Here is a 57,671-nt window from a genome sequence, read left to right as displayed (position 1 = left end):
ATAGTCGGTTCATCATTCCTCTATTCTCTCTATTTCACATCATTACGGTTTCTCATTTCTCTATTTATGCCTTAATTCCTTATTCTGGTCTTATTTTGCTCTTATAACAAAAAAGAAATGCCCCATCAGGAGCACCTCTTATTCAACCTATACTTATCGTTAAAACACTCGCTCTTTAAACTGTTCAAGCTTCTCTAATGACGTCTTATCGACATCAGCATGTAAGCTGTTTCCATGTGAATCCATTGTGACAATCGCTGCAAAGCCTTCTACTTCAAGGTGCCACATTGCTTCTGGAATACCAAATTCCATTAGGTCAACACCTTTTACTTCCTTAATACAGTCTGCATAGTATTGTGCTGCACCGCCGATCGCATTTAAATAAACGCCTCCATGCTCTCCAAGTGCCTTCAACGTTTTTGGTCCCATACCACCTTTTCCGATAACCGCACGGATACCAAATTTTTTCATAATATCTCCTTGGTACGGTTCTTCACGAATACTTGTCGTCGGACCTGCCGCCTTAACGTGCCAGTTTTCCTCGTCGTCCTTCATCATAACTGGACCACAATGATAAATAATTTGTCCATTAAGATCAATTGGCGCGTCATGTTCCATTAGATGATGATGAATCGCATCTCTTCCTGTGTGCATCATGCCATTAATAACAACGACATCTCCTACTTTCAGCTCACGAATTTGTTCCTCAGTAATAGGTGCTTCTAGTACGACCTCACGAACCTCATCCGTCGCTTCTGCTACAGCAACTTCTTTTGACGCTTGTTCCAAATCAACCGTTTCGTCATCCTTATACAACCAATCAACAATATCGCCTGATTGTTGATCTAACACAACACCTAACCGGCGATACGCCCAGCAATTGTATGCTACCGATACGAAGAAGCTTGCTGGTAAACGATTCATCGCACCGATCTTACAGCCTAACAGCGTCGCTTCTCCACCAAAGCCCATCGTTCCAATACCAAGCTTGTTGGCATTATCTAACACATATTCTTCTAGCTTGCGTAAATCTTCATTTTCATTCACGTCATCGACTGTACGGAACAACTGCTCCTTTGCCAATGAGTAGCTTGTCGTACGATCTCCTCCGATACCGACTCCAATAAATCCTGCACTACAGCCTTGTCCTTGCGCTTGATAGACCGAGTGCATAATACATTTACGAATACCATCTAAATCACGACCGGCACGACCTAATCCTTCTAATTCTTGTGGCAAGCTGTATTGAACATTTTTGTTCTCACAGCCACCACCTTTAAGAATAAGGCGAACATCAATAACTTCCTTTTCCCATTGCTCAAAATGAATAACAGGCGTACCACCACCAAGGTTATTACCACTATTTTTTCCTGTTAATGAATCGACTGAATTCGGTCGTAGCTTCCCGTCAGCTGTCGCCTGTTCAATCGCTGCATAGATTGCTTTTTTCATTTCAATTTGATTGACACCTACAGGTACTTTAACCTCAAATGTAGGCATCCCCGTATCCTGACAAATCGGTGAGATGTTCTCATCCGCCATACTAATATTATCTGTTATCGTTTTCAAAGAAAGTGCAGCACGAGTTCCCGCATTCTCTTTTGCCTTTGCTGCTACAATCGCACGTCGCACATCATTTGGTAGATTTGTAGACGTTTCCACAATTAGCTTATACATACTCTCCTGAAGCTTCTCCATACCCATCATCAGATCTCCCTTTCCATCTATAAAGTTCTTACTATCCTCTATTATAAAGCGAGAAGCCTATGAAAGAAAAGAAAAAGGAATAGACATGAGGACATTGAAAACATTCACTTTTCAATGTCCTTCATATTCCCCAGCTCTCTTACAAAAGCCCCTTACCACTTGTTTCATTCATGAGCAGGTGATCGGTTTTGTTCGTATAATGAATAAGAGGTGAATACTTTCCTTCTCGCCATTCAATACTTGTCACACTCGTATTCGACAATTGAAATGGACGCTTATGCTTCGGCCATTGATCACCAACAATAATATACATTAAAAAGATACTTAGAAATCCGCCATGTGAGACAACCGCAACATGTTCATTCATATGCTTCTTGAGCATCTCTGAGAGAAAGTGGCGACATCGATCTGTAATCGACTGAGCTGATTCTGTCCCTTCGATTCCTGATAAAATAATTGACGTCTCAATAACATCGGGATACTTCTCATAAATCTCGGTCCGCGTTAAATTTTGTAATGGACCTAAATGAATTTCACGAACATCTTGAGCTTTCACTGGTTTCACATCGATATGATTAGAAATGAGCGATGCTGTATCCCACGCTCGAATTAAGTCACTACTATACAAATGAGCAATGTGCTTTTCTTTTATATAGCGTCCAACCAACTCCGCTTGCTTTCGTCCGTTGACCGTTAAATGGTATTCTTCCTGACCTTGGATTCTTCCTAAAGAATTCCCCTCTGATTCACCATGTCGAATCAAGTACAGCTTCATCTATTTATTCTCCTTTTTGTTGCCAGCCTTTGCGAAATTGCTTACACTTTTCTTCAATATCATCTAACATTGCAAGCACGCGATCAATTTCCTTCACACCTGCCTCTTCTGGATCAATCTCATCTAATACATGTAAAACCGTGTGAAGTCTCTCGTGCAACTCGTCCATTTGCTTTCCTTCTTGTTTCATGCTTTCTCTCCTCTATTCGCTCAAATTCTTTTAAATTGTAACAAACATAGACTCTTGAAACAATCACCCTTTGTCTACCACTCGTCATATCTCTTGTTTTACGTTATGATTAGAGTGGAAAGGAGCACGATGGTAGTGATACATACGAAACAAGCGATTACGCCTAACCATGATCCGTGGGAGGCGTATGAAGATATAAAAGAATACGGCAAAATGGCCTTAACAAACATTGAATTTACAACAACAACCTTATGCAATATGCGCTGTGAGCATTGTGCTGTTGGTTATACATTGCAGACGAAGGATCCCGATCCACTTCCTTTAAATTTGTTAATTAAAAGGCTTGATGAGATTCCAACGCTTCGCTCCATTAGCATAACAGGTGGAGAGCCGATGCTTTCGATGAAATCGGTCGATCAATATGTCGTACCACTTCTCAAATATGCACATGAACGTGGAATTCGTACGCAAATCAATTCGAATTTAACCCTTGATTTAAAACGATATAAAAAGATCATTCCTTATTTAGACGTTCTGCATATATCCTATAATTATGGGAGTGTTGATGATTTTGCTTCAATTGGCTTTGCTGTCATGGAACGCAAGCCAACCTTTGAGCAACGAGAGAATCTTTATAATCGAATGATTGAAAATGCAAAAGCACTAACAAGTGAAGGCGTACTCGTCTCAGCGGAAACGATGATTAATAAACGAACACTCCCTCACCTTGAAAAAATCCATGAGAAAATCGTTGAAATGGGCTGTCAACGTCATGAAGTTCACCCTATGTACCCAAGTGACTTTGCAAGTGCATTAGAGGTCGCTTCTCTTGATGATATTCGCGCTGGTATTCATCGCTTACTTGACACACGTCATGAAGACGTCTGGATGTTATTCGGTACGTTACCGTTTTATCCATGTAATGAGCAGGAGCAAGATCTACACCTTTTAAAGAGACTTTATGATGCAAGGAATGTCACGGTGCGAAATGACCCAGATGGTCGTTCACGTTTAAATGTGAATATTTTTGATGGAAGTGTGATCGTTACTGACTTCGGTGATGAAGGGCCGTCCCTTGGGAACATCCAGCATACACGTCTGCAAGATTCTTACGACACATGGCTTAAATCAGCACTTGCACAATCGCTCCACTGTCATTGCCCTGCCGTACAATGTCTTGGTCCGAATACGCTCGTTAAGGATGCTTATTATCCATCGGTTGATTTTCAAACACGCAAATCAAACATCCAGTAAAACATTCTATTTACTGGATGTTCACCTCCATGGCTATATTCGCAACGCGTCTTCCTCGAAAAACAACATTACCGTGGCTTACTAGAAGAAATAAATGTAAACGAAAGATGATCTTGAACAGGAATCCATGATCCGACACCTTGCTGAGTTACATTTTTCACTTCGAGTTTTCTTTTCCCACCTTTAAACGTTAAATACACCTCACCATAAGTTACTTTCCCTTTTTCATGAATCGCCGGAACATGACTATACAAATATCCAACCTGCTTAGCAGGAACATTATACTCATTTTGCTTTCTCGTCCCTTGTCCAATGACCGTTTCAAACGCAAGTGGTAAATTCGTTACCTCTGCTGCATGAATCATCATCATTTTTTTTACAGCATCACTATTCGGTATTTTTGCGGTTAAACCACCCGTAAACTTCTTCTGCTGCTCCTGGTAATAGGATAGTTTCTTTGAACTGTTCCCACCACGATTATCGACAAAGTTCGTATTTATTTTCTGATGCTGCCAATTCACTTCAGTACTATCAGATTGATACGATAAAGGCCATTCACCTAAATAAATCGATGCTCGAAAGCCAATTGCTAATTTTGAATACTGGATCGTCGATTCATTTAATAATTTGACTAAATCAGGATTCTCAATTGTAATGTCCGTTGTACCCATTAATTCCTCGGCAAGCTCACTCGGCTGCAAATAAGGTAAATCTTGTGTAGGGTTCGTATACGTATTTTCCTTACCGATTTTTATGACGGTATCAGGAACATCAAAGTTGTTTTCTTTCTCTTTCGTCTTGTCGTCTTCTGATTCAGCTAACATATGAATCGGAGACACGATAACAGACAATATAACAATGAACAATATGAGTACACGTTTCATCGTACACTCCTCCTTCAATCTAAACTCTTTTGTGAGTAGTTTGAACAGAGGAAAAAGATATTATCCATCAAAAGGCCAGTAAAAAAGTATGACTCCTCCTTTTTCACTGACCTTATCGTCAATTATGCCTTTTTTCCATTTCATCCCATTTGATTTTCTTCTCAACCCTTGGATAAAACCATTGAATCAACGGTCCAATTAAAACGGTAACTAAGATCGTTCCTAATCCAATCGGTCCGCCAACGAAATAGGCAATCGCTAATGCAAGAACTTCTGTAACTGTTTTGGCAATTAAAAAGTTCACCTTTAGCAAACCTTTAATCGCAAACATCAATCCATCAACCGGAATACGGGCAAACTTAGCTTGTAAATAGATGGAGGCGCCAAAGGCAATAATGACAATACCTAAACATAGAACAATGAGCTGTAATAGAAAAGTTGCAAAAAAAGTATTAGAAAAAATATACAACAACCAAAAATCGATAAAATATCCTAAAACGAAAATCGTAACAATTGAAAATAATTCAGGCTTTGATTTTGTAAGTAAAGCATTTAGAAAAATTAATGCAACACCAATAAAAATAACCCAATTGCCGACAGTATATGTCGTCATATTTGCTAAACCAACATTTAAAGCATCCCAAGCGCCCGTGCCTAATCCAGATATAATCGTTAACGATATTCCAAATGAAACGATAAATAACCCACCGACATAGCTTAGAATTCTTATTGTAAAAGCATTCATCGTTATAACTTCTCCTTATTTCTTGTCGTATCCTTCGATGTCCGTTCAGCAATGTCTTCACTAATCTTTCGCCAATTTCCGTGGAAATAATAGCCGATTGCAAAAAAACTACTCACAATAAAACTAACTCCCATTCCAACCGCAATCCCATTCTCACCTAAAAAGTGCGAAAACAATGCTGTTAATGGGTATCTAAGCAGCCAGAATGAAATGATATTTAGCATTAATATAGGAAACATTGCACCCGCAGCACGTGCGACCCCATTTAAAACAAAATTAATGCCTAAAAAAGGGTAGAAGAACGCGATCGTCTGAACGTACATCGTACCAAAATCAACCGTTTGCTCGTCCTGGATAAACATTTGAATAAGTGGCCTCGCACTAACAAAGACAATCAAACTAATTATAAATGAGACGACAACAATTAATCCTACAGCTTTTTTCGCTATTTCATCTACTCGTTTCCACAGTCTAGCACCGATATTTTGCCCTGCCATACTATTAACAGCTGAACCTAACGTTAATGCAGGTAGCATAATATAGCTATCTAAGCGTTGAGCAGCACCAAATCCAGCAACAACATCTTCTCCATAGCTCGTGACGACACTCATAATCGCTAAAATCCCTGCTGAAATAGTCATCATCGAAAGTCCAGCAGGTAAACCCATTTTAAACAACACGATGAAGTAATTACGATCCGGCCATGTTGGCACTTGAAACGGAATACCCGCTTTCTTTATTGAAAACCATAGACCATAGACAAAAGCTGTTCCCTGCGCGACAATTGTCGCATAAGCAGCTCCATCAATTCCTAAATTAAGCACATGAATAAACAATGGATCAAGTGCGGCATTTAATAACACAGCGATGAAAATAAAACGGACAGGTGTACGACTATCTCCCATCGCTCTTAGAACAGTACCAATAAAATTATAGCCAAATAAAAATAAAATACCGACAAAGTTAATCTGTAAATAAGATTGGGCTAGTGGAAGGACAGGCTCAGGTGTCCCGAGCAATCGTAAAATCGCCCCAGAAAAAAAGAAGCCAATAAATCCTAATAATACTGTTAATGTCCCAAGAACAAAGACAAACGCATTTAAGGACTCCTTCAGTCCTTTCTCATCTTTTGCCCCTTTACGCTGACTTATAACCGTTAATGTCGCACCATTTAATCCAATAATAAAGCTTAAAATCGTAAAGATCACCGTTGCTGAAATCGTAATCGCAGCTAACGCATTAGCCCCTAACAAGTTTCCAACCCAGATGGAATCAATTAATTGATAGGAGGATTGTAAACCATTGCTCAAAAAAATCGGCCATGAAAAGATAATCATCTTCTTTAAGATGGGTCCCTGTGTAAAATCGAGCTGCTCTGCTTTCATGTTCTTTCCTTCTTCCCCAATTCGGGATCAATTTACATCTGCTTGAAGCTTTCCGTCACTTGAATGCTGCCTTTCACCGATTGAACGATTGGACAATTTTTCTTCGCAACTTCCAATGACTTCTCTATTTGCTGATCACTTGCAGAACTTCCTACTATATTAAAATGTAGATGAATATCTGTCACTTCATTTGCACCTGCTTCATTCCTTGTCACATCCGCTTGAATCGTGATATCGTCATATGTAATCCGTTTCTTCTCAAGAACCTTCCGCAATACTCCACCGCTACAAACTGCAACAGATGACACTAGTAGCTGAAACGGTCGAAATCCAAATTCCTCATTTCCAGAAACATCTAATGTCCCAAATTTAAATTCACCTTGAAATCCATTCTCTTTCATTTTAAATTCCATCATTCCACATCCTTTTCTTTCAATTCTTCAGTCTAGTCTAACATACGATGGCTTAAGAAGTGACATCCTAAATAAGAAAAATGCGATAGCGTCTTTTCTTAAAAGCGTTGTGTGAAGTCAACGCCACCTGCAAATTCACCTACATCTCCTCGATTCTTTCCTCACTTACTTATTCGACATTTATACATTCTAATTCTACAAAAAAAGGTGGCCAACGTAATGTGGCCACCTTTTTTCACCTAATTCAGCGATCATTTATATATTATTCAATGAACAATTTGGGGTCGAAACGATTTTTATCTTTTGGAGACACCTCATCTCATTCATGTTAAGAAACAATCTTGAAAATCTTGTTATCCTCCAACGTAATCACCTCATTAAGAATTGACTACAAAATCAGTTACTATCCTATTGTGCCTTTGAACAATGATGATCGTGAACATTTGGTGAGTGAGTAACAGCTTTTGCTGTGCCTCGACTATTATCATGTCCGTTTTCCATGTAACTATACAGACTTTTTTAAGCGATCAGAAACTCGCTCAGTGGCCTTTTATAGAAAAGAATCGCTTTTCTTAAAACATCATCATTTTGCGAATTTCATACGTTCTTCCCTCTTCAAAAACGATTTGAGAGCTTGTCCCCTATGACAAACGCTTGAACATTATTCTTTCAATTTCTTCACTTCTTGTGCAACACCCTTAGTCGCTTGAATCACGTCTTCTGAGCTCTCTTTAATATGAGATACTGTTTCAGACATCGTTTTCAGATCGGTGGAAATTCCTCTTATAGCCTCAGAAATTTCATTAGAAACTTGCTTCATCTGTGTCGTAATTTCCTCACGATGATCACGAATAAAGCGGACGGCTTCTGATACACTTTCTGTTGCATGCTTACACTCCGAAGCGATCTTCGTTCTCCACTCCTTCTTTGTAAGGACAAGGCCAACAGCTACAGCGCCACCAATCCATAAGCCTTTGCATAATGAACCATATTTCTTCTTTTTCGTCAATTCGGTCTTTACTTGTTCACTCATCATCCCATCCTCCTTCACAAGTCTTTCTTTTATTGTACCAATAAGCTTGAGAAAATGAAAAGAAAGGGATGCACGAATTCACAGTGCATCCCTTCATATCGATCAAACCTTAATTATATGCTTGTGTGAGGAAATCATCTGTTTCAACAGATTCAAAGCCTTCATATTCAGCACTTTTTAACTCGTTTAACTCGTTTGCTAAGCGCTCTAACTCTTTTTGCATATCCTCGATCATTCGCTTTTGAGAAACCGTCATATGACCTCGCTCCTTTTATCGTTGTTTTCCCCTGATTGAGCACTCGCTCAGTTTTATAATAAAAAAAAGAAATTCATTACTTTTAAAGTTAAAAATATTCTAACAATAATTCAGTGATTTGTAAATAGTTATAGCTCATTTATTTGCTGAATTAAATTTTTTTCATATTGTTGTCTCTCTATCAACTCGTTGAGACGCTCCACAACAACATGATCGGTTGCCTGATTCGATAATGCATGCAGCTTTTGCTGACGTTGTTGATCTGACTGCTTTTGTTCCGCTACGCCATCGTGATACGAATCAGGCCTATTAAATGGCAATTGGTCGACAGACGGCTCTTGACCTGTCAAATAAGAATATACCCATCTGATCCGATTATAATACAGCCTCCTGCTCGTTAACAGACGTCTCCATATTTGCCGCTCTTCGCGATCAATAGCGATAACAGATAAATAATCGATTCTCAATACGTCTGAGCTTTCGTATTGTAGGATGCTTAACAAATCACGAGGGTTTATTTCACGAGCATATAACATATAACTCAACGTTACCACCTCTACATGACTACTCTTATTGAGGTTGTTGAAAAGGGATTTTTCCCCTTTTTTAATTAACCTCGAGGCAATGGATGTAGTCGCTACATCTTTTAAAAGAAGCCTTGTGGCGAGAAAAGCACTCACCACAAGACGCGTAGCAAGCGGAGCCATTGCCATATTTTTTGGTGCTTTTTGAACAGGCTTTTACAAACATAAATCAACTTTTCAAAAGATTATAATAATTCAATCATTAAACTGTTATTATCTGCTATAATGGTTGTATTACTAAAGAAAAGGTGATGTTTTATGCGTAAACATTCAACATCGTTTCAAGACCTCGTTCAACAAAACAAAAAACAATTACTCGAAGACCCGAAAGCTCTAGATGAAATTGAAAAACGACTAGAAGACAGACAAATGAAAGCAAGCCTCCACCACGTACAAGACGACCCTGACCAAAAAGAAAACGAATGACCATATTCACATGCTAAAAACCGCTCAGACCAATCATGCTGGTCTATTTTTTTGTGCGGGCTTCATTCAAGAAGAAAGCCCGCATGATTACCACCATTCTATGCTTTACGTTCATATATATGCACGTTCACCATTAAGCTCCTATTAAAACCTTTTCATTCCTTTGTTAACGTCATAAATTCATCTATATCTGCTAAAACGACATCTATAGCCTCCTGCCAAAAGTCAGGCTTAGTCAAGTCAACATCGAGATGCTTCCGAGCTAACTCCTCAACACTCATTCGTGCAGTATCCACTAACAAGGCAATATAGCTTTCCTCGTAAGAGCTGCCCACCTCCTGCGCCTTCTTATACAACCCGAGACTAAATAAATAACCAAATGTATAAGGGAAATTATAAAAAGGGACACCGGTTATATGGAAATGCAATTTAGATGCCCAAAAAGTCGGTGAGTAAGTTGAAAGTTGCTGCCCATATGCCTCCTGTTGTGCAGTGATCATTAAATCATTTAATTGCTCAGCCGAAAGCATACCTTCTTTTCTTCGTTCATAAAAGCGAGTTTCAAATAAAAAACGAGCATGAATGTTCATGAAAAAGGCGATAGCTCGAGAAATTTTATTATCCAATAGCGAAATTCTCATTTCTTTCGTGTCTGCTTCCTCCACTAATGCATCTGCAACAATAGCTTCAGCAAATGTCGAGGCCGTTTCAGCAACATTCATCGCATACCGTTGTGCTAATGGCTCCTTCTCCTTCAAACAATGCGCGTGAAACGCATGGCCCAATTCATGGGCTAACGTCGCCACGTTAGACATCGAGCCGTCATACGTCATAAAAATTCGTGATTGCTTTGACAGAGGAAACGTTGTACAAAACCCCCCTGGTCGTTTATGCGAACGGTTCTCAGCCTCCACCCAACCATCTCGCAAAGCCCCTTCAGCGAACACCGCTAGCTTCTGACTAAAACGTTTAAAGTGGCTAATAATTAATTTACATGCCTGCTCGTAAGGAATCCTCTGATCACGCTTATTTGGCAATGGTGCATTCACATCATAAATAGCCATTTTTTTTATTCCTAATAACGTTGCTTTTCGATCCATAAAAGGATAAAGCATTTGTTTATTTTTCTTAATCGTATCCCACATCGCACTCAACGTTTCGTCCTTCATTCGATTCATTTCAAGTGGTTCCTTTAAAACAGAAGACCAGCCTCTCGCTTTATACAACTGGGTACGGAAGCCAGCCAAATGATTTAAAGTGGCCGCAAACAGTCCAGCCTCTTCTCCCCAAGCTTTCTCCGATAAATGGAATGCTCGTTCACGAACTTGACGGTCTGCATCGTGGAGCAAATTTTGTAATTGTCCTGCTGATAGAAATTTTTCTTGGCCATCCTCTACAAATGGTATTTTCATTCGACCGACTGCCTGTTGATACACCTTTCCCCATGCATGGTAGCCATCAATAGCCAATTGTGCTGCTAGCTTCTCTTCAGCTGGTGGAAGCTTTTCCTTCGCACTCTTCCTTCTTTCCAATAGGTGGAAGGATATTTCTTTCATCTTCTTCTTTACTAATAATTGCTCCCACTCTGTTTCAGACAGCAGTGTTAATTCAACGTCAATCATCCCCCAAATCGTTTGCAATGCTGTCGACTGTTCCGTCATTTTCCCCTGCCATAAGGCTGCTTTTTCATCCTTAACATTTTGAGCAGTTAAACAACTGACAAACGCACTCGCCTCTCTTACACGTTGCATCCCTTGTTGAGTGTCAACAATAATTGATTCGAGCTCTTCTACCGTTCTTATTCCCGATTGCAATCGTCCTTCCAGCTCATTGAAAAAATCATCCGTTCCCTCGACAAATTGCTTAAATTCACTTGATGTACTACCTCCCTTAAAGATAGAAGAAAGCTCCCATACGTCTGGATAATTCATACAACTCCCCTTTCCTAATTTGAGGCACCTTAAAAGTTAATAACCAAGCTTTTTCAGCGACCCTTTATTTTACTAGTAGTCTATTTCAATATCGTTCATTCTATCACCTTCACAACGAGGAATGATACGTACAAAGTCCGATCCTCATATACTAATTAACAAGATTACGGAGGAATTAGATGGAAAATAATAGATGTATCAAATGCGGACATACCGAAAACAAAGGGGAAATAACTACAACTGGAACAGCTGTCTAAAATGTTAGACATTTCAACATAACATCGTTGTATATTGCACAAACTGTGGCTACTCAGAGCTCTATAATAGTGAAATGTCTAGCACATCAAATGTCATTGATCTTTCTTGGATAAACCAGCTCAGCATGTTTTAAAAGCCTCACGTAAAAAACAGTGTCTTCAGTCCATTACACTAAAGACATTGTTCCACTGAAAAAGGATAGATCAACGTATTTAAGTACTTTGATTTGACTAGTAATAGCTTCACTTGTTGCTCTCTTCATACGAGAAACCCAATCGTATGAAGCCTTTCAAAACAGGCAACGATTTCGCGCATAACTTAAAGGACACCAAAAAAGTTAAAAACCAAACTTTTTCAGTGCCCTTGCTCCATCTATATCCAGTTAGCCATTAAGCATGCCAACATATGGTGAAATGTCCACATCTAGACGATCTGCTAAGTTTTGTCCTAACTGTTCATCCGCACGATAAAAATTACAAATTGCGATTAACCGAGTTCGCTCCTCTACTTGTGAAAGCTCCGAAACTACGTTAGTCACAAGGATATCCTGCTGCTCCTTCGTGTACTTTCGGTAAATATCCCTTGCTTGCTTGAAGTCCTCCTCTTTCGCTATTTGTTGACTAGCAAGCTGCTTCATTAACGGATACCCCTCTAGCACTACAGAGCCTTTCTTATCACCATTTAATTGATTACTCATGACGAAATCCCCCTTATACCTTCATTTCAACTAGTTCATCACTCTCGACATAAACCTACATAAAAACGAATTATTTATAATTATTATCATTTGATTATATTTATCATTATATATAACCTATTTTTAACTGTCAACTTTTATTTAAAATAGTTATAATTAGGGGGGATCTTTTTAAAGAACTCAATCATGCATCTATCATTGCTTAACAAACCGGCTCAGCTCCCTTTCTAACACCTGTAATCTATTCTCAATTAGAAATCCATAAACTACTTAATTAAGAATAAACGCTTTATTTCACAAAATTTCTTAATAGAGATAATAGGACCGAGCCTTGCTTATAGCGAAATGGAATATCAAAGTTTGTGGCCTGCTTCAGCAAACTCTTTTTCGTCGTAAAGGTTAAAAAGCTATCATAGCCGTGGTAAGCTCCGATTCCACTTTCACCTTTACCACCAAAAGGTAAGTGTGGTGTAGCTAAATGCATAATTGTATCATTGATACAGCCTCCACCAAATGGAATTTGTTGCGTAATCATCTCCTGGAATTCCTTCGTTTCTGAGAAGACATATAGAGCTAATGGATTAGGATTACGATTGGCCTTTTCCATACAGTCCTCAGTTGTAGTGTATGAAAATATCGGTAATATAGGACCGAATATCTCTTCTTGCATAATAGACGCATCCCATGCCACATTCGTTAAAATCGTTGGCGATAATAGATCATTTTCAACATCAACTTCTCCACCTACTACGATTTCACCATCTTCCAAGAAGGATACTAACCGTTTCAAGTGACGCTCACTCACGATTTTTGGATAACGCTTCTGTCGTACACGTTTTGAAAATAGCTTCTTCGTATGCTTTTTTAAAAGCGGTAGAAAGGAATCCATCACCTCTTCATGCACGAGGACATAATCAGGTGCTACACACGTTTGACCTGCATTCAAAAACTTGCCCCAGGCAATCCTCTTAGCAGCCAAATCTAGCTTCGCACTTCGGTCGACAATGGCCGGACTTTTCCCACCAAGCTCAAGTGTTACCGGAGTTACATGCTCAGCTGCAGCCTTCATCACAATCTTGCCTACCTTTGTACTTCCAGTGAAGAAAATATGGTCAAAGCGCTGTTCTAACAAAGCTCGACTCACCTCGACATCTCCTTCAATCACCGTCACATATTCATCATCAAAATACGTTCTAATCATTTCAGCAATGACTTTTGAAGTATGTGGGGTTAATTCTGACGGTTTGATAATTGCGCAATTTCCTCCGGCAATCGCTCCAATTAAAGGTGCAATTGCTAAATGAAATGGATAATTCCAAGGGGCAATAATCAAGCAAAGTCCATGAGGTTCATAATAGACGATACTTTTCGAACCTTTGTGCGTAATCGGTGTCTTGACCTTTTTAGGCTGCATCCATTTTGATAAATGAGTAAGGATATGTGTTATTTCTTGGTAAACCGGGGCAAATTCCGTTAAGAATGCTTCTTCTTTCGGCTTATTTAAGTCAAGCAATAGCGCATCTAACAACTGTTCCTCATATTCCTTTATCGCTTCCTTTAATTGTTTTAACTGATTTAATCGAAATGTTAAAGAGCGTGTACTTCCATTCATGTAATATGCTTTTTGCCTATTAATGACCGTTTCCATAGCTATCTCTTCACTCCCGTCTATATTAACTCTTTCTACCATAATCAGCTTTAATTTCTCCCCACTTCTCGGTGTGCCATTTCTTAATTTCATTCTCATACTGATTCGTTTGTAGCCAATGTTCGGCACGGTCCATCAATGACCAAATGTATTCAGTATGTAGATTTCTTTCTAATGTCGACTTTGCTTTCTTTTGCTTCACCCATTTAATCGCCGTCAAAGAATCCGAATAAATGGTTTTATGACTTCCTTGCTTATGTAAATAAGCGAGACCATGAACAATCGCCAAAAATTCACCCATATTATTTGTCCCTATTTTTATTTCATCATGGGCAAAGAGAATTTCCCCTGTTTTCGTATCGACTCCTTTATATTCAACGATACCCGGGTTCCCACGACAACCAACATCAACGGAGATACTATCCCATTCAATTTCACCATCGTCACATTGTGCTGTCTTCTTCTGCGCCTGTTCACCTTTCAGTGCTCGCTCCGCTTCTTCTCTAGTTGGGTAAGATTTGAATTTAGCACCGACATACCCTTTCACCTGTGCTTCACATTCCATCCACGACGTAAAAATCCCCGTCTTACGCCCTTTCCAAACGACATAAAATTTCTTTTTAGCCAATTTAACACCTCATGAATAAGATTTGTTGTTAATGAAATAGTAACAATGAAATAACGAATTGACAAAGAAAGGAGCATATACTCATGAAAAAGCGCAACCCACAAAAAGAAAAAGCCTTAACGAATAATAAAACACCGAAAGAATCACTTTTAAACGAGGAAGTAGCAAGCGAAATGGTCGATAACGGATCAAACAAAGCGAACAAGAAAAATCGTTAAGCTTCAAATGTTGCACTAATAGATGAACGTTGCTTTATTTTACGTATATCATCGCCTCTTTTGTCCAATAATGGTTCTAAAAAGAGGTGATGAGCATGAATATAAGTATTAATCGTAAGCGTACTGTTCAAGAGGCTGGAGATTTAATTAGCACGAAAGACAATCACCTTTATGCCATCATTGAAGATAAAGGTGAACGTTTTCCTTATCACTTAGTCTGCTTGAAAACCTTCACCATTGTTGAAAGCTATGACTCCGTCCCAACGAATAAAGAAATTGAAGAAGATACCGGAGAAAAAATCAACGGCATTTACGATCATACCGATTCTCACATTAGCGTGTCATAAGAAAAACGCGACAGCGTCTTTTCTTACTACAAATCCGCCTACATTTTCCTCAATTATTCCCTCACTTACTTCTGCGACATTTATCATTTTTTAGCGGGCGTATGTAACCGTTACAATGAGTTTGAGCACAACTGAAAGTGGGGTTCTTTCATACTATCACGTATGAGCCGACTATATCTGTAAACCTTAACCATATCTTCTTAAGCGAGAACAACACGTAAAGCTACCAAGCCCCACGTGTTGTACTTTGTCTATTTCGCTTCTGCCTCTTGCTCTTCAAACCATTCATCTAACACCTTTGCATCCAAGACTCTAGCCTCAACAAAGGCAATTTGCTTGTCAATAAATAAAGGCTGCCATTTGATCTTGAGATCCTTCGCCATACCAACAAGCGTTAATAGCTCTTGCCATGCCACATAGCGCTTATACCAAAAGAATTGAGGCTGTTCTGTTATATATGGGTAGAGATCATCAAACTCAGTGTGCTTACAATCAACCGTTCTCTCAAACTGTCGTTTTGCCGCTTGAAGGCGTTGTTCAAAATAAGAATGTAATTGTTCTTGCTCCATGTTTATGATACCCTCCCATTTTCAAAATAGTTATTCTCTATATATCTATCATACCACGATCATCATCATGACAAAAGGATGACGATTAGCACGGATCTATATACTGTTACCAATATGTCCATCATTCGAGATCACTGGATAAGTTTAGGCTAAGTATTTATCCAGTGGTCTCCATTATTCACCTTTTCCATACACACTTACTAAAAATAGACAACATACAATGATTGACGCTTTCATGCAATCTCGCTATGATAGAATGAGTGTCAATTGTACGAATAAAAAGACTTACAAAGAAAATCTTAATAAGATGGGAGGTTAGTCATGCTCTCCGTCAAAAAATCATTAAATAACAATGTCCTCGTAGCCACAGATTCTAAATATGGAGAAGTCGTTCTTATCGGTAAAGGGATTGGCTTTGGTAAAAAAAGTGGTGAGACGGTATCAGAGGAAGAAGCAGAGAAATTTTTTATTTTAAAAGAAGCAAAAGAACAAGAGCAGTATAAACAGCTACTTGATTATGTTGATGAAGGTTTTATCGGTTTAATGGATGATATGATTCATTTAATCGAAAAGCGCTTCTCCATCAAGCTCCATGAACATATCCATATCGCCTTAACCGATCACTTATTCTATGCAGTGAAGCGTGTTAAGCAAGGTCTTGATATTTCAAATCCCTTTCTTACAGAAACGGAGCTCGCTTATCCGAAGGAATATGCGGTTGCAAGTGAATTAATCGAATATTTGAATGAGTCACTCAACATTCACATTCCACGTGGAGAAATTGGCTTTGTTACTTTGCATATTCATAGCGCCTTGTCGAACCGTTCACTATCTGAAGTCAATAAGCATACACGATTAATTGGTGAGTTAGTCCAAATTATCGAAAATGTCTTATCGATTTCGATTGATCGTCAAGACATTAATTATTTACGATTAGTACGTCATCTTCATCATGTCATTGAACGAATCGAAAAGGAAAATTACATCGATAATCAAGAATCTTTAAAAAGAGTGTTGCAAGAAGAATATCCAATATGCTACAATCTTTCTTGGAAATTGATGAAGATTATGCAGCAAACATTGCACCGCGATGTCCCTGATGCTGAAGCTGTTTACTTAACATTACATCTTCAGCGTCTAGCTAAAAAATAATGTCATTTTTTACTATTCTTTTTACCGTGTGACTGGTCATGCAGGCATGAGAGAAAAGAGAGTAATTCACAATGATTAGGAGACAATAATGTTATCCTATATCATTTGTGATACCTCTTTTCACTCATGTCTTTTTTGTGTTGTGTCGTCTTCATCAAACTATTTATTAAGGAGGAAATTATATGTTTAAGAAGTCTTTTGGCGTATTACAGCGTGTAGGTAAAGCACTTATGCTTCCAGTAGCGCTTTTACCAGCTGCAGGGATTCTGCTTGCATTTGGTGATGCCTTGCAAAACCCTGATATTACATCTGCGATCCCTGCACTTGAAGCAACTTGGGTTGTCATGCTAGCAAGCATCATGCAAAGTGCTGGTTCCATCGTTTTTGATAACCTTCCGCTTTTATTCGCTGTTGGGGTAGCGATTGGTTTATCAAATGGAGACGGTGTTGCTGGACTTGCTGCCATTATCGGTTACTTGATTATTAACGTAACGATGGGTGTTATGGGTGGTATTCATGCAGACATGATTAATGCTGAAAACCCACAATATAGTTTAATTCTCGGTATTCCTACTTTAGGAACAGGAGTATTCGGTGGGGTTATTGCCGGTCTACTAGGCTCCTATATGTATAACAAATTTTTCAACATTGAGCTACCACCGTACCTTGGATTCTTTGCCGGTAAGCGCTTTGTTCCAATTGCAACAGCGTTTTTCGCCCTTTTCGTTGGGGTTCTCTTACATTTCGTTTGGCCTTCTGTGCAAACAGGAATGAACGCGATCTCTTACTTAATGGTCGATTCCAATCGTACGATAGCTGCTTTTATTTTCGGAGTGATTGAACGTGCATTAATTCCATTCGGGTTACATCACATTTTCTATTCACCATTCTGGTTTGAATTTGGTCAATATACAAATGCAGCTGGTCAGCTAATACGTGGAGATCAACAAATTTTCTTTAATCAAATTCGTGATGGTGCAGAGTTAACGGCTGGTACATTTATGACTGGTAAGTTTCCATTTATGATGTTCGGTCTGCCAGCAGCAGCACTTGCGATCTATCATTGCGCACGTCCTGAGAAGAAGAAGGTCGTAGCTGGTATTATGATTTCTGCAGCCTTAACGTCTTTCTTAACAGGGATTACAGAGCCACTTGAATTCAGTTTCTTATTCGTTGCTCCATTATTATTTGCGATTCATACGATTTTCGCAGGTTTATCCTTTATGGTTATGCACATGCTTGACGTAAAAATTGGAATGACCTTCTCAGGTGGGGTTATTGACTTCTTACTTTATGGTGTCTTACCTGGTCGTACAGACTGGTGGCTTGTTATTCCAGTTGGTTTAATATTTGCAGTTATTTATTACTTCGGCTTCCGCTTTGCCATTAAGAAGTTTAACTTAATGACACCAGGACGTGAAGACGATGAAGAAAGTGAAGAAAAGCCATCAAGCTCTACTTCAGAACTACCATATGAAGTATTAAAAGCACTAGGCGGAAAAGAGAATTTAACAAACTTAGACGCTTGTATTACTCGTCTACGCGTTAGCGTTGATGATGTCAATAAAGTGGAGAAAGATACATTAAAGAAACTCGGTGCATCCGGTGTGATGCAAATGGGTAACAACATTCAAGCGATCTTTGGTCCTCGTTCTGATCAAATTAAATCACAAATGCAAAATATTATTAGTGGACGTACACCTGCTCCTGAAGAGGAACAACCTGTTGAAGAAAAGATACAAGAAACAACACCTACTACAAATGGGGAGCTGTCGTTCCATGCACCTATTGCTGGGGATGTTTTACCGATTACAGAAGTTCCTGATCAAGTGTTCTCAGGTAAAATGATGGGAGACGGCTTTGCCATTGTACCATCAGAAGGCTTAGTCGTTTCACCTGTGAACGGTAAAATTATTAATTTCTTCCCAACGAAGCATGCTATTGGTATTTTAGCTGATTCAGGTCAAGAAATCTTAATTCATGTTGGTCTTGATACAGTGAACTTGAAGGGTGAGGGCTTTGATGCGCTCGTTTCAGAAGGTGACACGATTACACAAGGGCAAGAGCTTCTAAAATTCGACCTTGGTTACATTGGGGAACATGCAACTTCTACGATCACACCGATTGTTTTCACGAATTTAGCTGAAGGACAATCCGTTAATGTGCTCGCAGGAAAAAGTGTGAGTCGTAATGACAGTGACATCATTAAAATTAAATAACTATATAAGAAAAAGCAAGGGCGTAAACTTCCTTGCTTTTTCTTAGTATATTATTTATATAAGGAAGGGACTCGACTTGTAAACACTGGAACATCCTGTCGAATGCGCTGAACATCTTCCACGTTTAATGAGGCTAACAACGTCTCTTCCCATTCAACTGAACCGCTAATGATGACTTCTCCCCACGGGTTAATTACTTGAGATTGTCCAGCAAATTCCTCCCCATCATATGCACCGACACGATTTGAACTAACGACATACAATTGATTTTCAATCGCTCTTGCTTTGAGTAGCGTATTCCAATGCTGCTCTCTAGCTAAAGGCCATTCTGCAACAACAACAAGCATTTCCGCCCCCTCCAAGGCCAAAGACCTTGTGAGCTCCGGGAATCGCAGATCATAACAAATGATCAATCCTATTTTTCGTCCCTCTAATTCAAATACTTCTGCCTTGTTATGCCCACCGGTTAAATAATCGTCTTCCTTTAACATCGGCACTAAATGAATCTTATCATATTGGTATACTAACTCCCCTTGACGATTATAGACGAGAGCTCGGTTGTAAAAGTGACCTTTTTCTTTTACAACGATTGATCCTGCTATAACATTCACTTCATATTTTTGAGCTAATCCAGCTAGAAAGAACTCCATTTCATCGTTGTTTTCATCAATTAATTGCTGAAGTTGTGGAAGTGTATACGCAGTGGTCCACATTTCTGGTAAAACAAGCAGATCCACTGAATCTTCTTTACAAACCTCTTCTGCCCAGTTCGCTACTTTTTGACGATTTTGTTCAATCTCACCCGCAATAATATCCATCTGATAAATCGCAACCTTCATCTCCGTTCGCCTACCTTATACTAATATGTGTATGTTTATTTTATCATAATACTATTCATTAAAAGACTAAAGAAAAACGAGGGACTGAAAAAGTTGCTTTTACTTTTTCAGCACCCTCACTGTTAACCCCTTTCTAAGTCCAAATTCTGTACTTTCCTCTCTCGAACCTTTAATAAAAATTGAAAAGCAAAATAAACTACGAAGAAATTACCGAAAATTTGAGAGTTCATAACCCAACTCGAAACCCCTCCAGAAAATAGGTTTGAAATAAAGAAACTCGAACCATTATTTTCACCATATAACGTTAAAAATTGAAACGGAAAGCCGTACGAATACATGTATTTAACTGTATGGAGATGCTCTGGAGACCTATCTGGAATGACTAGTATGAATAGAATGATTACACTGATCGAAACCCAAACCGCTCTACTATCTATATATCCCTTACCCCATCCTCTTTTTTTATATAGAATATATATGAAAATAAGAGCAAATATAAACGAAGTCCATAAGTATTTTTCAGCGTCAATACCAATAAGTGAATAAACAAAGAATGTAACAATGCTTAAAACTGTGCCGCCAACAAAAAGCAATAAGATAAATCGCATTAATTCTAACCCTATTTTCATTTTTCTCCTCCTTACCGATTAGAGGGTACAATAAAGTATACTTAGTTTACCCAGTAACATCCTAACTTTTAAAAATTGGAATTAAATCCCCTAATTAATTCTTTAACTATAACACAAATTGGCTATTTACGAATAATTTTCTATAACCCCAATAGCACCCAAGCCGCTTCATACAGCGTTGGGTGCTCTCCTATTTATCTTAAACCGTTTTCTTCTTCCATACTCCTAGCATGAGAGCTGTAACAAATGCTCCTACTAGAATTGCAAACAAGTAAGCAAGCGGACTTCCATAAACAAGGGGAATAACAAATGCTCCACCGTGCGGCGCCGGTAAACCGATTCCGAATAAGGCTGTTAATCCACCAGCTACAGCAGAACCGACGATAATCGAAGGAATCACTCTTCCTGGATCGGCAGCGGCAAACGGAATTGCTCCTTCTGTAATAAACGATAATCCTAATACGTAATTTGTCTTACCACCTTCACGCTCTTGCTTCGTAAATTTATTTTTAAAGAAAGTCGTCGCTAAGGCAATCCCAAGTGGCGGAACCATTCCACCAGCCATAACAGCTGCGTGCGGTCCAAAGTTCCCAGCATCAATCATCGCAATTCCAAATGTGAACGCAGCTTTATTAATTGGTCCTCCCATATCAATCGCCATCATGCCACCTAAAATAATTCCGAGAATGATCATGTTCGACGTTCCCATACCTGACAACCACGATTCTAAACCACTATTAAAGTCTGCTAACGGACTAACGATCACTAACATCGCCATACCTGTCAAAAAGATATTGAGAACCGGAAATAGTAATACGGTTTTAATTCCTTCTAAAAATTGCGGTAACCCTTCTAACAAACGCTTCATAAATAAAGCGACATATCCTGCTAAGAAACCGGCAATTAAACCACCTAAGAACCCAGCTCCACCTGTTGCAGCAATCAATCCACCTACCATACCCGCAGCAAAACCTGGACGGTCAGCAATACTCATCGCAATAAAAGCCGCAAGTACAGGAATCATCAGACCGAATGCATTGCCACCACCGATCGTCATGAGCATATCAGCAAAGGCATTGTAGCTCGGGTGATCCGGATCACTCGCCTCAATCCCGATAATAAATGAGATCGCGATTAGAATACCACCACCGACAACAAACGGAAGCATATTTGATACACCATTCATTAAATGCTTATAGAAACCGCGGCGCTCACCCGACCCTTCATTTGCTTGACTGCCACGTTCTGCACTTTCATACAGAGGCACTGCTTCTGATAACGCTTTCATGATTAACTCATTAGGCTTACGGATGCCATCTGTCACTCCTGTTTGAATAACTGGTTTACCACTGAATCGAGCCATATCTACTTTCGTATCAGCCGCAACAATAATGGCGTCAGCCGCTGCAATCTCATCATCTGTCAGACGATTTTTCACTCCGCCTGATCCATTCGTTTCAACCTTAATCGTCACTCCCTGCTTTTTTGCTTCTGCCTTCAAAGCATCAGCAGCCATATACGTATGCGCAATGCCTGTTGGACAGCCTGTTACCGCTAATAGCTGGAAGTCAGAGCTTGAAGACGGATTCTTTTCTGATTTCAATTGCTCCTCTTCCTTTTCATCAATGGCCTTTACAATTTCGGCCTCTGAGGTTGCTGCAAGAAGCTTGTTGCGAAACTCTTCATCCATTAAATAGGTCGACAACCGTGATAATGTATCTAAATGTGATTGAGTCGCATTTTCCGATGCTGCAATCATGAAGAATAAGTGAGTCGGCTGTCCGTCTAACGATTCATAGTTTAATCCATCTGACGAACGCCCAAACGCAATGGCTGGTGTTTGAACACCGGCACTTTTCGCGTGAGGAATCGCGATCCCATCACCAATTCCCGTCGTACTTTGATCTTCTCTTTCCCAAATCGCTTTCTTGTACTGTGAAGGATCATTTAACCGTCCAGCAGAGTCAAGCTTTCTCACTAGCTCATCAATCGCTGAAGACTTATCAGTTGCTTTCATGTTTAACACAATCGTATCTTTTTTCAACAGCTCTGAAATTCTCATTTTACTCATCCCCCCATTTTGTAATAAACACTTCTTTTGTTAATGTCTCAACAGCTTCTCTTTGGCAAAAGCCTTGCGAGAATGCTGTCGCACTCCCTGAAGCAACGGCAAATGCAAAGACCTTTTCAATTTGCTGTCCTTCACTTAAAGCAGTCAGAAAACCTGCCACGACTGAATCACCTGCACCAACGGAATTAACGACCTCCCCAGTCGGAACGTTCGCCATATAAATCGCATCATCCGTCCCTAAAAGCGCCCCATCCCCAGCAAATGACACAAGCACAAACTGAATGCCTTTACTTAAAAGCTCTCTCACATAGGGGATTGCCTCTTCTTTTGTTGAAATCGTCGTTGAAAATAACTCAGCTAATTCATAATGATTTGGTTTAATAAACGTTGGCTTTTTTTCAATGACAGAATGCAACGCTGCTCCACTCGTATCCACAAAGACTTGTACATCTTTACCATCTATTCTCGTTAACAACCGCTCATAGATTGATGATGGCATCGTTTCAGGAACACTACCCGCTAACACGAGTGAATCTCCATCTTGTAATAGGCCAAGCTTTTTTTCTAAATCATTCAATTCGTTCTCCGTTATTTGGGGAGAAACACCATTAATTTCTGTTTCCATATTACTTTGAATTTTCATATTAATTCTCGTATCTGCGTTGATCGCTGTGAACTCTGTGACAATTCCATCACGCTCAAGCTGCTCTTGCACGAAGCGACCTGTAAATCCACCGATCAATCCGTGCGCCACACTTGTGTGTCCTAAGTTTTTTAATACTTTTGAAATATTAATGCCTTTTCCTCCAGCCACTTTAAGATCAGCTTTTGCACGATTAACGTGACCAAGCTCAAATTGTTCTAATCGAACAAAATGGTCAATCGCTGGATTTAACGTAACGGTCCTAATCATAATGTCACCACCTCTAATGCTGTTTGAGCTTTTAATTCATGATAGTAAGTGTCATCGATTTGCTCGCTCGTTACAATCATCACGTTTTGAATATGAGCGAATGTCGAGAAGGAAACTTCACCGAACTTTGAATGATCAGCTAGAATAATTGCTTGCTGTGCTCGCTCTATGACGTATTCCTTAATAAACGCTTCCTCAGGATCTGGTGTCGTACACTCACCTTTTAAGCTAACACCATTCACACCGATAAACGCTTTATCAAATTGGAACATTTCCAAATTCTTTATTGCACTTCTGCCTATGAATGCACTCGTCCCAGACTTCACATAACCGCCGATGACATGTGTCTTAATGCCTACCTCAAGTAGTGCTGCAATATTCATTAAGCCATTTGTCACAACAACGACGTCTTTTCCCTTTAAGAAAGGAATCATTTCGAGCGTACTCGTACCTGCATCTAAGTAGATGCAATCACCCTCTGCTACAAATGATGCCGCTTTTTTCGCAATTTGTCTTTTTTCATGACTGTTTTTGGCTGTTTTCTCTTCCATTGTTGGCTCAACTAGCTTATTTTGAGGTAATGTAGCACCTCCATGTAATCGCTTTAATTTACCTGCTCGTTCAAGCTCCATTAAATCACGACGGACAGTAGACTCTGAAGCTCCTGTTACATCCATAATCTCTTGAATTTTCACTGTTTCCTCTTCTTGTACCATCGCAATAATCTTCTTTTGACGCTCGATCACTAACATGATCATCACCTCTTATATGTAATAGTATACAGTCAAAACCACTCAAAATCAATCATTATATTTTAAAAACATTCAAAAAAAGCAGTGACCATTCATAAACAGTCACTACTACTTTATCATACAAGCTTTTATTGTTGCAGGTCTTCAAGCAACAATGACAGCTCCGTCCATCGCTCGATTGCCGCTTCTAATTCCGCTTCTACTTGTTCTTTTTCCTTTAATAGTGGCTGAATTTTCCCGAAATCACTACCAGCACCCTCAATGGCTTCCTCAATCTCCTCAACCTGTTGCTCTAGCTTCGTAATTCGTTCCTCAATTTGATCCCATTCAAGCTGATCCTTATACGATAGCTTCTTTCTAGGTTTCGGCTTCTCTTCCTTTTTTGGCTCTGGAGTACTTACTCGCTTCCTTTGCTCCTCCACGTCCTTCTGAACTTCTAAATAATCAGAGTAATGACCTTGAAATCTCGACACTTTTCCATTACCTTCGAACACAAGCAGACGATCAACGACTCGGTCTAGAAAGTAGCGATCATGGGAAACGGTTATGACGACACCTGGAAATTGCTCTAAATAATCCTCTAATACCGAAAGTGTCTCTGTATCAAGATCATTTGTCGGCTCATCCAGAAACAGTACATTCGGCTCCTCCATTAATACCCTCAATAAATATAGGCGACGTCTCTCTCCACCCGATAAGCGCCTAATATACGTATATTGACCTGAGCGCGGGAATAAAAACCTCTCAAGCATTTGCTCGGCTGTAATTTGTGTGCCATCCGCTGTATAAACAACCTCTGCAATTTCTTTTATATAGTCAATGACTCTAAGATCTCCATTAATCTCTTTATCCTCTTGAGTGTAATAGCCGATATGAGCAGTCTCCCCAAACAATACCTCTCCTGAATCAGGTTTGCTCCTGCCAGCTAACATGTTTAATAGCGTCGTCTTCCCCGTTCCATTTGCTCCGACAATGCCTATTCGTTCGCCGGGAATAATAAGCTCATTCAATGAATCTACTATCTGCTGATTGGCAAATTGTTTAGAGACAGCTTTTAGTTCAATAACTTGCTTTCCTAATCTTCTCGAACCAATCGCAAAATCAAACTCACGCTGAACGGACTCATACGCATCTTCTTTTATTTGATCTACGCGCTGAATACGTGCCTTTTGTTTTGTTGTTCTAGCCTTAGCGCCGCGCTTTAACCATGCCAGCTCACGTTTTAATAAATTTTGGCGTTTCTGCTCCTTGTTTTCTGCTTGCATTTGGCGATCCGCTTTCTTCTCAAGAAAGCGCTCATAGTTTCCTTCATAGACAAATAAAGAACCTTGATCTAACTCAAACATATAATTGGTCACACGATTCAAAAAGTAACGATCGTGAGTAATTAATACAATCGCCCCTTTATAATTCGCCAAATACCCTTCTAACCATTCAATCGAAGCATGATCAAGGTGATTAGTCGGCTCATCAAGCAATAGCAAATCAGCTGGTTGAATGAGCGCCTTCGCAATCGCCACACGTTTCTTCTGTCCACCTGACAATTGACCAATTGTTAAATGGAAATCGTGCACACCTAACTTGGTCAAAATCGTCTTAGCAACGGTGTTCGCTTCCCACGCTTCCACCTCATCCATCTTCTGTTGCCACTTTATATACGTTTTTTGGTATGCTTCGTTTGCTGGCTCTCTCTCAAATTTCATTAAGCTTTCCTCATAAGCACGCATCGTGACCATGATGTTTGAATCACCAGCATAGATCTCTTCTAATACCGTAAGATCCTCTGCTAATTCAGAGTGCTGTGACAAATATTCAATTTGAAAATCCTTCGCGTGAACGAGCTCACCTGAATCAGCTCCTTCAACTCCAGCTATTATTTTCATGAGCGAGGATTTACCTGTACCATTCACCCCAATGAGTCCAATTCGTTGCTGCTCTTCTATTGTAAATGAAATATCTTGAAACAAAACCTTATCTCCATATGACTTCGTTAAACGGTCTACCTGCAAAATACTCACATCATCATCTCCTATGGTCTAGCTCCAACGCACTGAAAGGTTCAATCTAATCATTTTCGGTGTACTTAACCTAACCTATCAAAGGGTTGTCCCAATCGGTCTGTTTGGACCTTTTAAGACAACCCTTCATTCGTAGTGACTCTATTATACCTTTAATACCTTCTTAATATCATCTTCTATTTTTTCTGGCTTCACTTGTGGTCCATAGCGCTCAACAACATGCCCTTTTTGATCAACAAGAAACTTTGTGAAATTCCATTTTATATCTGAGCTAAGAAGTCCTTTTTTTTCTTGCTTTAAATATGAGTAAAGTGGATGAGCCTCTGATCCATTTACTTGAATTTTAGCAAACAGTGGAAAAGTCACACCGAAATTCAATTTACACGTTTCAGTCATATCTATATCAGCAACAGGCTCCTGATTCATGAATTGATTCGTTGGAAAACCTAACACATAAAAGCCTTGCTCATGGTAGCGCTGATATAGCTCTTCAAGACCTTCAAACTGTGGAGCTAGCCCACACTTCGTCGCCGTGTTGACAATGAGTAAAGCTCTCCCCTTGTAGACCTCTAGTGATTGCTCTTCTCCGTTTGATTTGTTCACAGTAAATTGATGAATACTCATACAAGCATCCCTCCATTCTATTAACATTTATTATAAAAGAAGGTGATCCAAAAGACGAATATTCTGCTTACCATTGCCTTCTACGTGCAAAGTCAACAAAGCGAAATTTATCAGGCCGATGCCGTGACTCCGTCAATTGAAATAGAGTCGTATCTTCTAAATAGACATGACTTTTAACAACTACAATGAGCGAATAGTCTTCTAAATCGAGTAACGTCCGATCTTCCTCAGTTGGTATTTCAACGGTAATTTCCTTTTTCGCGAAACTAATCGCTAAGCCTAATTCTGACTCAATATATTCATATAAAGAATCTTCAGTAATTTCTTCAGTCAAATCTGGAACTATCGACGTTAGTAAATAATCCTTATCTAAAATAATCGATTCATCGTCTATATCACGAATGCGAACGAGTTCCCATACGGCTCCATTAGCACTCTCATCTAAATAAAACTCAGCTTTTAACGATGCATCTAGCTCTATTTCTCGTAATGATATGACCATCGTTTTTGAACGGTGTCCAAGCTTTTCCGAAACTTCTTTATAGCTAACAAGTCCAGAAATCGGGAAGTTGAACTTAGAAACATCTAATACGATTGATCCTTTTCCTTGCATTTTTTGAATATAGCCTTGCTCCGATAAGAGCTTCAAAGCCTTACGTACCGTTTCACGTGATGTATGGTATTGCTGTCTTAATTCATGCTCAGACGGGAGATACTCCCCCGCCTTAATCGTTCCATTTTGTATTTCCTTTGCAATTTGTTCATAAATCATTTGAAATTTATTTTTCACCATTCATCACCCATTCTAGTGTATCACTTCTTATGGAAAATGAGGGAATCATATGGAGAAAGTGTTAGCTTTTTTTTAAGCTTACGCTCTATACCATTTGTTAGTAAGAGCTCGGCATCTAGATCATGATGCCATTCTTCAGGAAGTTCAAATGAAACTTCTTGACCATAAAAATTATTCATAACAAGTAATTTCTCTTCTCCCTTCACGCGCTCATATACAAATAATTGCGGATGGCCGTTTGAAAGCTGGCGATAGACACCTTCCGTAACAATATCTAATTCATGCCGCAAACGAATTAACTGTTGATAAAAAGAGAAAATCGATTCTTTCTCTTTCATAGCATTCTCCGCATTAATTTCTTTATAATTTTTTGCAACATCAATCCACGGTGTCCCTTTTGTAAAACCTCCATGAGGCTGATCGTTCCATTGTACGGGTGTTCTAGAGTTGTCACGTGATTTTTCTTGAATAATCGCCATGACATCCTCTTCTGATTGCTCTTCTTCCTTCATTTGTCGATAGTAATTTAACGTCTCAACATCTCTATATTGATCAATCGTCTCAAAATAAGGATTCGTCATGCCAAACTCTTCGCCTTGGTATATATACGGTGTTCCTTGCATCATATGAATCGTGGCTGCTAGCATCTTTGCTGATTTTTTATGATAGCTTTGATCATTTCCATATCTTGATACAACACGTGGCTGGTCGTGGTTACACCAAAACAATGCATTCCAGCCACCACCTATTTGCATGTCGACTTGCCATGTTGACAGGATCTTTTTCAACGCTTGAAAATCAAAGTCTGCTAACGCCCACTTTTTACCATTAGGATAATCAACCTTTAAATGATGAAAATTAAACGTCATACTTAATTCACGGCGCTCAGGGTTCGAATAGTCAATACAATGCTCAATGGATGTCGAGGACATTTCGCCGACCGTCATACTATCGTATTTTGCGAGAACGTTTCTATTCATTTCTTGTAAAAACTCATGAACACGAGGACCATCTGTATAAAAGCGACGTCCATCACCCTTGTCATCATTCGGAAATGACTGATCCTTAGAAATTAAATTGATCACATCTAACCGAAATCCATCAATGCCTTTTTCAAACCAGAAATGCATCATATCATAAATAGCTTGACGTAGCTCTTCATTTTCCCAGTTTAAATCAGCTTGAGTGACATCGAAGAGGTGTAAGTAATATTGTCCAGATTGTTTGTTATATTCCCAGGCGCTCCCACCGAATTTTGATTGCCAATTCGTCGGTTCTGCACCATCGACAGGATCTTTCCAAATGTAGTAATCGCGATAACTACTATGAGGAGATGCAATCGCTTCTTTGAACCACGCATGCTCCGTTGATGTATGATTAACAACAAGGTCCATAATGAGCTTCATTTCACGCTTATGAACCTCTGACATCAACCTTTCAAAATCCTCCATCGTTCCATACTCTTCATGTATCGCAAAATAGTCCGAAATATCATATCCGTTATCTTTTTGCGGTGATGCATAAATAGGAGTAAGCCAAATGACATCTACTCCTAATTCATGTAAATAATCTAGTTTTTCAATAATTCCTTGTATGTCCCCTACTCCATTTCCTGTCGTATCATTAAAGCTTTTTGGATATATTTGATAAACAACTGCTTTTCTCCACCATTCCTTCACTGTGGTAGCCCCTTTCTTTTGAATCTGCTTCTTTGAAAAAAGCCTAATAGAAACTGTTCAAAAAGCACAAAAATATAGAAATTATTCCGTTCGCTACGCGTCTTGTGGCGAGAAAAAGCATTCACCACAAGATTTAAAAGATTGTAGCGATAAACTCATTGCTTCGAGTTTATTCAAAAAGGAAAAGCCGTCCTTTTTGAATAATTTCAATAACAAGCTTTTCTCTCCCCATTAGGCTCATTCGCCTATTTTTCATGAGACGATTACTGATCTTTCATCCGTGTCTTCCCGTATAAGAAAGTTAAGACGAACGGCACAACAATAGCAATCACCATTCCAACTAGAAATACGAGCCAATAGCCTGCTGTAATCGAGAAGATCCCTGGCAATCCTCCTACACCAATCGAATTCGCTGTAACCGAATTGACCGTTATCCATACAGCACCAATCGCTGAACCGATAATGGCACATATGAACGGGAAGCGATAGCGCAAATTCACTCCAAACATCGCTGGCTCCGTAATACCTAAATAGGCTGATATGGAAGATGTCATCGATAATCCTTTTACCTTCTCATCCTTTAATACATAATACATGGCAAGTGCTGCCGAGCCTTGAGCTATATTAGACAGTGCTAAAATCGGCCATAAGAATGTGCTCCCTGTACTCCCAATCAGTTGCAAGTCAACTGCTAAGAATGTGTGGTGCATGCCGGTAATAACGAGTGGTGCATAAATTGCTCCATATAACAAACCACCGATAGCCGCAACATTACTAAAGATCCAAACAAAAACATCAGTAATGATATTACCAATCCAAAACGTTACAGGTCCAATCGCGATAAAGGCGATAAATCCAGTCACTAATAAGGCAACAGGTGCCACAATAAGTAGCTGAAACCCATCTGGAATTCGCTTTCGTAATGCAATCTCTATTTTCGCTAACACATAAGCGGCAACTAAAATCGGCAACACTTGACCTTGGTATCCCATCTTAGCAATATCTAATCCAAAAATATTCCAATAAGGAATGTCTCCGTCCTGCAGTGCATCACCATATCCCCACGCATTAAGAAGATCTGGATGAACGAGCATTAATCCAAGGACAATCCCTAATAATTCACTTCCTCCAAAGCGCCTCATTGCCGACCAGCCGATGAGACCTGGCAAAAAGACAAAGGCCGTATTCGCAATAAGATGAATCATATCAGCCAGATCAGCCCACTGCGGAAACATTTCTACAACGGACTGTTCACTGAAAATCCCTTCAGCAGTGAGAATATTATTAATCCCCATTAACAAACCAGCAGTTACAATCGCAGGTAATATCGGAATAAAAATATCAGCAAGTACTTTAATCGCTCGCTGTAACGGGTTTAAATTTTTCTCTGCTGCTGTTTTCACTTCATCCTTTGTCGCCGCTTTTTTTCCTGCAAGCTCCATTAACTCCGCATACACTTTGTCAACAGTCCCTTGTCCAATCACAACCTGAAATTGACCATTTGTTGAGAACGAACCTCTGACAACATCAATTTCCTCCAGCTTGTCCTTATCTACCTTTCCTTCATCCTCCAACGCAAGCCTTAAACGTGTGACACAATGAGTAGCCGATGCAATGTTCTCTTTACCGCCAATCGCTTCCAGAATTTCCTTGGCTGCTTCTTTATATTGACTCATTTTCCACTACTCCTCTCAATATATTTTATTTCAATCGCTATGTTGTATATACAAATGATTACGCTTTCATTGATCTTAACTTGTATATACAATGTTGTCAAGAAAAATAAGTTCCTTTTATTATTTGTTCCATACCCTGTAATTATGAGTTTTAAGCTTGAATTGAAAAGGACATTGAAGAAGTTGTAATAACCTCTTCAATGTCCTTTTACTGTTGCTTTTATTTCTCCCTCAACCACCACGACACTCTTATCCTTTCACAAATCGTTATATAGTGCATCATTGTCAATAAAACAGCTGATACGTTCATCCCGATAATAATGCCATCCATTTGAAAGGCTGCCATCGATCCAAGAACATACATCATAATAAAGGAAACAATCGTTGTATATAAAGCATGTAGAAAGGCCTCTTTCACGAGTCCGAGTCCAATTAAGTACGCTTGCATCGGAATAACAAAATAATGAAACAAGAAGTAAGGCAATAGTAGCTGTAAATAGCGGACGGCTGGCGAATCATCGAAAAATAAGCTCGTTAGCATTTCTGCATAAAAATAGAAAACACAAACAGCTACTAATCCATAAATCGCTGTAATCATCATAACTTTTTGTAGCAACGATCTTAATTTTGCTAAATCCGCCTTATGAAAAGCTTCCGAAACAGTCGGAATTAAGACAATTAATAGTGAATGCGCAATAAAGGCTGGAAAGAAGCCAATCGAAAAGGCCACCCCAGCAAGCTTTCCGTATTGCACCATCGCCACTGATTCAACCATCCCCGAACGGACGAGCGCACTTTTAATAAAAAAGGGCTTAATTGCAAACGTAGCTGAATGAAAAATGCGCAGCCCTGTTGTCGGAACAGACACCGACAATAGCGAATGGCGTACCTTCTTCCAGCCGACTTCAGCACGCGGCTTTTTCTTTAATTTGTGCATCTGGCGCATAAAGGCAATAAATAAGTAGAGAAAGACAAGCGCCTCACTCGCAATGAGGGTAACAAAAGCAATGACTAGAGCAAATTCAATCTGATAGGAGGACCATAGAAAGAAAAAAACTAGTAAAGCAAGCTGAGCCGCCCGTCTAATAAAGTTGGCAAGCGCAATTCTCCCCATTTGCTGTGCCCCCATAAAATATCCCCTTGCTACAGAGGAGAACGTTACAATTGGAATTAAGCTAATAAATAACCACGGAACAACCGGGTGATATTGGTCAAATACCGGTAATAAAGGAAGAATGATAACCGCTACAAGCATACAGATGGCAGCACAAACCGTTGCAAAGCGTAATGCATGCTTGAGCATGCTTCGGTGAAATAATTCTTCCTTTTCTGCAACAAACTTTGAAATCGATATCGGTAATTCTAAGCTAGATAGCACGACAATAAACATCACAGTTGGAAAAATAGCCATATACAAACCAAGACCCTCTTCTCCTAACTCACGTGCTAAGACAACATTTATAATAAATTCTATGCACTCTACTATGAGGGCAACTACGATTAACAATAGCGCACTCTTAAAAAATGTCTTCATCGTTTCTCTCCCTCTTTCATCTGTCCGTACACTATATGAGACAAGTCATAAAAATATCGATACTTAAGTGAAAAAGTTTGACACATTTCCAGACATTTGCGAAAGTTAGAGAGAAAACAACTAATAGGAGGGCTTCCATTGTATATTATTCATGCATTTATATCCGTCAAACGCGAGCAACGTGAACACTTTTTACGAGATGTTCAACCTTTAATTAAACATTCACAAGCAGAAGAGGGAAACATTCGATATGAGCTGTATGAGCAGAGCTCAGCAGACAATCAATTTATTATGGTAGAAGAGTGGAAATCAAAGGAAGCGATCGAGTTCCACTTTCAAACAAAGCATTTCGTTGAATTTGGTGCACAATCCAAGGATTACATGGCTACTCCTCCACAAATCAAGCAATTCGCTGTTCGAGCAGAAAATGACTAGCCCTTTTATTCATCGTGGAATGGTTTCTTACTTACATTCCATTTTTTTATTTCTTCCCTTTATTAAACTTTCCTCCTCCCGCACTCTTCCCATAATCTAAGAAAAACGCGATAGCGTCTTTTCTTAATTGCATCGTGTGGAGCCATCATATCTATAAGTGTACTTCTTTCAGAAAAACGTGTAGCGACGAATAAGGCGACATTGCGAATTCACCTACGATGGGAGGGCCGACTCCTGCAGAAAGAATGGGGAGGGTACTGAATAAGTCCTTTCTAGTCACTCAAGGAAGAGTAATGGCTCCACTCATTGCAAGGCTTTCAAAATCGGGCAACGGCTACGCATATTACTTAAAGGCCACTGAAAAAGTGCGATTTTCACTTTTTCAGTGGCCTCAAGAACGGGCAGGTTGAAATCCACCGGCTCAGCCCGTTAGTTCAACGCCCGCCTGCGGAAAGCGTGCCCCCCATCCCGGTAGCGAGGTCGCAGAGCCGCTCCCTGAATACTAATCAAAAAACCTGTCGACTTGTCTCGCTTTTGCGAGACTTTGTCGACAGGCTCTATAAATTTTAATTCTATAAAAAAAGTATATGAAAACATCAAAATTATCTATTACTTTATGTGAAATTTTTGATGTTTTTTCTACCACTTCCCTCCTATACCATTTTAATAGAACGCTTTCATCTAGATTCATACTTTTCAAACGGAGGTGAATATCTACTTTTTTGTAAGCGTTTCATCTTATGTTTCCCCTAATTTAAATCACGTATATGGAGGTTAAGAATGTTGAAGAAAATACTACTAAGTCTTTTTATTGTTTTCCTAATCATTTCTACATCGTTTCAAAGCGTTTCATTAGCAGAAAGTAGTTTTCAACCACCTAGTGAGGACTGGAATTCATTACAGGATTACATTTTATTTGAAGGAAATCGCGATGGCTGGGGTTACGGGCTTCTCCCTGGAGAAGATAGTGGTTGGGGCTACGACTATTTCATTCCACTCGGAGAGGAGTATAATGGAGCCCCTTCTATTCAATTAACACCAACAGACGATTTCTGGGAAGCGAATTTAACACTTAATGGCTGGCAAACAGGAAACATCGAGCCATATTTAGCTAATGGCTCGCTTCAATTTGCCGTTAAAGGTGAAGATGGTGGTGAAGGCTTTCAATTAGGCTTTAAGGATTCAGTTACAGAACGTTTCTACAATGGAGAGCCATACGAACCAGAGCACGGAGCTGAATCCAACGTTCACATTAGCTTAGACAGTCATGATTATTTTGATATTACAACGGATTGGCAAACCATTGAAATTCCATTAGCTGAATTTATCGATGATGGTTTATTTGATTTCTCACGAGTTCAATTGTTTACGCTTTCAAGAAGCTATCAAACAACTGAAAATGAATTTACCGCATATATAAGTGATATCAAAATCGTCTCAGATGATATTGAGGAAAGCTTTGCTCCAATTAAGGTAAATCAATTGGGCTATTTAATAGATGGGGAGAAATACGCGTATGTAAGCGGCTATTACAATGAACTTACTGCGACCGTCGGCACGCCGTTCGAAGTGAAGAATAGTGCCAACGATCAAGTCGTTTATTCAGGTGAGCTTGAACTAGTAAAGGCTTATGACCCTGCATCAGGAGAGAAAGTCTTAAAAGCGGACTTTTCTAACGTAGAAGAAGGTAGATTTTATATATCCATTGATGGGGAAGAGGATTCCTCTGTCTTTGCGATTGGCACAGAAGTCTACAATCAATTATTAACCGACGTTCAACGTTTTTACTTTTTACAACGTGCTAATGTAGATTTGTTAGAGGAGCATGCTGGTATTTTCGCTAGAGAGATGATTCATGACGGCGACTTCGCGGCTCCACTGCAAACAGACCCATCGACTACCATTGATGTTGCGGGTGGTTGGTATGATGCTGGCGATTACGGGAAATATGTCACTGCTGCTGCTACAGCCGTATCCGATCTTCTTTGGGCTTATGAACTCTACGATGAGGCATTTTATGATGGACAATTGAACATTCCTGAAAGCAATAACGGAACGCCTGACCTATTAGATGAAATAAAGTTCGAAACAGACTTCCTATTGAAGATGCAAGATGACGAAACAGGTGGATTTTATAGTTATGTCATTCGTGATGAGGACCGTACTGTCATGAATGCTAGCATCCCAACTGCACAAACAGCGAATACGGCAGGTGCTTTAGCTCATACGTCTCTCGTCTTTAGTGAATTTGATCATCTTGAAGATTATGCAGCGACTTTACTCGCTTCTGCTGAAGCAGCGTGGGAATACCTAGAGGACAACCCAACTCATATTCCTCAGCCTGATGGTCCATATAACGTAGATCATGATGAGAATAGTCGTTATTATGCAGCTGCTGCTCTTTACCGCGCAACAGGTGAACAGAAATACAGTCAGTACATCTTGGATCACTATCAAGATTTTCCTGATACATTTGGAGATGCTTCATTTTCCCATGGGATTAATGGGATGGAGATGATCGGGCATCATCATTATATGGCTGCTCACGAAACCGATAGTAGCTTCGAGCAATGGTACACCGAGCAATTTAATAGCTGGAGAAACGAAGTGATTCACATTAGCACATCTGAATCGGTATGGCGTAACTCTCCAAACGAATACTACTGGGGAGCCAATACAAATACGTTTACGACACCTTTAAGTCTAGCTGTTGGGAGTCAGTTAACCGATCAATATGACGAAGATGTCCTGCACGTATCAGCAGCTAATATGAACTATGTGCTAGGGATAAACCCTCTTCAGTTAAGCTTCGTTACTGGATTTGGTGAAAATCATATTCACGAAACACATAGTAGTATTTTTAATAGCGATTGGTTAGTTGAATTTCCACCTGGATTCATGGCAGGAGGACCTAACTCGAGCTCAACTAAGCTTTCAAACTTCCCAGCAAAACGCTACAACCATTCAACGATTGATTGGGAAACGAATGAGCATGCGATTAACTACAACTCTCCACTCGTCTTTGTAGCGGCTATGCTCGTCTATCATCAAGATCATTCGATTGATGAAATCGAGAACGAAGAGGAAGAGCCGGCTGAGGAAGAAAAGGAAGAGCCATCAACCGAAGAAAAGGACGATGAGAAAAAGGACCCTCCCGGCGGAGAACCACCGGCAGATGATGGGACATTAACGGATGACAAGGATGATCTTCATAACGAAATACCAACGAAAGAAGAAATCGAGACGATCATAAGCTCGCAGTCAGGATCACCACTTCCAAACACTGCGACCAACACTTATAATCATTTGTTAATCGGCTTACTCATCGTTGCAATTGGCTTAACTACTCGTTTTAGAAATCGAGTACTCCCTTCATAAATATTATTCAAAAAAAACCGCTATGAGTGATTATTTCTCATAGCGGCCTCTTCACTTGATGTGTAACCTGCCTCACTCATTCCCTCCCTTTTCATTCATTTCATAATATAATCCATCGTTTTCCATTAATTCCTCATGTGAGCCTTGTTCTACTATTTTACCTTCCTGAAGAACTAAAATACGATCTGCCTGCTGAATCGTATTTAATCGATGTGCGATAACAAAGCTTGTTCTCCCTTGCATGAGCCTTTTTAACGCATCTTGAATTTTGATCTCTGTAATCGTATCAATGTTACTCGTCGCCTCATCTAAGATGAGAACGGATGGATTAACAAGGATCGCTCTCGCAATCGATAAGAGCTGTTTCTGACCTTGACTTATTCCACTCCCTTCTTGATCAAGCATCGTATCAAATCCCTCAGGTAGTTTCATAATAAAGGAATACGCATTAGCCTTCTTCGCCGCTTCTTCTATCTCTTCATCGGTTGCATTCTGACGACCGTAACGAATATTTTCACGAATCGTTGCTTGGAACAGAAACGAATCTTGCAAGACGAAACCCATATGCTGTCTTAGGCTCTCTCTTTTTAACTCTGATAAAGGAATACCATCTATAAGAATGGCTCCAGACTCTGGCTCATAGAAGCATGATAACAGATTGATAATCGTTGTTTTCCCAGCTCCTGTAGGACCTACAAGGGCAATCATTTCCCCTGCTTTGACACGAAAGCTAACATTCGCAATTGTTTTACTCTCTTCTTCATAGGAGAAATGGACATCCTTGAAGACAACATCCCCTCTTATTTCTTTAATCGGCTTCGCATGTTTCTGATCTGCTTCCTCAGACTCATCAAGCACTTCAAACACACGCTCAGCGCCAGCAACAGCTGACAATAACGTATTGAATTGATTAGCTAAATCATTTAATGGTCTTGTAAATTGTCGAGAATATTCTGCAAAGATAACAATAATACCAACCGTGACAGCACTATTTTCCTGTAACGCCAACATCCCACCAATAAAAGCAATAACGGCAAAGCTTAAATTGTTCAATACATTCATCAGCTTTGGAATAAACCCAGAATAGGTTTGTGCCCAAAAACTAGTCTTTCTTACCTCTTTGTTTTTTTCTTTAAACTGTTGAATGACATGGTCTTCTTGAGAGAATGCTTTAACGATTCGTTGTCCTGATATCGTCTCCTCAATAAAACCATTTGCAGCGCCTAGGTTTTTTTGCTGCTCTTTAAAAAATATCGAGGTTCGCTTCGTAATCCACTTCATTCCGAAAACCATCAAAGGTACAACAGTAACCGTAACAAGCGTCATAAGCGGACTCAACCAAAGCATTACAGCTAAAATACCGAAAAACGTTAACACACTTGAAATAATTTGAATCACCGAGCTATTCAATGTATTACTTATATTTTCAATATCATTCGTCATTCGACTCATGAGCTCCCCGTGCTGTCGTTTATCAAAAAAAGGGATAGGTAGCCTTTGAATATGATTAAAAAGCTCCGTTCTAATCGTATAAACCGTTTGTTGTGCAATTCGAACCATCCAAAAGTGTTGAAGCCACATCGTCAACGCATGAGATACATAAACGATGAGCAAAAAGGCTAGTAACCATATAAGTCCAGAAGTGTTAGCAGCCATTAAATAATCATCAATCGTCACTCCAATTAAAAAAGGTCCTAATAAACTTAAGGCTGAGCTTAAAATAATCATTAAAATAACGAGCATCAACATCCGTTTATGTTCACCTAAATAGCTCCATATCCGTTTCGTTGTATCGAACCAATTATCGATGTTTTTTGTATTTTTAATATTTTTACTACGTTTAATGGATATACGCTCATATTGAAAGGGCCTACTAAATGGATTACTCATGAATAAGCACCTCTTTTTGTTCTTGTGATTGAACTAGCTCTTGATACATCGTCGATTGCTGGAAGAGCTCTTCATGTGAACCTTTAGCAATGATTTGACCATCTTCCATTAAGACAATCAGATCAGCTTCCATCGCTGATGTGATCTTCTGTGTAATGAAAAGTGTTGTACAGGAATGCGAGCGAATTGCGTTTAACAGCTTGGCTTCTGTTCGAACATCTAACGCACTCGTGCTATCATCCAATAATAGAATTTTTGGTTTGCGAACTAATGCGCGCGCAATCGACATTCGCTGCTTTTGACCACCAGATAAATTCACACCTTTTTGACCAATTAGCGTGTCATATTTCAATGGAAGGGACTGAATCGTATGAGCAATCTGAGCTTCTTTCACCGCTTGAGTCATTTCCTCGACTGACGCATTTCGTTTTCCCCATAAGAGATTATCCTTAATCGTTCCTGAAAATAAAAAGACTTCCTGTGGAACATAACCAATCGCTTGACGAAGCTCCTCACTATGAAACTGATTGATTTTGTTTCCATCAATATAAACACTTCCTTTTTGCGGCTCGAACAATCGCGGGATTAATTGAAAGAGAGATGACTTCCCTGAGCCTGTTTCCCCCATAAAAGCAATCGTTTGACCTGCTTCAATCGTCAATGAAATATCGGTTAGTACATCCTCCTTCATAGTAGGATAGCGAAAGTACACATGCTGAAACGTAATGGCCCCTTTTTCCACCTTAGCTGACTGTGAACGTTCAACGTCTTTTTCTGTTTCTTCTTCCAACACTTGCGAGATACGCTCAGCAGAAGCTTTTGTCCGTGAAAAAATAATCACAAACATCGAAAACATGGAGAGCGCCCCTGTTATACGCATCGCATAATTAAGAATAGCGACAACCTCACCAACCTGTGCATTTTGACTTACGACTGCCATATCACCGAACCAAATAATAGCGACAATCGCCGTATTCATTAATAGCAGTAATAAAGGCATCGCTACCTCCATTAAGCGCATCACGTTAATCGTTTTTTCTTTTAATTCCTCATTACGCTTTGAGAAGCGGCTCTGTTCAACTTTACGAGTAACAAATACTTTAATCATTCGAATCGCCTGTAAATTTTCGCGAAAGACGTGATTAAGACCGTCTAAACGCGCTTGAACATCTTTAAATAATCCAGAGCCCCTCTTCATCATCCATGTTAAGAACAAAATAATAATCGGGATCGTTACAACTAGAATAAGGCCAAGTCTAACGTTGACAAACAAAGCCATGATCACTCCGCCAAAAACAATTAATGGCGCCCGAAACATAATACGTAAGCACATAAATATCGTATTTTGAATGAGCGTGACATCATTTGTCATTCTCGTTATTAACGACGATGTTTGAAATCGTTGTAACGTTTCATAGGAAAAGCGTTGAATCTTCTCATACATGTCTCCTCTTATATCATAACCGGTACTTTGACTTACATGACCAGCATAAAAGGAATTAATAATTCCGGAAATGAAGGCAAGTAAAGACATCGCAATCATTATACCTCCCCATCTCATCACAAAAGCCATATCATTTCCTACAATTCCGTCATCAATGATTCTAGCTAATAATAATGGATGAATGAGCTCAACAACCAATTCCACAAACATTAAAGTAAGGGCAATCCATATCGGAATTCGGTAAGGTGTTAAAAATGGAAATAACTTCAGCATGATGCTCCTCCAAGTTCTGTTTGTTCATTCGCATTCTTTAATGTCATAAAAAGCTGTCCAATCAGGTAGTACCCTCGTGGACAGCTTTTGACCATATTCATTTCATTAGTCTTGTAAAATTCGGTCAATTTCATCAAGCTCATCCTGTGAAAATTTAAGATTGCTCACTGCTTGAGCATTGTCTTCGATCTGACTCACCTTACTTGCTCCGATTAGAGCTGAGGTCACCTTTCCATTACGTAGCACCCATGCTAACGCCATTTGAGCAAGTGTTTGACCTCGTCTTGCAGCGACTTCATGTAAGCCTTGAATCTTCCGTATCACTTGCTCGGTCACTTGATCCTCACCAAGAGCTCCCGTCTCCTTAGCTACTCTAGATTGTGATGGTATTCCTTTCATATATTTATTCGTCAATAGACCTTGCTGTAATGGACAGAAGGCAATTGAACCAACCTTCTCCTCTTCTAATACATCCTGTAAGCCATCCTCTTCAATCCAACGATTTAGCATAGAATAACTCGGCTGATGAATGAGCAATGGAGTTCCTAAATCATTTAGAATACGAGTAGCTTCTTTTGTCTGCTCCGCGCTATAGCTTGAAATCCCAACATAGAGCGCCTTTCCTTGACGAACAACTTGATCAAGAGCAGCCATCGTCTCTTCAAGTGGGGTATCAGGATCTGGTCGATGTGAATAATAAATATCAACATAATCAAGACCCATTCGTTTTAAGCTTTGATCAAGACTAGCAATTAAATACTTTTTCGATCCCCATTCGCCGTATGGTCCGTCCCACATATGGTATCCTGCTTTCGTCGAAATGATTATTTCATCACGATAAGGCTTGAAATCCGTTTGTAATATCTTCCCAAACATCTCTTCCGCTGATCCAGGAGGAGGACCGTAGTTGTTAGCCAGATCAAAATGAGTAATCCCTAAGTCAAATGCCCGACATAGCATTGCTCGACCATTCTCAAACGTATCAACACCACCAAAATTATGCCATAAACCTAACGAAATCGCTGGTAAAAACAATCCAGAATGCCCTGTACGATTATATATCATCGAATCATATCGATTATCACTTGCTACATATGTCATATTATCTCTCCTACTTCTTTATGTGCCACCATTAAACAGATTGTGGGTGCTTTTCACTAACCATATCTAATGTAGCCGCTAACGCGTTACTTTCAACTTGTTCTACATTTTTGCATCCAGGAATGACACTTGTCACTGCTTCATGCTTCAAGCACCAGGCAAGCGCCCATTGTGCCATATTAACACCTTCTGGCACTTCATTTCGTTGAATCCGTTCAACTAATTCGAGCTTCTGCTGCAACTGCAATTGATCATGATGAGAACGGACATCACTGTCAACAAAGGATGCTCCTGGCTTATATTTCCCACTTAAAAAGCCACTTGCTAATGGTACTCGTGCCATGACACCTAATTGTTGTCGTTCGCATGAAGGAAACACCTTCTCTTCAGGCTCCGTCTCTAAACGATTATAAACGACTTGAATCACACTAGCATTAAACTCAGATGCCATATCGGTTTGATAAATGTTATCATTAGCACCGATGGAAATACCTAAATGTCTAACCTTCCCTGCTTGAATTTGTTTATCTAACGCTGTCCATAGTCCATCATTCCGAAACGCTTCATCACTACCAGAATGAAATTGATACAGATCAATGTAATCCGTTTTAAGCGCTTTCAGGGATTCATCTAATTGCTGTATCACTTCCTCGGCACTCCAATGATTCGTACGATCAAACGCCCCATGAAACTTATGTCCAAATTTCGTCGCAACAATCCAATCTTCTCGCTCATCCTGCTTTAAATAGTTGCCAATAAAAGACTCTGAAAGGTGGTCACCATAACATTCAGCTGTATCAATAAAGTTAATGCCAACTTCTTTCGCTCGCTGCAAAATAGCATTTACTTCATCTTGGGTAAATTCCTTGCCCCATTCGCCTCCAAATTGCCACGTTCCAACTCCAACTACGGACACGTCTAATCCAGTTTTCCCTAGCGTACGATATTTCATGGACCTAACCCCTTTCGAAAAAATAGACTACTATAATTAGTTCGATAAAAAGAGTGGAAAACCTGCCCAAATCTTCAGAGATTATTTTATCATTCTTTCCTTATGAATAACAAAGAAAAGACATGCTTCAGAAAAAAATAAATTTCTTCTACATACCTAACGTAGCCTTTCTCTAATCTTCCTAGCTACAAGAGCATGATCAAAAAACACCACGAAAAATATAGCAATGGCTCCGTTCGCTACGCGTCTGTGGTCAGAAAACCACTCACCACAAGACTTTTAAGAGATGTAGCAACTACTCTCATTGCTTAGAGGTTGTTCAAAAAGGGAAAAACATCCCTTTTTGAACAACCTCTATAAAATCTATTTTTTTAATTTATAATACGTAATTGCTAACGCAAAGGCGAGCACTGTCCCTTTTACTATATCCATCGAATAATAAGGTACAGACATCATCACTAGACCATTGGACAAGATGCCTATTAATACAGCACCAAAAAACGTTCCTATTGCATTAGGTTTACCTGCTCCGAGAACAGAAAATCCAATAAATGTTGCTGCCACAGCATCCATTAAATATGGAGTACCAGCGTTTATTTCCGCTGTAGCAACTCTTGACGCTAGCACGATCCCCCCGATAGCAGCAAATAGTGCTGATAATAAATAGGCAGTGACTTTATATTTATTAACAGGTATTCCTGATAATCTTGCAGCCTCCTCATTCCCACCTATTACATACATAAACCGACCATGCTTCGTATAGGTTAGGAAAATATGAACGAGAATGACCGAAATGATCATAATAATAATAATCCAAGGAATTCGCCCAAGCTGTAAGAAGAACGAGCTTAACGTTCCCGTTGCAAACGAGCCGTCTGACATCACCATATTTTCAGAAACGGTTGCCCCTTTCGTATACGTTAAAGCAATCCCTTGTACGATAAACATCGTTGCAAGTGTTAGAAGCATATCAGGTATTTTTACCTTCACGATCATAAAGGCATTAAATGCTCCAACAAGTAAAGCCGCAATTAAAGCGGCGAATATCGCTACGAACGTATTTTGTGAAAACCAGACGAACATCGAAATAACGATGGCATTCGATAAGGATGCAACTGAGCCTACTGATAAATCAAAGCCATTGACAGATAAAGAGATCGTAATCCCAATAGCAATAATCGTCACAATTGAAATCGAACGTAAAATATTTATCATATTTGAACTTTGCATAAAGGAATCGGTTGCCAATGAGAAGAATACAATCAGCACAACGATCGTTAGCAACGTTCCATATCTATAAAAGAAACGAAATGCATCAAACTTTTTCTCTTTTCTTTCTGATACTTCTTGCACGTTAGTCCCCTCCAGTCGAGAAATACAGTAGCTCTTCTTCATTTGTTTCTATTGTCTGTACCTCTTTTACCATTTTTCCATCGTACATCACATACACACGATTCGTTACACCAACAATTTCTGCTAGCTCTGATGAAGCATAAATAATCGCTTTTCCTCGCTTCGCTAATTCTTGTATTAAGAGAAAGATATCTTTTTTTGCCCCTACATCAACACCTTTTGTCGGTTCGTCAAACATGTAGACGTCCGCATCAGCAATCAACCATTTTCCAATGGCGATTTTTTGTTGATTTCCACCAGATAAATGTTCAACTAGAGCTAATTCTGATGGGGTTTTGATCCCTAGACTTTGAATCACCTCTACTGACTTTTTACGTTCTGCTCTCACATTTAAAAATCCGAATAGCCTAGTGAAGGAAGACAAGCTAGCCGCTGTCAAATTTGTCGTAACAGATTCTGTTACAAGGACCCCTTCTTTACGTCGTTCTTCTGGAACGAGCGCTAAGCCTTGCTGAACAGCTTGATGGGGTGCTTTCAGCTTTAATTTCTTTCCTTTAAGTAAGACGTCTCCAGATAGATTCGTTGATTTTCCGAATAACGCTTTACATAACTCTGTTTTTCCGGCTCCTACAAGTCCTGCTATTCCAATAATTTCACCTGCATGAACGTGAAAATTCACATCATGTACCTTTTGCTTATCTGAAAGTCCTCTTACTTCTAGGATACGCTCCCCACTCACCTCAAAGCGATCCGGGTATTGATCTTCGAGCTTTTTGCCTAACATTTTCTCAATCACTTCATTTTGTGTTATTTCTGCCGTTCGTACTCGTTGAACAAATTGTCCATTTCTCATCACCGTAATTCCATCACAAATTTGAAAGATCTCTGGCAACCGATGTGAAATGAAAATAATTCCGACTCCACTAGCCTTTAGCTCTCCTACAATACGAAACAATTCATTCGTTTCAGTTTGACTTAAAGGTGCTGTCGGTTCATCTAAAATGAGAAATTGACAGTTTGAACGTACCGCTCTTGCAATTAAGACCATTTGCTTTTCGGCAAGCGTCAATTCATTAACGAGTGCTTTTGAAGAAATACGAATATTCATTTTTTCTAATATCGCTTTAGTCTTATCATGAATCAATGACCAGCTAACAAATTGTTTCTTCCCTAATTCATTAACCGTTTCATTTAGCATAATATTTTCTGCTACCGACAAATAAGAGATCAAAGCCGTGTCTACTTCTTGATAAACAATTTGAACACCGGCATTTTGAGCGTCCTTTGGTGATCGAATTTCCATCTCAACATCATCAAAGGATATAGAGCCTGAATAATGACTATACGCCCCTGACAATACTTTCATCAAAGTCGATTTCCCAGCGCCATTAGCCCCTAATAATGCATGTACTTCACCCGTTTCAATCTGAAACGTTGCTTGATCAAGCGCTTTTACACCAGGAAATTCAATTGATATGCTTTCCATATGTAATGTCGTCATGACGATTTCCCCACCTTACGTCTTTTACTCATACTCTTTCAACATCCTCACCACTTAGCTGAGGGAATAGCAATAGATAAAAAACCTTTTTCAGTTCTTCAAACATAAGGAGGTGTCTAAAAGAGCTCTAACTCCGCTTTTAGACACCCAAAGAGAGGAAACTGAAAAAGTTTGTTTTTTTTACTTTTTCAGTTTCCTTTAAGAGATCCTCTTTAACTTTACTGCTGATAATGCTCTTTAAGCTCTTTCATCCAATCTTCTTCGAAAGCATCTGATTGTCCCCAACCTTCAATAATATCAGCAAGGTTCACCATATTCACAGACTCTTCTTGCCCTAGTAATTGATCTTGTGATACTAATGAAGCTTCAAGGTCATACGTTTGTGGCGTTTCTTCCCCAGCAAGCTTCTTAGCTAAAATTCTCACATTAACAGCGCCAATTAATTTCGGATCAACAGCTGCTGTATACTTCCATGGATTTCCTTCCTCCTGTAGCTCTTGTAAATCTGCATTTGAAATATCAATACCATAAATCGCAATATCCTCACGTCCTGCTTCCTTCAATGCTCTTGTCGCACCAATCGCAAAAGCATCCCACGTTGCAAAGATCGCATCAATTTCACCTTCTGGATACTTAGTTAACATCGCCGAAACTGCATTCTGTGTTTGGACTGATGTATCCTCTGCCGCTACCCCAAAGCGTTCAAGCTCATTAATTCCTGGATGGCTATCAAGTACTTCTTGGTACACATTATTACGTCTAACCATTGGCGGAAATCCATCGACCCATAGGTAAACAATATTCGCCTCACCATCAAAATCTTCTACTAATTGATTTAACGCTAATGATGCTAATTCTTCATCATCTTGAGACGTTAATGTGACACCTTCAATGTCTATTAAACCACCATCTGAATCAAACGCTACAACGCTTTTTCCACTATCCACTAAATCTCGAACACCTTCAATCGTAGCCTGATCATCCCCATGAGAAATAATGACACCATCATAGTCACCATTGACCGCCTGTGCAATCGCATCATGAAATGCTTCCGTATTTCCATTAGCTGTAAATGTTTCAACATCAAATCCAAGAGCTGACCCTTCCTCTTGGGCTCCAGCTAAAAATTGCGCTGTATGATCGTCACCACCGATTTTACGGATGACTTTAATGTTTACATCTTCTCCTTCAGCAAAACGCTCTGGAACACTTTCAAAGCTCACATCACTATCATTGCTCCCAGCTTGTCCTGTTTGTCCTGTGTCTTCAGCTGTACCACACCCTACAAGAAGTAGTCCAAGTGCAAGTGGTGCAATCGCATGTTTCAATACTTTCTTCATTTCTCCAGCTCCCCTTTTCTCTTTCTTTCATCACTATCATTCATTGACCACAAAAGAACCTCTCTTATCCATAAAGAGAGGTTCATCATGCTATGATTGAAATCCTCTCTCATCTTTCAAAGTATGAAGCCGTCATACTTTGCAGGATTTAGCACCGTTTCTCAAGTAAGAACGGTTGCTGGGCGTCATCGGGCCAGTCCCTCTGCCACTCTTGATAAGAGTCTATTTATCTAATTTTCTGTCAAAAATGAATAATCTAACTTTAATACCTTATCGAAAAGAAGTCAATAGAATTCCGACAAGAAAAATATGTTTTTTTACATCATTCAACTAAATCCGCCTCCATGCGAGCCAATTCGCAACTATTACCATAAGTAAATAACCATATACCCCACCAGTAAACTGTAGGCTAACGTAATGACCTAAGAAAAATACACCACCTAATAAGACTAAGCCGAGCATTTGCCACCCTTTACTATCTTGAATAACTTTAAATGATTTGGAGAAAGGACGCTTTATACGCGCAGCAGCCAGCTGACAAATGGCCATATAGAGCATACTTGAAAAGATCAATACAATTAAATCAGGAATAATTCTAATCGAGAAGATCCAAAGAAAAATGATCGAAACAAGTACATACAACGGCAACACTAGCTTTACTAATAATGCTTTTAGTGTTCCTTTAACCGCAAGATGATACCCTTTTAACGGTGAAGACTTATAAATCCATGCTCCTTTGTAGCCTTCAGAATATTCCGCCATTACGACTATAGTTGGAATGAGCAAAATCGTAAAATACATCGACAAATACCACTGACTACTTGCGATCTCTCCCCAAGTGCTATTTCTCATTTCTGAGAAAAGAAAGAGATAAGGCAAGACAAGTGCAAGACCAATAGATGGATACACCTTAAGCTTAAATTGTCGCTCCCTTTTTATGACAATACTAGCAAAATGGAAAAAGGCTCGTTCATCCTTACTAGAGCAGATGATATTTGATATCCACGTAAGCCATCTTTTCTTTCGTTCCCTCGTATTTCTCTCATGACTGTCAAGCTTCTGCAAATAATATTCGAAGGTTGGCATGAATCGTGCGTAAAAGACCATCGCCACAATAGGAACGAAAATCGCTAGACTCGTAAAGCTAATAAAATATGCATTTACAACCTGATTTAAAATGAGCTCAAATAGTGCCGCAAACCAGATAGGCGGTAAGAAAAATTGCCACCACGCTGCTTGAAACTCTATGTTCAAATCGACAAATTCAAATGAACGAACAACAATTTGATACCCAACAATCAGCGCGATAGAAAGTCCAATTTGAACATAATTAATCATATCCTTCAGCACTTCACCATTAAAGAAACGTAATATTAGTAAATATAATAATGTTGTGATGACAATAATGAATAAATTTAAAAAAACGATACTACTTAGAAACAAGAAGGCAAATCCAATTCCTTTCACAGAGATTGCTACAATAAGTGGAATCGCAATAATCGCTAACGATAATTGTATTAAATAATTTGCGACATGAATCACTTTCACCGCCGCCAACGTCTTCTCAGTAATCGGCTTCGTTGCTAGAATCGATCGGTCACGCACATCTAGTAGCACAGTTGAGAAATCCGAAATTAGCGATGACATGACAAGAAACATATAAATTGAAAAGACAATACTTAATTGAAATAAGTACTCTTCACCAAAGAGAAAGGGAATTAAAATAAGACCAAATAGGGCATATAACCCTAATGATAATAAAAATTGATTCTTTTTCTTATCTTCCTTCTTTGCTGAATCGGCAAAAACCGTCGGAACACGTCGCTGATCCATTTCAAACTTCACTTGTAAGATCGTTCTCATGTCAGTAAAATCGACTCCAAACAAGCGAAATACTTTTTTACATCGATCTAATAAACGTAGCAGTAAATAATCCTTCATCCTTACACCTCTTGAACAATCGAAACAAATTTACTTGCGATTTCTCGGTGCTCATGAAAGCCAGTCAATTCATTAAAAATCTCTTCTAATGAGCCTTCTAAATTCTTTTCTCTTAGCTCATCGAACGACCCATCTGCAATAATCTTCCCTTCCGAAATGAGCACAATTCGATTACTAATTTTCTCAACAACATCCATAATATGTGATGAATAGAAAATCGTTTTACCTTGAGAGGCCAATTGAGCCATTACTTCCTTTACAACCATCACACTATTTGCATCTAAACCACTCAGCGGTTCATCAAGAAATAGTACATCAGGATTATGTAATAAGCTTGAAATAAGTAAAACTTTTTGACGCATCCCTTTTGAAAAAGAAGAAATACGAGAATAATAGACCTCCTCCAATTCAAATTGCTTCATTAGTCGACGCGCTTTATAATCAGCTGCTTCCTTCTCAATTCCATACAGCTGACCAATAAACGTTAAATACTCTTGAGCCGTCAGCATATCATATAATTCAGCGACTTCAGGGACATAACCAATCTTCCGTTTATACTCGACTCTTCCATTTGCAATATCTTCTCCAAGAACTTGCACCGAGCCCGTAAATCCTCGGACAAGCCCTAGCATAATTTTAACGGTTGTGCTTTTCCCAGCCCCGTTCGGTCCGATGTAGCCAATAATTTGGCCTTCATACACATCTAAATTTATGCCTCGTAAGACATACTTATCATCATATTTCATCATCAAACCTCGTAATGAAATAACAGGTACCTGATCTGTCATAGTTATAACTCCTTATATCCTAGTTTGTGGACAGTATATCATACAAGACCTCTAAATATTCCCTTTTCTTATCATTCATTTCCATTCATACTTGTTCATTTCGTCAAATCCAGGTGTTACAAGCGCTAAAGCCTTACTGAAAGAGAACGTGTAACGTACGAAACCGCCACCACCGTCAACATCGTTTTATTTCTGTAAAAAAAGAAGAGGCCATTATACAAGATGGCAAGCACCTTGTATTTACAGCCTCTCTTTCAACCGACAATATCGATTAGTACTTCTTTAACAAGTAACGCAACGGAATAACCGAAACGACAATAATTAGTAACGCTGCAGGTGCAGCCAAATGATAAATCGCCTCTGTTGCTTCAAAATAAACCCGGACAGCTAGCGTATCAAAGCCAGGCGGCCTTAGCATTAATGTAGCTGGTAGCTCTTTAATTGAACTTACAAATACGAGCGCCCCCCCTGCTAATACACCGGGAAGAATCGTTGGTAGGATCACTTTAAACATCACCTTCCACGGTGGATAACCGAGGCTCCTTGCCGCTTCATCAATTCGAGGTGACACTAAGCTAAGCGAGGCTTCCCCCGATTGCATCGCTTGTGGTAAGAAGCGAATGACAAAAGCAATCGCAATCATGTAAAACGTGTTATACAACGCTGGAATATGATTATTAAAAATAAAGATCATTCCTAAACCAACAATCACACCAGGTAACGCATAGCCAGCATAGCTTAATTTGTCAATGAAAGTCGTCAACCCTGATGGATAACGTGATTTCAAATAAATAATCGGTAATGCTAGCAGCATACATAATAATGCAGCGAGACCTGATACGAGTATACTATTCCACGCAAAGCCGAAAAACCTTGCATCAAGAGCACCCATTCCCATCCCAATAACCGACCAATAAATCAGAACGGCAATTGGTAAGACAACTGAAACGAGAAACACACAACAAACATACAGAAAGGCGAAAGGTTTCCATTTTCCTAATGATAATATTTCTGGCTCTCGGAATGTATTACTCGTTTGATAATAGTGACTTTTCCTCCGCGTCCTTGACTCAATCCATAAGATCAAAATCGTCAGTACGATTAGCACAAGGCTCAAAACAGAAGCAGAGGCTGTATCAAAGCTCGAACGTTGAAAATAAATCGCAGCTGTAAACGTCACATACCGGAGCATCGCTATAGCACCAAAGTCGGAAAGAACATATAAAGAAATCAGAATCGCCCCTGCTCCGATCGCCGGACGTAAAAATGGTAAATTAACCTTCCAAAAAATCTGCGCTGTATTTAACCCTTGAGAACGAGCCACCTCTTCAAAATTACGATTCATCTTTCGTAATGACGCACTAGCAATAAGAAACACATATGGATATGTAAACATTGTCAAAACAAAAAAAACGCCCCAAAATGAATAAATATTAAGCGGATATTGTCCAAACCATTCGACGAGAAAAGGAATGTCGCGCCACAAATCTCGTAGCCAGCCACTTGGACCCATAACAATAATGTATGTAACCGCACCAACATACGGTGGGATCACGAGCGGCAACGCCAATAACCATTGCCACACTTTCCTCCCAGGTAAATCAGTCCGAACGACTAACCATGAAAGAGAAATACCAATGATGACAGCAAAAGCGGTCACTGCTATTGTCAATGAAAACGTATTCCACAACAATTCAGGAATGCGACCATCTAGCAATCTCATCCAACGATCCTTCCCAGCAAATAGAGAGCGCCAAATGACATAAATAATCGGTATCGACATGATGAGTGCAACTAAACTACCGACGAATAAAAGAACAGGTCCCGGAGGGTTCCCATACCAGCTATTCAGCCATTTTTTTTTCATAAAATGGAGAAGGGTTGGAGAATGATTTTCTCCAACCTTAGGATAAGCTTGATGCTGTTTTTGTTCTTTATTATGATCGTGCTTATCCATGCTGCCCTCTCCTAGTCCATCATTATCTTAAATCAAGATCAAGCCCTGATTCTTCAATTAATGCTCTTGTATCTTCGAAGTAATTTCCTAGTTCCTTCAACGGCATGTCTTGAACATGCAATTCATTGAATGGTAATGCCGCTTCATACGGTGGATCAAGATCTGGGTTAATTGGAACCTCAAGAGATTCACCGACAAATGCCAATTGATTCTCTGGATTCAGAACCCATTCGATAAATGCTTGAGCATTTTCTGCATTTGGAGCTTCATTTACTAAGCCAACACCAGCTGCATTAGCAATCGCACCCATTTGTCCATCCTCTTGATCTGCATAAATAAATCCTACATTATTATCAGATGGCTCTTCTAATTGCTGATGATAATAGTAATTATTCACAAGCCCAAATGCATGTTCACCTGCGCCAACAGCACGACGGATATCACCATGCCCTTCAAAAATTCCAGCAGCATTATCTTTAATCGCAGTAATCCATTCAGCAGTACGCTCATCGCCCCACTCATAGCGTAGCGCTGAAACGTTTCCAATCATACCACCGTTACCACCACGAGTAATCGCATATCCATTTTCAACATTTGCCCATTCTGGGTCAAATAAATCCTCCATGCTTGTAGGCATTTCATCTTCTGAAATTAAATCCTTGTTATAAATAAATCCTCGTGCTCTTGCTGATAATGCAATCCACGCATTATCATCTGCACGAAACTGTTCATCAATCGTTTCAACACCTTCTGGATCAAAGCCTACTAATAAACCTTGACCATTCAAATACTCTAATGCACCAAGATCATTGGAAATAAAAATGTCAGCTTGTACATTGCCTTGCTCTTCTTCAATTTGTAGTGGATCAGCACCATGTAACGCATTAACAGTTACACCTGTTTCATCTGCAAACTTGTCTAATAACGCTTGTACGAAATTTTCATTACGTGAAGAGTATACTACAAGTTCCCCTGATAATTCTACAGCGACTTCATCACTGTCATCATTTTCATCTTCAACGGGCTGTTCTTCGGCTTGATCATCACCTTCTGTACTTTCTGGCTCTTCATCGTTACCTCCGCAAGCAGCAACAACAAACAGTAACAATACAAGTAAACTAGCAAGTAAAAGCTTTAATCCTTTTTTCATCTTGATCCCCCTAATACATTTTATTCACTTAATTGAAAGTGATTATCAATTTCAATTAATAACATAGACTGAATTATAATTGAGCTTATTTCAATTGTCAATATTTTTTCGCAATATGGTTAACATTCCATACTCCATATAAAATGGCCACTACAAATAGGCAGCCAATCCAAGAACACTAAAAATCCACCTCGTAGTGACCACTTATATTGGGCAAAATAATGATAAACAAACGCCTACGCTTCCACGAGCGCAACTAATTCAGTCTTTATATCAAAAGCGACGACCTGTCCGACTTCGATCTCCTGCTCAATCGGAGCGTATACAACGATAGGCTGGACTTGTTCATTGTCGCCTAATAAGACTTCAACCTCTTGATATTCACCACTATAGGTCACTCGCTCTACACGACCAGAATATCCCCCATTTTCTGCCAATTGACAACCTTCGGGACGAATCGAAACACGCACATTTTCCATAAGCTCCTCACTTTGCTTAGGCAATGTAACACGACCAATATACGTATCAACATGCTTTAAATCAGGACAAAGCGTGCCCACTAACAAGTTCGTTTTACCGACAAATTGAGCAACGAAGCAGTTTTTTGGGCAGCGATACATATCCCTTGGTGTGGCAATTTGTTGGATAACCCCTTCGTTCATCACCACCACTCGATCAGAAACAGCAAATGCATCCTTCTGATCATGTGTGACAATAACAGCTGTTGTGTTCGCTTTTCGTAAAATTGCTGTCACATCATATCTCATTCGCTCACGTAAACCAGCATCTAGGTTGCTGAATGGTTCATCCATTAATACAACATGAGGTTTAGGGGCTAACGCACGGGCAAGAGCCACTCGCTGTTGCTGCCCTCCTGAGAGCTCACTTGGATACCTTTTCGCAAATTCACTTAACCCTACTAGCTCTAACACTTCTTTAACACGCCCCTTCTTGGCACGCGTACTCCATTTATTTAAACCAAATGTTATATTCTTTTCTATCGTTAAGTGGGGAAACAACGCATAGTCTTGAAAGACCATTCCAATTCCACGCTTTTCAGCTGGGACATACGTACGATCACTTACAATATCCTGTCCATCAACCGAAATTGTACCAGATGTGGGATTTTCAAAGCCAGCAAGCATGCGTAACGTTGTTGTTTTCCCACAACCACTCGGACCGAGTAGAGTCAGAATTTCACCCTTTTCAATACTCAGCTCTATATGGTCAACTGCAATATGATCAGACTTCGCATATTGTTTCGTTAATTGGTGTAAGTGAATAAAACTCATTATGTATCTCCCCTGTCCTGTTGTTCCTTCTCTTTGAGAATGAAACTCAATACAAATTGAGTTTAGCACACCTATTGAAAAGACGTCAATGACCACTCAACCATTATTATTGACAAATTCATGTATGTAAGATTTAACCAAATTCAGCTGATTGCATGAGATGTCCTTTGCTTTCTACTTAACATGAAGTGGAGTTCCTTTTTGAGCAACACAAACAGGAGTGTCAAACGAATGACACTCCCAAAAGTAAATTCCCAAAACCTTTATACTTACAAGGCCTTTTTCACTTTTTCCTCTCCTGTTAACTCCTCAGAAAGCTCCTCCATCACTTGAGCTTGATCAGCAGAAGATTCATAATATTCATCAGCAAATGAGTTCTTTGGCTCCTCTAACATGAAATAGCAAATGACAAAGCTGACAAACGCTCCACCAGCTAATATGAAAAAGAATTGTTGTGACGATACAAACGTATAAAGAGTTAAATAAATGGTTGCACCGACGTTTCCATACGCTCCTGACATTCCTGCAATTTGTCCTGTAATTCGCTTCTTAATCATTGGAATGACAGCAAACGTCGCTCCTTCAGCCCCTTGTATAAAGACAGAAGTTAACACAACAACAGCTACAGCTAATACAATAGGCCACGAAGAATCTATGAACCCCATTCCAACTAACCCTAATGAAATACCGAACATATAAATAAGCATAATCTTTCGACGGCTACCCATACGATCCGATAATACACCGCCTAAAGGACGAGCCACTAAATTGATAAATGCGAATGATGCTGCAATTAATCCCGCTGTTGCTGGGGTTAATGAAAACGTAAGCTGAAAGAACATCGGTAGCATTGAAATAATGGCTAATTCTGCTCCAAAGTTAGCAAAATACGTACTATTTAATGCCGCAACATTTTTAAACTTATATTGATCATCCTCAGGCACACCTTTCTTTAATAAGGGTACATTCACTTGAAGAATTTTATACACTTGATAAATAAAGACAAGTCCGATGATGATCCATGTGACATATAAGAACGTTTCACTTAAAAAGCCCATCCCCTCTAGTCGCCAAGCACTTAGAGCCAATGCCCCACCTAAAGGAATCGTCCAAAAAATCAACTGAACCATATCGCCCCAGCTACTTACTTCCATCGCACCAGATTTCTTCGGCTTTAGTAACACTTTTCCTTCTGGCGTATCACGTACTGCAAAATAATAAATAATTCCATAAACAAGACAGAATAACCCTGTAAGTGCTAAGGCATATCTCCAGCCATTATCTCCACCGAACATCGTTAATGCAATCCAAGGTAGAATCATCGCAGCAGCGGCTGAACCAAAGTTCCCCCATCCACCATAAATCCCTTCGGCAAACCCTACATCTTTTGGAGGATACCATTCAGAAACCATTCGTATCCCGATTACAAAGCTCGCTCCAATACTACCGAGAATTAAACGCGATATTGCAATTTGCGCCCACGAATCACCAAAGGCAAACACAAAAGCAGGAATCGACATAATGATCAGTAACCCAGAATAAACGACTCTTGGACCATACTTATCAAGTAATGAACCGATAATAATACGCGCCGGTATCGTTAATGCTACATTTAATATACCGAGTGCCGCAATATGTTCAGGCGTTAACCAATTCAATTCTGCTAACATCGTCGTGGCCATTGGCGCCATATTATACCAAGTAAAGAAAGAAACAAAAAACGCAAACCATGTAAAGTGCAAAACTTTTGTTCTCTCATCTTTAAATTTAAATAAATCCGATACCGTCATCTCTAACTTCATCTCCAATCACATGTTTTTAATTCTAATACCATTAATACATGTTAATAGAGCCCGCGTCTGCAATTGCGATAGAAAACCTTCCAAGCTTTATAAGCCAACGCTTTCATGATAAATACACTGTTATATATTCTTCCAAATTTATTGTTTTTTTATTTTTAAAATAGAGATAATGATGGGAAGTTTATACTTTTCTAGGGAGTGAAACAATTTGTTACTTTTAACAAACAGAAAGAAAGAGGATGACGTCTTGAAACAATTTTCTGAAGGGGATTTAAGTAAAAATATTCCTCAAAGTAAAAATCGTCATGTAAACCTGTTCCAAAAAACGATCCACATGTTTAGGCCCTTTCTCCAAATCACGAAACGATCGAGCAAGGATCTTTACGCGAGGGTAACAGGAGTAGCTCAATCATCGGCTAATTTAGAAGAAGAAGTTAGGACCGTTACTTATACGATGAACGAATTAGCACGAGGCATTCAGCAACAGGCAGACGAAGCTATTACGATATCCGAGCAAATGAATCATGTCCATTCAGCAACAGAAAGACTTATCTCTAAGCACTCGCAAATCCTTCAATCAAGTGAGCAAATTGAGAGCACCGTTGAAACTGGAATCAAACATATGAATGCATCCAGTGAAAAAATGAACTCATTAAAAAGAGAAAGTACAATAGGCTACGAAGAAGCACAAAGTCTGATGAATGCTTCTAAAGATATTACACACATTATTGACCTTATTCAAAAGCTAGCTAAACAAACAAGTCTACTCTCCTTAAATGCCTCAATAGAAGCTTCTCGTGCCGGCGAACGAGGTAACGGCTTTGCGGTTGTCGCTAAGGAAATCGGCGAACTAGCTGATCAATCAAAATCTGCCACAGAAGATATTGAAGCCATTATTAAGTCCTTACAAGATCAAATTACACATTCAAACAATCGAACGATGGCTACTTTATCGCTAGTAGATGATACAACTTCTAGTATTAAACAAACTGAAGAAAGCTTTCATCACATTATGGAAGAAGTGCGACAAATCAAAGTCGATATAAAAGCAGTAGAAAAGGAAGGAGACCATCTTAATAAGAGTACAGAAACGACAAAAGGAGCCCTTCACCAATCAGCGGCAATTAACGAAGAGCTTTCTGCTGCGAGTCAGGAGATACTAGCCTCTACATTAGAGCAACAACAAACCATTGAACGAATGAACATAAATATCCATGAGACAACAAAGGATGTATTTGCTCTATCCGCCGTTACATCCCTTTTTACATTACCTAATGACCAAACAAATAAGCATGAAGTCGAAGCAATATTTAAACAGGCATTAACGATTAGAGGAATGATGGTTACTATGATTGCGTCAACGAATTATGAAGAGGTCGTTTATTGGAAGCGGGAAAAGGAACGAGCTGAGAAGCATTTATATAACCAAATAGAAAAGCTTTCTAACGTCGCCACTAGCGAGAAGTGTACATCAAACATTCAGAGGTTCAACGAATTATGGACAACATTTAATGAGATTACAACAATAAATACGAAATTAATGCTTGAAGGCAATGCTGAACAAGCAAAACAAAATGTAGCTACAATCGGACGAAATCAATTTAACAAAATTGTTCAATTATGTACGAATTGGCTGGCATAAGAAGTGCCAGAGGTCTCCTATACATCAGTGAGAGAATCCTAGATGAGGTTATACAGCGATAATAGCGGAACGAGGAACCGCATCGAGTGGGGTGGAATCCCTTTCACTCGTTGCTCTCGGTCCATTTCTAGCTTTATGCCAGTTAAGAGAACCTCTTTCAAAACTCTCCTACTATGAAACCAGCACACACAACATATTTCACCCTATTCCATAAGCCCGTATTTCTTCTTAAAGCGCATAAGGATTTTCATCCAAATACCACCAAAGACGAGTAAGAAGAGTACGTTGGAGGCTGCGTGCATCGTATCAAACAAAGCACTTCCGAAAAAGTAAGGTACGAGAATCGAGAAATTCCATTCGCCATTAACAAAGATAAGTGATAATACACCCCAAGCATTCATGATCCACCCAAACAAATAGCCCCAAGCAATTGCAAATAATACTTTTCCAAATTTTCTTTTTAGCCAAATATGATTTCTCCATAACCCTGCTGTCAATCCAACTAAGCCCCATGCGAGCATTTGCCATGGCGTCCAAGGACCTTGACCTAATATCATATTAGATGCAAGCGCTGCAACAACTCCG

50 protein-coding genes and 1 riboswitch (1 of these 51 only partly in view) are annotated in these 57,671 nt (G+C 39.4%); of the genes, 10 read left to right on the top strand and 40 right to left on the bottom strand.

The window, feature by feature from the left end; translation table 11 throughout:
• Positions 1–159: 159 nt before the first annotated feature.
• The 3 genes from MW695_RS13885 to MW695_RS13875 form a co-directional block, all read right to left on the bottom strand.
• The gene (locus MW695_RS13885; protein WP_247106013.1) at positions 160–1,698 is read right to left on the bottom strand and encodes a fumarate hydratase; all 1,539 of its coding nucleotides are present in this window, start codon (positions 1,696–1,698) and stop codon (positions 160–162) included.
• 148 nt (positions 1,699–1,846) lie between these two features.
• Positions 1,847–2,482, bottom strand: a complete 636-nt coding sequence (locus tag MW695_RS13880) for a histidine phosphatase family protein (protein WP_247105954.1) — start codon at positions 2,480–2,482, stop codon at positions 1,847–1,849.
• Positions 2,483–2,486: 4 nt separating this feature from the next.
• Complete coding sequence (locus MW695_RS13875; protein WP_247105953.1) at positions 2,487–2,672, bottom strand: SE1561 family protein; 186 nt, start codon at positions 2,670–2,672, stop codon at positions 2,487–2,489.
• A 135-nt stretch (positions 2,673–2,807) separates the two neighbouring features.
• Here MW695_RS13875 and yfkAB point away from each other — a divergent pair, with 135 nt between their 5' ends.
• Positions 2,808–3,926, top strand: coding sequence for a radical SAM/CxCxxxxC motif protein YfkAB (gene yfkAB / locus MW695_RS13870; RefSeq protein WP_373646972.1), 1,119 nt, complete (start codon positions 2,808–2,810; stop codon positions 3,924–3,926).
• A 68-nt stretch (positions 3,927–3,994) separates the two neighbouring features.
• Here the strand turns inward: yfkAB and MW695_RS13865 are convergent, their stop codons facing one another.
• The 7 genes from MW695_RS13865 to MW695_RS13835 form a co-directional block, all read right to left on the bottom strand.
• On the bottom strand, positions 3,995–4,810 hold the full coding sequence (locus tag MW695_RS13865) for a YfkD famly protein (RefSeq protein WP_247105952.1): 816 nt from the start codon (positions 4,808–4,810) through the stop codon (positions 3,995–3,997).
• A 118-nt stretch (positions 4,811–4,928) separates the two neighbouring features.
• Positions 4,929–5,555 (bottom strand): YczE/YyaS/YitT family protein, encoded by a 627-nt coding sequence (locus MW695_RS13860; protein ID WP_247105951.1) that lies wholly within the window; start codon positions 5,553–5,555, stop codon positions 4,929–4,931.
• A 2-nt stretch (positions 5,556–5,557) separates the two neighbouring features.
• Positions 5,558–6,940 carry an MATE family efflux transporter gene (locus MW695_RS13855; protein WP_247105950.1) on the bottom strand — a complete coding sequence of 461 codons (1,383 nt, stop codon included), beginning with the start codon at positions 6,938–6,940 and terminating at the stop codon, positions 5,558–5,560.
• 32 nt (positions 6,941–6,972) lie between these two features.
• Positions 6,973–7,353: an OsmC family protein gene (locus MW695_RS13850; RefSeq protein WP_247105949.1), complete on the bottom strand. Its 381-nt coding sequence runs from the start codon at positions 7,351–7,353 to the stop codon at positions 6,973–6,975.
• A gap of 661 nt (positions 7,354–8,014) precedes the next feature.
• Positions 8,015–8,386, bottom strand: a complete 372-nt coding sequence (locus MW695_RS13845) for a hypothetical protein (RefSeq protein WP_247105948.1) — start codon at positions 8,384–8,386, stop codon at positions 8,015–8,017.
• A 109-nt stretch (positions 8,387–8,495) separates the two neighbouring features.
• Positions 8,496–8,642, bottom strand: a complete 147-nt coding sequence (locus MW695_RS13840) for a hypothetical protein (RefSeq protein ID WP_162831724.1) — start codon at positions 8,640–8,642, stop codon at positions 8,496–8,498.
• A gap of 128 nt (positions 8,643–8,770) precedes the next feature.
• Positions 8,771–9,187 (bottom strand): hypothetical protein, encoded by a 417-nt coding sequence (locus tag MW695_RS13835; protein ID WP_247105947.1) that lies wholly within the window; start codon positions 9,185–9,187, stop codon positions 8,771–8,773.
• Positions 9,188–9,484: 297 nt separating this feature from the next.
• Between MW695_RS13835 and MW695_RS13830 the strand changes: the two genes are divergently transcribed.
• Positions 9,485–9,652 carry an FbpB family small basic protein gene (locus MW695_RS13830; protein WP_247105946.1) on the top strand — a complete coding sequence of 56 codons (168 nt, stop codon included), beginning with the start codon at positions 9,485–9,487 and terminating at the stop codon, positions 9,650–9,652.
• Between the two features lie 155 nt (positions 9,653–9,807).
• Here MW695_RS13830 and MW695_RS13825 read toward each other — a convergent pair whose 3' ends face one another.
• Entirely contained in the window at positions 9,808–11,583 is a 1,776-nt protein-coding gene (locus MW695_RS13825) for a M3 family oligoendopeptidase (protein WP_247105945.1), read from the bottom strand.
• Between the two features lie 280 nt (positions 11,584–11,863).
• Here MW695_RS13825 and MW695_RS23220 point away from each other — a divergent pair, with 280 nt between their 5' ends.
• Positions 11,864–11,974, top strand: coding sequence for a zinc ribbon domain-containing protein (locus tag MW695_RS23220; protein ID WP_483299858.1), 111 nt, complete (start codon positions 11,864–11,866; stop codon positions 11,972–11,974).
• A gap of 249 nt (positions 11,975–12,223) precedes the next feature.
• On the opposite strand, the gene MW695_RS13815 is transcribed toward MW695_RS23220, so the two are convergent.
• The 3 genes from MW695_RS13815 to rnhA all read right to left on the bottom strand — a co-directional run bounded on the left by MW695_RS13815 (position 12,224) and on the right by rnhA (position 14,814).
• Positions 12,224–12,538 carry a catalase-related domain-containing protein gene (locus MW695_RS13815; protein ID WP_247105944.1) on the bottom strand — a complete coding sequence of 105 codons (315 nt, stop codon included), beginning with the start codon at positions 12,536–12,538 and terminating at the stop codon, positions 12,224–12,226.
• A gap of 289 nt (positions 12,539–12,827) precedes the next feature.
• The gene (locus MW695_RS13810; protein WP_306421181.1) at positions 12,828–14,279 is read right to left on the bottom strand and encodes an aldehyde dehydrogenase; all 1,452 of its coding nucleotides are present in this window, start codon (positions 14,277–14,279) and stop codon (positions 12,828–12,830) included.
• Positions 14,212–14,814 (bottom strand): ribonuclease H, encoded by a 603-nt coding sequence (gene rnhA, locus MW695_RS13805; RefSeq protein WP_247105943.1) that lies wholly within the window; start codon positions 14,812–14,814, stop codon positions 14,212–14,214. The genes MW695_RS13810 and rnhA overlap by 68 nt, the downstream gene beginning before the upstream one ends.
• 83 nt (positions 14,815–14,897) lie before the next feature.
• On the opposite strand from rnhA, the gene MW695_RS22710 reads away from it, so the two are divergent.
• Positions 14,898–15,032: a hypothetical protein gene (locus tag MW695_RS22710; RefSeq protein ID WP_260505913.1), complete on the top strand. Its 135-nt coding sequence runs from the start codon at positions 14,898–14,900 to the stop codon at positions 15,030–15,032.
• Between the two features lie 95 nt (positions 15,033–15,127).
• Entirely contained in the window at positions 15,128–15,379 is a 252-nt protein-coding gene (locus MW695_RS13800; protein ID WP_247105942.1) for a hypothetical protein, read from the top strand.
• Positions 15,380–15,630: 251 nt separating this feature from the next.
• Here MW695_RS13800 and MW695_RS13795 read toward each other — a convergent pair whose 3' ends face one another.
• On the bottom strand, positions 15,631–15,948 hold the full coding sequence (locus tag MW695_RS13795) for a hypothetical protein (protein ID WP_247105941.1): 318 nt from the start codon (positions 15,946–15,948) through the stop codon (positions 15,631–15,633).
• 321 nt (positions 15,949–16,269) lie between these two features.
• Here MW695_RS13795 and glcT point away from each other — a divergent pair, with 321 nt between their 5' ends.
• Both glcT and ptsG read left to right on the top strand, forming a co-directional pair.
• Positions 16,270–17,100: a glucose PTS transporter transcription antiterminator GlcT gene (gene glcT / locus MW695_RS13790; protein ID WP_247105940.1), complete on the top strand. Its 831-nt coding sequence runs from the start codon at positions 16,270–16,272 to the stop codon at positions 17,098–17,100.
• 182 nt (positions 17,101–17,282) lie between these two features.
• Positions 17,283–19,319, top strand: a complete 2,037-nt coding sequence (ptsG, locus tag MW695_RS13785) for a glucose-specific PTS transporter subunit IIBC (protein WP_247105939.1) — start codon at positions 17,283–17,285, stop codon at positions 19,317–19,319.
• A gap of 50 nt (positions 19,320–19,369) precedes the next feature.
• Here the strand turns inward: ptsG and MW695_RS13780 are convergent, their stop codons facing one another.
• The 11 genes from MW695_RS13780 to MW695_RS13730 all read right to left on the bottom strand — a co-directional run bounded on the left by MW695_RS13780 (position 19,370) and on the right by MW695_RS13730 (position 32,847).
• On the bottom strand, positions 19,370–20,158 hold the full coding sequence (locus MW695_RS13780) for a carbon-nitrogen family hydrolase (RefSeq protein ID WP_247105938.1): 789 nt from the start codon (positions 20,156–20,158) through the stop codon (positions 19,370–19,372).
• 122 nt (positions 20,159–20,280) lie between these two features.
• Complete coding sequence (locus MW695_RS13775; protein ID WP_247105937.1) at positions 20,281–20,787, bottom strand: hypothetical protein; 507 nt, start codon at positions 20,785–20,787, stop codon at positions 20,281–20,283.
• Between the two features lie 199 nt (positions 20,788–20,986).
• Positions 20,987–22,849 (bottom strand): PTS fructose transporter subunit IIABC, encoded by a 1,863-nt coding sequence (locus MW695_RS13770; protein ID WP_247105936.1) that lies wholly within the window; start codon positions 22,847–22,849, stop codon positions 20,987–20,989.
• 1 nt (position 22,850) lies between these two features.
• Positions 22,851–23,771, bottom strand: coding sequence for a 1-phosphofructokinase (gene pfkB / locus MW695_RS13765; RefSeq protein ID WP_247105935.1), 921 nt, complete (start codon positions 23,769–23,771; stop codon positions 22,851–22,853).
• Positions 23,768–24,523: a DeoR/GlpR family DNA-binding transcription regulator gene (locus MW695_RS13760; protein ID WP_247105934.1), complete on the bottom strand. Its 756-nt coding sequence runs from the start codon at positions 24,521–24,523 to the stop codon at positions 23,768–23,770. The genes pfkB and MW695_RS13760 overlap by 4 nt, the downstream gene beginning before the upstream one ends.
• 128 nt (positions 24,524–24,651) lie before the next feature.
• Positions 24,652–26,541: an ABC-F family ATP-binding cassette domain-containing protein gene (locus tag MW695_RS13755; protein WP_247105933.1), complete on the bottom strand. Its 1,890-nt coding sequence runs from the start codon at positions 26,539–26,541 to the stop codon at positions 24,652–24,654.
• Between the two features lie 144 nt (positions 26,542–26,685).
• On the bottom strand, positions 26,686–27,165 hold the full coding sequence (locus MW695_RS13750) for a glutathione peroxidase (RefSeq protein WP_247105932.1): 480 nt from the start codon (positions 27,163–27,165) through the stop codon (positions 26,686–26,688).
• A 67-nt stretch (positions 27,166–27,232) separates the two neighbouring features.
• Positions 27,233–27,958 (bottom strand): trehalose operon repressor, encoded by a 726-nt coding sequence (gene treR / locus MW695_RS13745; protein ID WP_252120761.1) that lies wholly within the window; start codon positions 27,956–27,958, stop codon positions 27,233–27,235.
• Positions 27,959–27,978: 20 nt separating this feature from the next.
• Positions 27,979–29,637, bottom strand: a complete 1,659-nt coding sequence (gene treC, locus MW695_RS13740; RefSeq protein ID WP_247105930.1) for an alpha,alpha-phosphotrehalase — start codon at positions 29,635–29,637, stop codon at positions 27,979–27,981.
• 263 nt (positions 29,638–29,900) lie between these two features.
• The gene (gene treP, locus MW695_RS13735) at positions 29,901–31,313 is read right to left on the bottom strand and encodes a PTS system trehalose-specific EIIBC component (protein WP_247105929.1); all 1,413 of its coding nucleotides are present in this window, start codon (positions 31,311–31,313) and stop codon (positions 29,901–29,903) included.
• Between the two features lie 220 nt (positions 31,314–31,533).
• A complete protein-coding gene (locus MW695_RS13730) occupies positions 31,534–32,847 on the bottom strand; it encodes a polysaccharide biosynthesis protein (protein ID WP_247105928.1) in 1,314 nt (437 codons plus the stop codon).
• 138 nt (positions 32,848–32,985) lie between these two features.
• Here MW695_RS13730 and MW695_RS13725 point away from each other — a divergent pair, with 138 nt between their 5' ends.
• Together MW695_RS13725 and MW695_RS13720 are read left to right on the top strand one after the other, a co-directional pair.
• Entirely contained in the window at positions 32,986–33,282 is a 297-nt protein-coding gene (locus tag MW695_RS13725) for a putative quinol monooxygenase (protein WP_247105927.1), read from the top strand.
• Between the two features lie 780 nt (positions 33,283–34,062).
• Positions 34,063–36,660: a glycoside hydrolase family 9 protein gene (locus MW695_RS13720; protein WP_247105926.1), complete on the top strand. Its 2,598-nt coding sequence runs from the start codon at positions 34,063–34,065 to the stop codon at positions 36,658–36,660.
• Positions 36,661–36,732: 72 nt separating this feature from the next.
• Here the strand turns inward: MW695_RS13720 and MW695_RS13715 are convergent, their stop codons facing one another.
• From MW695_RS13715 to MW695_RS13655, 13 genes are all read right to left on the bottom strand, one after another.
• Positions 36,733–38,550, bottom strand: a complete 1,818-nt coding sequence (locus MW695_RS13715; protein ID WP_247105925.1) for an ABC transporter ATP-binding protein — start codon at positions 38,548–38,550, stop codon at positions 36,733–36,735.
• Positions 38,543–40,267, bottom strand: coding sequence for an ABC transporter ATP-binding protein (locus MW695_RS13710; RefSeq protein WP_247105924.1), 1,725 nt, complete (start codon positions 40,265–40,267; stop codon positions 38,543–38,545). The genes MW695_RS13715 and MW695_RS13710 overlap by 8 nt, the downstream gene beginning before the upstream one ends.
• Positions 40,268–40,372: 105 nt before the next feature.
• Entirely contained in the window at positions 40,373–41,368 is a 996-nt protein-coding gene (gene mgrA, locus MW695_RS13705; protein ID WP_247105923.1) for an L-glyceraldehyde 3-phosphate reductase, read from the bottom strand.
• Positions 41,369–41,399: 31 nt separating this feature from the next.
• Positions 41,400–42,320, bottom strand: a complete 921-nt coding sequence (locus MW695_RS13700) for an aldo/keto reductase (RefSeq protein ID WP_247105922.1) — start codon at positions 42,318–42,320, stop codon at positions 41,400–41,402.
• 363 nt (positions 42,321–42,683) lie between these two features.
• Positions 42,684–43,673, bottom strand: coding sequence for an ABC transporter permease (locus MW695_RS13695; protein WP_247105921.1), 990 nt, complete (start codon positions 43,671–43,673; stop codon positions 42,684–42,686).
• 1 nt (position 43,674) lies between these two features.
• Complete coding sequence (locus MW695_RS13690) at positions 43,675–45,174, bottom strand: sugar ABC transporter ATP-binding protein (RefSeq protein ID WP_247105920.1); 1,500 nt, start codon at positions 45,172–45,174, stop codon at positions 43,675–43,677.
• A gap of 218 nt (positions 45,175–45,392) precedes the next feature.
• A complete protein-coding gene (locus MW695_RS13685) occupies positions 45,393–46,514 on the bottom strand; it encodes a sugar ABC transporter substrate-binding protein (protein ID WP_247105919.1) in 1,122 nt (373 codons plus the stop codon).
• A 106-nt stretch (positions 46,515–46,620) separates the two neighbouring features.
• A riboswitch (SAM riboswitch) is annotated at positions 46,621–46,735 on the bottom strand.
• Between the two features lie 109 nt (positions 46,736–46,844).
• Positions 46,845–48,455 carry a hypothetical protein gene (locus tag MW695_RS13680; protein WP_247105918.1) on the bottom strand — a complete coding sequence of 537 codons (1,611 nt, stop codon included), beginning with the start codon at positions 48,453–48,455 and terminating at the stop codon, positions 46,845–46,847.
• Positions 48,456–48,457: 2 nt separating this feature from the next.
• A complete protein-coding gene (locus MW695_RS13675) occupies positions 48,458–49,243 on the bottom strand; it encodes an ABC transporter ATP-binding protein (RefSeq protein WP_247105917.1) in 786 nt (261 codons plus the stop codon).
• 271 nt (positions 49,244–49,514) lie between these two features.
• Positions 49,515–51,200 (bottom strand): ABC transporter permease, encoded by a 1,686-nt coding sequence (locus MW695_RS13670; RefSeq protein WP_247105916.1) that lies wholly within the window; start codon positions 51,198–51,200, stop codon positions 49,515–49,517.
• Positions 51,201–51,222: 22 nt separating this feature from the next.
• The gene (locus MW695_RS13665; RefSeq protein WP_247105915.1) at positions 51,223–52,350 is read right to left on the bottom strand and encodes an extracellular solute-binding protein; all 1,128 of its coding nucleotides are present in this window, start codon (positions 52,348–52,350) and stop codon (positions 51,223–51,225) included.
• 236 nt (positions 52,351–52,586) lie between these two features.
• Positions 52,587–53,642, bottom strand: a complete 1,056-nt coding sequence (locus MW695_RS13660) for an ABC transporter ATP-binding protein (protein ID WP_247105914.1) — start codon at positions 53,640–53,642, stop codon at positions 52,587–52,589.
• A 269-nt stretch (positions 53,643–53,911) separates the two neighbouring features.
• Entirely contained in the window at positions 53,912–55,432 is a 1,521-nt protein-coding gene (locus MW695_RS13655; RefSeq protein WP_247106010.1) for a NarK family nitrate/nitrite MFS transporter, read from the bottom strand.
• A 259-nt stretch (positions 55,433–55,691) separates the two neighbouring features.
• Here MW695_RS13655 and MW695_RS13650 point away from each other — a divergent pair, with 259 nt between their 5' ends.
• Positions 55,692–57,086, top strand: coding sequence for a methyl-accepting chemotaxis protein (locus MW695_RS13650; RefSeq protein WP_247105913.1), 1,395 nt, complete (start codon positions 55,692–55,694; stop codon positions 57,084–57,086).
• A 203-nt stretch (positions 57,087–57,289) separates the two neighbouring features.
• Here MW695_RS13650 and MW695_RS13645 read toward each other — a convergent pair whose 3' ends face one another.
• Positions 57,290–57,671, bottom strand: partial view of an ECF transporter S component gene (locus tag MW695_RS13645; protein ID WP_247105912.1) — the 3' portion only. Its footprint extends 308 nt past the window's final position; 382 of the gene's 690 nt are visible here — the last part of the coding sequence; its start codon lies off the right edge, out of view; the stop codon is at positions 57,290–57,292.

This window comes from Halalkalibacter sp. APA_J-10(15) (genome assembly GCF_023017105.1).
Taxonomy (GTDB): domain Bacteria; phylum Bacillota; class Bacilli; order Bacillales; family Bacillaceae_D; genus Halalkalibacter.
This window is presented reverse-complemented; position numbering and strand designations above follow the sequence as displayed.

Excerpts from the sequence above, each read along its gene's own strand:
- MW695_RS13885 (WP_247106013.1), bottom strand. The coding sequence starts at position 1,698 with ATGGAGAAGCTTCAGGAGAGTATGTATAAGCTAATTGTGGAAACGTCT.
- MW695_RS13880 (WP_247105954.1), bottom strand. The coding sequence starts at position 2,482 with ATGAAGCTGTACTTGATTCGACATGGTGAATCAGAGGGGAATTCTTTA.
- MW695_RS13875 (WP_247105953.1), bottom strand. The coding sequence starts at position 2,672 with ATGAAACAAGAAGGAAAGCAAATGGACGAGTTGCACGAGAGACTTCAC.
- MW695_RS13865 (WP_247105952.1), bottom strand. The coding sequence starts at position 4,810 with ATGAAACGTGTACTCATATTGTTCATTGTTATATTGTCTGTTATCGTG.
- MW695_RS13860 (WP_247105951.1), bottom strand. The coding sequence starts at position 5,555 with ATGAATGCTTTTACAATAAGAATTCTAAGCTATGTCGGTGGGTTATTT.
- MW695_RS13855 (WP_247105950.1), bottom strand. The coding sequence starts at position 6,940 with ATGAAAGCAGAGCAGCTCGATTTTACACAGGGACCCATCTTAAAGAAG.
- MW695_RS13850 (WP_247105949.1), bottom strand. The coding sequence starts at position 7,353 with ATGGAATTTAAAATGAAAGAGAATGGATTTCAAGGTGAATTTAAATTT.
- MW695_RS13845 (WP_247105948.1), bottom strand. The coding sequence starts at position 8,386 with ATGAGTGAACAAGTAAAGACCGAATTGACGAAAAAGAAGAAATATGGT.
- MW695_RS13840 (WP_162831724.1), bottom strand. The coding sequence starts at position 8,642 with ATGACGGTTTCTCAAAAGCGAATGATCGAGGATATGCAAAAAGAGTTA.
- MW695_RS13830 (WP_247105946.1), top strand. The coding sequence starts at position 9,485 with ATGCGTAAACATTCAACATCGTTTCAAGACCTCGTTCAACAAAACAAA.
- MW695_RS13825 (WP_247105945.1), bottom strand. The coding sequence starts at position 11,583 with ATGAATTATCCAGACGTATGGGAGCTTTCTTCTATCTTTAAGGGAGGT.
- MW695_RS13815 (WP_247105944.1), bottom strand. The coding sequence starts at position 12,538 with ATGAGTAATCAATTAAATGGTGATAAGAAAGGCTCTGTAGTGCTAGAG.
- MW695_RS13810 (WP_306421181.1), bottom strand. The coding sequence starts at position 14,279 with ATGAAATTAAGAAATGGCACACCGAGAAGTGGGGAGAAATTAAAGCTG.
- MW695_RS22710 (WP_260505913.1), top strand. The coding sequence starts at position 14,898 with ATGAAAAAGCGCAACCCACAAAAAGAAAAAGCCTTAACGAATAATAAA.
- MW695_RS13800 (WP_247105942.1), top strand. The coding sequence starts at position 15,128 with ATGAATATAAGTATTAATCGTAAGCGTACTGTTCAAGAGGCTGGAGAT.
- MW695_RS13795 (WP_247105941.1), bottom strand. The coding sequence starts at position 15,948 with ATGGAGCAAGAACAATTACATTCTTATTTTGAACAACGCCTTCAAGCG.
- glcT (WP_247105940.1), top strand. The coding sequence starts at position 16,270 with ATGCTCTCCGTCAAAAAATCATTAAATAACAATGTCCTCGTAGCCACA.
- ptsG (WP_247105939.1), top strand. The coding sequence starts at position 17,283 with ATGTTTAAGAAGTCTTTTGGCGTATTACAGCGTGTAGGTAAAGCACTT.
- MW695_RS13780 (WP_247105938.1), bottom strand. The coding sequence starts at position 20,158 with ATGAAGGTTGCGATTTATCAGATGGATATTATTGCGGGTGAGATTGAA.
- MW695_RS13775 (WP_247105937.1), bottom strand. The coding sequence starts at position 20,787 with ATGAAAATAGGGTTAGAATTAATGCGATTTATCTTATTGCTTTTTGTT.
- MW695_RS13770 (WP_247105936.1), bottom strand. The coding sequence starts at position 22,849 with ATGAGAATTTCAGAGCTGTTGAAAAAAGATACGATTGTGTTAAACATG.
- pfkB (WP_247105935.1), bottom strand. The coding sequence starts at position 23,771 with ATGATTAGGACCGTTACGTTAAATCCAGCGATTGACCATTTTGTTCGA.
- MW695_RS13760 (WP_247105934.1), bottom strand. The coding sequence starts at position 24,523 with ATGTTAGTGATCGAGCGTCAAAAGAAGATTATTGCGATGGTACAAGAA.
- MW695_RS13750 (WP_247105932.1), bottom strand. The coding sequence starts at position 27,165 with ATGAGTATTCATCAATTTACTGTGAACAAATCAAACGGAGAAGAGCAA.
- treR (WP_252120761.1), bottom strand. The coding sequence starts at position 27,958 with ATGGTGAAAAATAAATTTCAAATGATTTATGAACAAATTGCAAAGGAA.
- treP (WP_247105929.1), bottom strand. The coding sequence starts at position 31,313 with ATGAGTCAATATAAAGAAGCAGCCAAGGAAATTCTGGAAGCGATTGGC.
- MW695_RS13730 (WP_247105928.1), bottom strand. The coding sequence starts at position 32,847 with ATGAAGACATTTTTTAAGAGTGCGCTATTGTTAATCGTAGTTGCCCTC.
- MW695_RS13720 (WP_247105926.1), top strand. The coding sequence starts at position 34,063 with ATGTTGAAGAAAATACTACTAAGTCTTTTTATTGTTTTCCTAATCATT.
- MW695_RS13715 (WP_247105925.1), bottom strand. The coding sequence starts at position 38,550 with ATGAGTAATCCATTTAGTAGGCCCTTTCAATATGAGCGTATATCCATT.
- MW695_RS13710 (WP_247105924.1), bottom strand. The coding sequence starts at position 40,267 with ATGCTGAAGTTATTTCCATTTTTAACACCTTACCGAATTCCGATATGG.
- mgrA (WP_247105923.1), bottom strand. The coding sequence starts at position 41,368 with ATGACATATGTAGCAAGTGATAATCGATATGATTCGATGATATATAAT.
- MW695_RS13700 (WP_247105922.1), bottom strand. The coding sequence starts at position 42,320 with ATGAAATATCGTACGCTAGGGAAAACTGGATTAGACGTGTCCGTAGTT.
- MW695_RS13690 (WP_247105920.1), bottom strand. The coding sequence starts at position 45,174 with ATGACGACATTACATATGGAAAGCATATCAATTGAATTTCCTGGTGTA.
- MW695_RS13685 (WP_247105919.1), bottom strand. The coding sequence starts at position 46,514 with ATGAAGAAAGTATTGAAACATGCGATTGCACCACTTGCACTTGGACTA.
- MW695_RS13680 (WP_247105918.1), bottom strand. The coding sequence starts at position 48,455 with ATGAAGGATTATTTACTGCTACGTTTATTAGATCGATGTAAAAAAGTA.
- MW695_RS13675 (WP_247105917.1), bottom strand. The coding sequence starts at position 49,243 with ATGACAGATCAGGTACCTGTTATTTCATTACGAGGTTTGATGATGAAA.
- MW695_RS13670 (WP_247105916.1), bottom strand. The coding sequence starts at position 51,200 with ATGGATAAGCACGATCATAATAAAGAACAAAAACAGCATCAAGCTTAT.
- MW695_RS13665 (WP_247105915.1), bottom strand. The coding sequence starts at position 52,350 with ATGAAAAAAGGATTAAAGCTTTTACTTGCTAGTTTACTTGTATTGTTA.
- MW695_RS13660 (WP_247105914.1), bottom strand. The coding sequence starts at position 53,642 with ATGAGTTTTATTCACTTACACCAATTAACGAAACAATATGCGAAGTCT.
- MW695_RS13655 (WP_247106010.1), bottom strand. The coding sequence starts at position 55,432 with ATGACGGTATCGGATTTATTTAAATTTAAAGATGAGAGAACAAAAGTT.